A 55362-nucleotide genomic window follows, 5' to 3' on the forward strand; every position below is an offset into this window, starting at 1 on the left:
TGGGACATAGCCTTTTTTTACCGCCATGCCGGGCTGGGTCAGGGGGGAGGGCGCCCCGATAAGCGGTTGCTGCATCAGGATAAAATCCGGCTGATTGCTCCTTGAGTGGTTCGTTAGTTAAAGATGAAACGTTTATATTGTGTTTTTTATTTGTTAAAAGTGGTTGAGGTCATGGGATCTGCTGATTAAGCTAGGGCGGTTTTTTAAGGAAGAGCCCGTCGTCAGAACGGGTACACACGTCACATAACGGAGTTTTGAATGACAGCCAGTACACCCATGCTTATCACCTTTCTGGTGTATATCCTCGGGATGGTGCTGATCGGCTTTATCGCCTATCGCGCCACCCGCAACTTTGATGACTACATACTCGGCGGCCGCCGCATGGGGAGCTGGGTCACCGCCCTCTCCGCCGGGGCCTCCGACATGAGCGGCTGGCTCTTGATGGGCCTGCCGGGCGCCGTCTTCATCGGCGGCATCTCGGAGAGCTGGATCGCCATCGGCCTCACCCTGGGGGCCTATCTCAACTGGCGCTGGGTCGCCGGTCGGCTGCGGGTTCACACCGAGAAGAACCGCAACGCCCTGACCCTGCCGGACTACTTCACCTACCGCTTCGAGGACAAGAGCCGGGTGCTGCGCATCCTCTCCGCCCTGGTGATCCTGCTGTTCTTCACCATCTACTGCGCCTCCGGCGTGGTGGCTGGTGCCCGCCTGTTCGAGAGCACCTTCGGCATGAGCTATGACACCGCCCTCTGGGTCGGTGCCGCGGCCACCATCACCTACACCTTCTTCGGCGGCTTCCTCGCGGTGAGCTGGACCGATACGGTGCAGGCCACCCTGATGATCTTCGCCCTGATCCTCACCCCTGTGTTCGTCATCATAGCGGTCGGCGGTATCGACACCGCCATGGTGCAGGTGGCGGCGCAGAATGCCAGCAACCTCGACATGTTCAAGAACCTGGACTTCATCGCCATCATCTCGCTGATGGCCTGGGGCCTGGGCTACTTCGGCCAGCCCCACATACTGGCGCGCTTCATGGCGGCGGATTCCCACCACTCCATGGCCAATGCCCGCCGCATCAGCATGACCTGGATGGTGCTCTGCCTCGGCGGCGCCGTGGCCATCGGCTTCTTCGGCCTGGCCTACTTCTCCACCTTCACCGAGCAGGCCGCCGGCGTCACCGGCAACCCGGAGCGGGTCTTCATCGAGCTGTCCAAGATACTGTTCAACCCCTGGATTGCCGGCGTGCTGCTCTCCGCCATACTGGCGGCTGTGATGAGTACCCTGAGCTGTCAGCTGCTGGTCTGTTCCAGCGCCATCACGGAAGATCTCTACAAGCCCTTCCTGCGCAAGAACGCCTCCCAGAAAGAGCTGGTGTGGGTCGGTCGCATGATGGTGCTGGTGATTGCGCTCATCGCCATCGCCGTTGCCATGAACCCGGAGAACCGGGTGCTGGGGCTGGTGAGCTACGCCTGGGCCGGCTTTGGTGCCGCCTTCGGTCCCGTGGTGCTGCTCTCCGTACTCTGGTCGCGCATGACCCGCAACGGCGCCCTGGCGGGCATGCTGGTCGGCGCCCTGACCGTCATCGTCTGGAAGCAGTTTGGCTGGCTGGGGCTCTATGAAATAATCCCGGGCTTCCTCTTCTCCGCTCTGGCGATCCTGGTGTTCAGCCTGCTGGACAAGGTGCCCTCCAAGGCCATGCTGGATCGCTTCGACGAAGCCGAGCGTGAGTTCCAGACTCCGCCGGATGCGCTGGGCGAGCCGGTGGCCGTCAACTGAGTCGATCACCCTTGATAATAAAAAGCCCCGCGATGCGGGGCTTTTTCATGGGCGGCGACTTAGCCGGCGCACATCGGCGCGGGCCGCCGCACTGGTGCGCGTCAGCCAGCGGGCCCTGTCCTGATTGTTGGCTGTATGCATGGGCCCCAGGTACTGGCGGTGGGTGAGCCGGATGCCGCACAACCCCAGTACCTGCTTGTCGAGGATGCGCGAGGCGGGATCCCCCAGCCACCAGCGGTAGTACCAGACAGGGCTGTCCATGGTGAGCAGCAGGCGTGCCGTCTTGCCTGCGAGCAGGCGCAGGGGCTGTGCCTTGCCCTTGACATATTGAAAGGCGAAGCCGGAGAGCAGGGTGCGATCCAGCAGGCCCTTGAGACGGGCCGGCATGCCACCCCACCAGAGGGGGGAGACGATCACCAGATGATGAGCGGCAGTCAGGCTCTGCTGCAACGCCAGCAGATCCGGCTCCAGCGGCGGCATAAGGTCATAGCCATGGCGCAAGTCCGGCTCGAAGGCGAGCTCGCCCACGTGCAGCAGGGTGACCTCTGCGCCGGCCTCCTCGGCGCTGCGAGCATACTCGCGGGCCAGGGCATGGCAGAAACTGTCGGGTTTGGGATTGCCGTTGATGACAAGCAGACGGGGTGGCATGGTCAGGGCTCCTGATGGGGTGAGCCCGTATTAGACCCTCTGTCCCATGGGACAGAGTCAAGGGGGGTAGTTGCCCTCTTTCATGAGATTGCTGGTCAGTGCAACCGGCTTGCCATTGAAGGGCGTTTGCCCGGGCTTAGTCTGGCTGGGGGACAGGCGTGCGACAGGGATGCTGTTGCAGCAGCTCGGCGAACTGTTCCAGCTGCTGATGCTGGTGTTGCAGGCGAGCCGTCTCGGCGGCGAGCTGGGCCAGCTTGCAGGCGATCAGGCGTTCGGCCTCCTGCCAGGGAAACTGCGCCATGTCGGTCAGGCCGGCCAGCAGGGATCTGAGCTCGCTGAGTTTGCAGCCAAACTGCTGGGCCTGACGGATGATCTGGACCCATTCCAGATCTTCTGCCCGGTAGACGCGATACTTGCCGCGCCGCCTGGGTTCCGGCAGCAGCTCCATCTGTTCGTAGAGGCGGATCGCCTTGGGTGTAGTGCCCGCCAGCCGGGCAAATTCGCCGATATACATATTGCTGCTCGCAAAGGTTGTTCGAGTAGGGGCCACTATAGGTCAGAGGCGGGCAGGAGAGAATCCCCGTGGGGGAGGGGCGCGCCATCGGCGCAGTGCATTGCGCCGATGGCGCTCTGTGATGTGGCTTTGCCCCATAGAATGCGAGGGCCTTGTCCTCGACGGGGTTTCGCCCGCCCTTCGGGCCGGGGCGAGTGACTTTGGAAAGACCCGCTTTTTATTGCAAGTAAGACCAAAGGTCTTCTCCCCCGACAAGCCGTCCGCTTCGCGGATTCCCTCGCCTCCTTCATCGGGTCGGACGGATCGCCGCACACGGCACATCCCTGTGCCGCCTGCGGCTGCGCCGTCGTCCATGACGGCGCTCCTGACCCGCTAAACTCGGCTCGGCGGCTTTCAGGGGGAAACAATACCCTGCCTGTCAGCGGCGCAGTGAGGTGTGTCGCGGTGCATGAGTGTGATATGACAGGATAAGTGTCTGCTGACCCCTCATAGGGCCACAACAGGCGCTGATGGGTTTGTGGTCGACCCCATAAGGGAAAATATGGTCATCTACGGAAAATCCATAAATCCAGCTTATATGGTGGTAGGGTTATTTACGATTGTCCGAAGACGCGGTGCTATTCTACGGACGACTGGCGTTCGCTTGCATAGTTGGTGAGCAACTTATTTTCATGTTCTTTGTAGTCAGGGAACTCATATAAGTTATAAGAGTGACAGCCGTTTTTCGTTACGTGCAGTACATTAATCCTGCCGCCAATATATATTCTCTTGTTTTTAGCTGCATTACTTTGAATCTCTCGTTGTTCATTCATCATATCTACGAATACAGCGGGAGTTGCATAATCCCCACTCGGGAATTTGCAATCTGGCTTTGCTGCTAATCCATATGGTCTAGGCTCAGACTCAAAGTTATTTTTTGAACGATAAGCAATTGCCACCATTTTGTCTGTTTCTTGGCAATAACCGAATTGATAAACAGTGGTTGTAGCATAACCAGTAATCTTAAACTCATCACAATAATTCCCCCAAAGGTCACGTAAACCTTGAGGCGTATGAAAGTCTAAGTTATTTATTCCATTTATTACCATTCTATCGTTAACGTGCATAGCCCAACGAGTAGAAAAACCACCTTGACCAGTTCCTGCAATAACTATATTTAAATGAGGTAGATGTATTGCTTTTGAACAAAATAATAGCGGCTCACCTTCAGGCTTTACTGCAAGTGTATCTGTTGCAATGAGAGCCTGCTCTGCATCAGAATAAAATATTAAGGATGACATAAATCCTCCAATGAATGCTAACCCCTTACTCACAGGAAAGGGTGAATGCCAGCGAGTTATTTTTCCAGTGTAGTAATTTACTAGGTATGGTTACAGGCAAAATACTTGATTTACCCATGCTGTATCTCCGCCCTCTTTCGAAAATGGCCCATGAATTGAAGCCGCACAGCCTTTCAGTGGAACTTTCCTATCCTTGATATCTGATGCAACCCAATCTACATAAATACGCCATTCTTTAAGGTCGACATCTTTGACCACTCCAATCGCAAGAATTGCCATTTCTGAAGCACCCTGACCCAGAAGCCTTTTAACTGCAATTCGATCACCAGGTTTGACTAACTCAAAACGATCTTGCTGATTTTTTATAGTGTTACCAACACCTGATGCTTCATTTTCAAATTTGTTTGCATCCCAGCAATACCAGTACCCACGCTTTATAAATTGAGGCAGAACGTCTTCTGAACCACCCCAAGTAGCACCCACGACCCAATAATTCATAACGAGTTCACTCCTTATTATATGGACAGAGATTAGATAGATACGGTATTAATCCACTAGAGAGATTAAATTTAAACGATGTAAGGTAGAACACTCATCTTGCCAGCCACTGCTGCTACCGAGATGGGGGGCAGATTCTCTGGAATAGATAGGCTATAAGATCTAAGGCAGTGAACAGTCCGAAAATAAAAAATACCATAAATTAATTAGGAAAATATAATAATTAAGCTAAGGGGTAGCTTTGTTGGTCCTAGTGGACGGAGTGAGCTCTTTGAGTATGTTGTTATACATGAAGCTTACTCATGACCGCTCTTGCAGTTGCTTTCCCATACTCATCTAGGCAGAGAGGGCCTGTGTATTGAATGTTGCTTTGGAATTGCTTGCGAAGATATTTATGCACAGCCGCAGCTGACTGCATTGCGATGTCGAAACTAGGGGTTTCTCCAGTCTCAAAATATTCAGGATTAAAATGTGCGACAATATTACTTCTGAATTCGGTGATGTCCTTCCAGTACAAGTTAAATTCTTTCTGTGTGATGCCTAACTCAGAGAAAAGAAAAGACCTGAATTCATCTTGATTATCCACCGTGAGTTTCCAATGTGTTTTTTCTTTATTTGAGCCAAAAACCTTACACCAGATAATTGCTGCGTCGCACAGCAGGGCGTTGCAAATACTTCTAAATGGGAAAAGATTTCCTGTGTTGTCATCCAAACTGTTCAAGTGTTCATCTATTGCATAGAACGTGTAATAAGAGCGCGCGAACGTGGCTAGAAACATCATGCAGTGTTCTGTGCTTTTTATAGAGTTGCTGTCCATTTTTTATTTATAACCATTTTCATGTGGTAAGTTTTCATATAGTAACGGGAATATTCGCCATATATCCACAAGGGTATTTTGAGACTCCACCATTTCGTGTGAGCCGTAGCTGAAAACTGCACCATGATCAGCACCTAAATCACGGGCGCTCCACCAGCGTGCTAAAACCGGATTTCTACCGACTCCGCGCTGCGTGTTGCCTCGCCGTGATATACCGCTTCGATATTGTTGCCGTCCGGATCGAGCACAAAAGCGGCGTAGTAGCCGGGGTGATATACCCGCTCGCCGGGAGCACCGTTATCTTTGCCGCCGTGGGCGAGGGCCGCCTGGTAGAAACGTTCCACCATGGCCCTGTCCTGTGCCTGAAAGGCGAGGTGATGGCGGCCGGTTAGTACGCCGAGCGCAGCCGTGCTGTCGACAGCTGTGACAAACAACTCGTCTGCCAAGAAGTAGCCGTCACCCGTACCCCCTAGCGGAATATCGAGGGAGGTAAGGATGGCGGAATAAAAGTGCTGGCTGGCGGCAAGATCCTGTACCACCAGCTGGATATGATCGATCATCCGGCCGCGATGCAGTGTTTGTGTTTCCATACATTATCTCCTTGGAGATCGAATTGAGCTATCTTAGCGATTACATTTCGCCAATTAACTCGTATAAACAAGGCGCTGGTTTGAGACTGGTGACTAATGACAACTAGATCGATACACCTATACTTTCTTAACCTCTGTTCCACACACGATTCTAAATTGATATTGCTCAGAATGTTTCCCAAGGTAACTAACTAAACTAGTACCCCTTGGCGACTGAAATATATACTCTTGGCCTATACTTGCGTATTGCTTACTATTATTGAGGTAGATAATTGTATCCCTACCAGACTCTCTTTCAACACCTAAGGTATTCTCGTTTCCACAAATAGTGACCGCTTGTCCATATGAAAGAATGAGGTCTGCATTAGAATTATAATTAAGGTTTACGTTTCGACTTCTTAGTGCTAACGCGTGACCAGTAACATCGCGTGTTCGAGATTCAAATTCAACACTAGTTTTTACTATGTTGTTAACCCTACTTATGACATCTTCAAACTCAACGTGAAGGCTACTTGGGATATCTGGGTTCTGCACAAGAGATGCTATACGAGAGTTAAGTGATTTTTGTTCTAAAATTAACTCTTTGCTTATATGAGTTAACTCTGTAACACCTTGTGATAATGGGTCATCACTCTGTATGTATCTTGATTTTAAAATGTCAAATCCCACTGTGGAAGCACTTCCTAATACAGCGCAGACAACACCGATAGTTAATTCTTTTTTCATAAGGCCCTATGGTATATTAAATTTTTAAATGATTTCATCACAGCTGGAGATAAGGTTGATTTGGGGCAGGCTTATATTTGAGTGACTTCTTATGAGCCTCTTTAGCTAGTTAATCAATGAAATTAGCCAAAGTTATTGCGGTTATCGCATATTGTTCCGTTTCATTTTTACCCAGTTGTGCGTCATCCGTATGAACAGCTTAATTTCGCAATTTCACTTCAATCGCCAGCTGCATTGGCTTGTTGTCGTGATACTGATACTGATACTGATACTGAGACTGACAACCGACCAGCCAAACAGCATAGCTACCGCCCCTGAATTTCAGCCTCCAGTGTGCTGCTTTTGACCAAGAGGTGAGGGTTGGCAGGGCTCATGGGTGACTCCGACGAGGCATCTGTTGCCAATCGGGTATGTTAGCGGGTGTGGTGAAGAGGGGAAGGACGAGATGGAAGATTTCTGGGCAGGATCAACAAATTAATAAATAAGGCAGTTTGATCGATAGATGGCAGGGAGCTGTGGGAGGCGTTTTCGAAAGGCGGTGCTGGCGAGTGTGTGACTCTGGATGGCTGATGCCACTCTCTGGCATAGCGGGGCGCCATGCGGCCGGCAAGGGGGCCGCTTGCAGGCGGCCCCCATACTGAGGTCAGTTGCCCTTGGTCGGGATCTCGGTACAGCTAAGCGTCGGCTGGCCGTAACGCTCCAGGCTGGCCTCGTTGTTCTTGGTGAAGAGCGCGAGGTTCTGGCCTTCATAACGGGCGCCGCTGGCACTGGGGGCTTCATAGGCGAGCACCTGTTGCTGGCTATCCCCTTCGCTCAGGTTGATCACGGCGGCGGGCAGCTTGGCATCGTTGTAGAAATAGGTGGAGAGGGTGACCTTGTTGCCGCACTGGTAATCGACCGGCGTCGGCACCGTCAGCTGGCCACCTTTCACCTGTAATTCGGTGATGCGCATCTGGTAGCTGGCGTCGATGCACTGACGCGGATCCCTGTCTTTCCAGCATTCGTTGCGGCCCTTGATCCAGCCACGCTGCATCGCCTTCTCCGTCTTCGCCTGTTCGGCGGAGAAATTGGCGATCGCCTTGGGGTAGAGCGCCGCGAGTTCGTTATCCAGCGCCGCCAGCCCTGTATTCTCGCAGATAAGTTGTTCGGCGGCGCCGTGGGCCTTGGCACAGTCGAAGGAAGGGGTAGCGGCACAGGCCAGCAGAGGGGCAAAGAGAAGAGGGCCAAGAAGCAGCTTGTTCATCGGAAAGACTCCAGTAAAAAGAGTGGGATACCCGGCTACTAGAGCACAATGTTGCAGGGCCGCCGAGCGCTTTTTCACACTTGGCGGCCCAGGTTGGCAGAGCTGATCCGGTGCAGGCCCGGACTTATGCCAGCGCCAGTGGCTGGCGGGCGCGCCACAGCCGCTCGTGGAAGAAGAAGACGACTGTGTTGATGGCAGGCTCTATGATGGCCATCACGCCGCCGGTGAGCAGCTCGCCGCTCAGCAGGTAGGCGACCCCGAAGGCCACGGAGAAGTGCACCAGGGCGAAGCTGCTGGTCTTGGCCTGCAGGCTGTGACTGGGCTTGAACTTGTGCCAGCCCAGATCATGGAAGTAGAAGGCGACCGTGTTGACGGCGGGCTCTATCAGGGCGATCAGGCTGGCGGTGAGCAGCTCACCGGTCAGCAGGTAAGCCAGGGTAAAGGCCACGATGAAGTGCAGGGCGGCAAAGCTGATGGTCTTTTTCATGATGGTGGCTCCCTCTGGTGATGACAGCAGTATCCGCCAGAATGACATTAAATGAAAACTATTCTCATCTAATGATCGGATAGGGAGAACCTATCAAGGGGGGTGGATCTGCCACCATGGTGGGGCGTTCCGCCCGCCGAGGCAGAGCGTTTACCCCGCGCCACCGGTAACGGCAGAAATAGAAAAGCCCCTTGCGGGGCTTTGTCATTCTTGCGGCCTGTGAGGGCTCAATCCTCGGCCTTGTTCAGCCACTCGACCTTGTACTGGGCTCCGGCGCCCTGGGCCAGTTTGGCGCACAGGGGGTTGAGGTAGATGCTCGATCTGCTCGCGCTTCGCCTCAGTCGGCGGCTTTGTTCAGCCACTCGATCCTGTACTGGGCACCGGCGCCTTGGACCAGTTTGGCGCACAAGGGTTTCAAGAAGGCTTCAATCTGCTCGGCCAGCATCCAGGGGGGGCTCACTATCAGCATGCCTGAGCCATTCATGCCCCAGTCGGCGGTCTGACCGGCCACTTCCAGCTCGGCCACCAGGACGTTGCCGAAGTTCTCCCGCTTGATCGCCTTGAGCATGTCGCGAGACTTGTCCGCCTCCTGACCCAGGATGGGATACCAGAGCGCATAGATGCCAGTCGCCCAGCGTTTCTGCGCCTTTTTCAGGGTATCGACCACGGCGAAGTAGTCTTCCTTCAGCTCATAGGGCGGGTCGATCAGTACCAGTCCACGACGCGGGGTCGGTGGCAGCAGGGCTACCAGCCCCTCGAAACCGTCACGGTGGTGGACGGCGACACGAGGGTCGTAGCCCATGTTGGCGCGCAGGTCTTCCACCTCGTTGTTGTGCAGCTCCATCAGCGCCAGCTTGTCCTGCTCGCGGGCGAGGCGGCGTGATAGTTCGGGGGAGCCGGGGTAGTAGTGCAGCTCGCCACCGTTTCCTTCTTGACCGGGATTCATCTCTTCGATGACGCCGAGATAGGGGGCCATGGCAGACCACTGGGCCCGTTCATCCCACAGCCGGCCTATGCCGTCGGCGTATTCCGCCTTCTTCTGGGACCAGTCGCCGCGCAAGTCGTAGAGACCGCCACCGGCATGGGTGTCCAGCACTATGAAGGGCTTATCCTTCTTCTTGAGAGACTCGATGATCAGGGCCTGAACGGCGTGTTTCAGCACGTCGGCGTGGTTGCCGGCGTGAAAGGCGTGGCGATAACTCAGCATATTAGATCTCTGAGGGGGCCCTGCTGAGCCCCCAGTAACGATAGATAGTTCAACAAATTGTGGCTCTTGCCCCGAAACAGGGTGAGGCTGCGCAGCGTCTGCAGCAGGACGCCCTGCTGCAGCCGTTCCAGCTCCAGCTCGTGGGCCAGCATGGCCTGATACTCTTCCTCATCCAGCCGTGACTTGGCGCTCTGGCGCAGGGTACGCCAGGGGGTCAGTACCGCCTCGGTCTGCACCAGCGCAGGTTGCAGATCGGTCAGGTCGACCTGGATATCGGTCTGATCCAGCCGGTGCAGCAAGAGCGCCAGATTGACGTTGCCGCCCTGCGCCTGCACGGTCAGCCAGTCCTGGCTGCGCTCGCCATAGACCTTGCCACTCCAGTGCCAGAAGCCCAGCGGCGTCGGCAGTTCGTGCACGGCGACCCGCTCGGCCGCCATCAGCTGTTCGTCACGCAAAGAAGGCCTGCTCCATGGTTTCCAGCTCCTCTGAGAGGCTCATCCACTCCAGCTCCACCCCTTCCAGCTCCTCCTTGATGGGGCCCTGGGACTTGAGCAGTTCGGAGAGCTTGTTCTTGGCGCTCTCTTCGTAGATGGCGGGATCGGCCAGCTGCTCTTCCACCGCAGCCAGCCGGGTCTGCAGTTTCTCCATGCTGGCTTCGAGCTTCTCCAGCTTCTGGCGCAGGGGCCTGGTCGCTTGCCGGAACTCCGCCTCGCGGCGCTTCTGATCCTTGCGCGCCAGCGCCGAGTTGGCGGAGATGATGCCATCACTTGGTTTGGCGTTGGCCTCTTTCTCCTGCTCGCCGAGCCACTTGTGGTAGTCGTCCAGATCGCCGTCGAAGGCTTCGACCCGGCCACCGTGCACCAGATAGAAGTCATCCGTGGTGGTGCGCAGCAGGTGCCGGTCGTGGGAGACCACCACCATGGCGCCCTCGAAGCCTTGCAGCGCCATGGTCAGGGCGTGGCGCATCTCCAGATCCAGGTGGTTGGTCGGTTCATCCAGCAGCAGCAGGTTTGGTTTTTGCCAGGTGACGAGGGCCAGCACCAGCCGCGCCTTCTCGCCGCCGGAGAAGGGGGCCACCTTGTCGAGCGCCTTGTCACCGTGGAAGCCAAAGCTGCCCAGATAGTTGCGCAGCTCCTGCTCGGATTTGTCCGGCGCGAGGCGGGCCAGATGGTCGAGCGGGGTATCGTCGAGGCGCAGTGTCTCCAGCTGATGCTGGGCGAAGTAGCCTATGCTGACCCCGGCGCTCACCTCCAGCTTGCCAGACAGGGGGGGATTGGAGCCCGACAGCATCTTGATGAAGGTGGACTTGCCGGCGCCGTTGCGACCGAGCAGGCCGATGCGCGAACCAGGCACCAGGTTCATCTTGATCTTCTCCAGGATCACCTTGTCACCGTAACCGGCGCTGAGGTTCTCCATGGCGATGAGCGGGGTCGGCAGGGCCGACGGCTCGCGAAACTCGAAGCTGAACTCGGAGTCGGCGTGGGCGGGCAGGAGCTTCTCCATCCGCTCCATGGCTTTCAGGCGACTCTGGGCCTGACGGGCCTTGGAGGCCTTGTAGCGGAAGCGGTCCACATAGGCCTGCATGTGGGACACCTCCCGCTGCTGCTTCTCGTACATGGACTGCTGCTGGGCCAGCTGCTCGGCGCGCTGCAGTTCGAAGTCGGAGTAGCCGCCGGTGTATTCGTTCAGCTTGCCGTTCTCGATGTGGATGATGCGGCTGATCACGGAGTCGAGAAAGTCGCGGTCGTGCGAAATCAGCACGAGCGTGCCCTGATAGCCCTTGAGCCACTTCTCCAGCCAGATGACGGCATCGAGATCCAGGTGGTTGGTCGGTTCATCGAGCAGCAGCAGATCGGAGCGGCACAGCAGCGCCTGGGCCAGGTTCAGACGCATGCGCCAGCCACCGGAGAAACTCCTGACGGGTGACGCGAGCTGATCGTCGCTGAAACCCAGACCGTGCAGCAGCTCGGCGGCGCGGGCCCGAATGCTGTAGGCGCCTATGGTGTCGAGCTTGCCGTGCAGCTCGGCCACCAGGATGCCGTTGTCATCCAGCTCGGCCTGGGCCAGCTGGGCCTCCAGCGAGCGGAACTCCTTGTCGCCGTCAATCACGTACTCCAGCGCGGAGCAGTCAAGGGCCGGCGTCTCCTGGGCGACGCCGGCGATCTGCCAGCCGGCGGGCAGGCTGAAGCTGCCGCTGTCGATGGCCAGCTCGCCCCGTACCAGTGCAAAAAAAGTGGACTTGCCACAGCCGTTTTTACCCACCAGGCCCACCTTGTGGCCCGGGTGTATGGTGGCGGAGGCGTTGTCCAGCAGCTTGCGGCCGCCGCGGATCAGTTCGATTTGACTGGCAACTATCATGGATGGGGTCTGCTTGCTCAAATGGAGGAGAAAAACTGGCGCGGATCTTACGTGAAATGGCGCAGATTTGCACTTGAGGTGGGGGGCTCCCACTGGCTGGGGGGGCAAAAACATGCCATAACAGAGAAATCAGCCAGGGTTGGGGAGGTTAGCATGCTTATCAGGGACATAATGACGACCCGGGTCGCCACCGTTTCCATGGACGACAGGCTCACTGTCATCAAGGATATCTTCGAGCAGGCTCACTTTCGTCACCTGCTGGTGCTGGAGGAAGAGGAGCTGGTGGGGGTCATCTCGGACCGGGATCTGTTTCGCGCCATCAGCCCCTACCTCGACTCCGAGGCCGAGATGAGCCGAGATACCGAGACCCTCAATCGGCGCGCCCACCAGATCATGAGTCGCCACCCCGTCACCATAGCTCCCCAGCTGCCGGTGCGCGACGGCGTCAAGATGATGCTGGAGAAGAACGTCTCCTGCCTGCCTGTGCTGGAAAATGGTGCCCTGGTCGGCATCATCAGCTGGAAGGATCTGCTGCGCACCGCCCTCGACAGCGACGCCTTCTAGGCACGCCGGCGCAGGTCGGCAAGGCAACGAAAAAGGGCTCCGTGGAGCCCTTTTTATCGGATGTGCGTGGTGACACTCGCTCGCCTCAGGGCAATGGTTCCACCAGCAGGATATGGGAATCCGCCCCCACCACCTTGACCCGACTGCCCGCAGTGAGCGGCACTGGGCTGCGCACAGTCCAGACTGTGTCATCCAGATGCACCCGGCTTGTCCCCTGCACCACATCATCCAGCAGGGTCAACTCACGGCCCAGATAGCTCTGCATCCGCTCATTGATGGGGGCCGCCGCATCCTGACCCGAGCTGTCCTGCCGGTGCTGCCAGCGCCACCAGGCCCAGGTGGTGAGCAGGGATTGCACCGCAAACAGCAGCAGCTGCGCCTGCCAGCCGAAGGGCCAGAGCAGCAGGATCAGACCGACTTCCAGCGCGGCTATGCCGGTCCAGAGCAGGAAACCCACCGAACTCATCACTTCTATGGCCAGCAGCACGAAGCCGAGTCCCAGCCAGTGCCAGTGAGTCAGCCCCTCGAACAGGGCTGTCATGACTTGCTACTCTTGCCGTCCTTGTTGAACAGCTCGGCCATGCCGGCGACCGAGCCAATCAGGCTGCCCGCTTCCAGCGGCATCATGATGATCTTGCTGTTGGGGCCTTCGCCGATACGGGCCAGCGCTTCGGTGTATTTCTGGGCAACGAAGTAGTTGATGGCCTGCATATCCCCTTCCGCTATAGCTTTTGAGACCATATGGGTCGCCTTGGCTTCCGCCTCGGCAGCCCGCTCCCGCGCTTCGGCGGCGAGGAAGGCGGCCTGACGCTCACCCTCGGCCTTGAGGATCTGGGACTGCTTCTCGCCTTCGGCTTTCAGTATCTTGGACTGGCGTACCCCTTCGGCTTCCAGCACCTCGGCCCGTTTCTGGCGCTCGGCCTTCATCTGGGCGTTCATGGCTTCCACCAGCGCCAGCGGCGGGCGTACATCCTTGATCTCGATCCGGGTCACCTTGATGCCCCAGGGGGCGGTGGCCGCATCCATGGTGCGCAGCAGCTTCTCGTTGATGGTGTCGCGCTGGGAGAGCATCTCGTCCAGCTCCATGGCGCCGAGCACGGTCCGCATGTTGGTCATGGTGAGATTGCGGATGGCGCTGGTGAGATCGTTGACCTCATAGGCCGCTTTGCGGGCATCCACTACTTGCACGAAGCTGATGGCGTCTATGGTGACGTTGGCGTTGTCGCGGGAGATCACCTCCTGCGCCGGGATGTCCAGCACCTGCTCCATCATGATGATCTTGTGGCCGACCCTGTCCACATAGGGGATCAGCAGGTTGAGGCCGGGAGAGAGGGTGCGGGTGTAGCGGCCGAAGCGCTCCACTGTCCAGTTGTAGCCCTGCGGTACTATCTTGATCCCGGCACTCAGGGTGATGATCACCAGGAACACGAAGATCCCCAGCACAATCAATGACTCATTCATTATTAAGCTCCTTATGAAACACTTTCACTAGCCTATGGCCTGGCGCCGAGCACCACAAGGATGTTCGCTCGCCTTTGTCATCATACGGCTTTGCTAATTACTAAAACGCATTAAAAAGCATTTTTTATTATTTTGAGGGATAAGCAGCCCTGCCTATAGTCGCCCCATATTAGTCGTGTTCCAAGGGATGGGCCGAAATGGATTATTTACCTATGTTTGCCAGGTTGGAAGGCCGCCCCGTGTTGCTGGTAGGCGGGGGGGAGGTGGCCCTGCGCAAGGCGCGCCTGCTGCTGGCAGCAGGTGCCCGGCTGACCCTGGTCTCTCCCGAGATTGAACCCGAATTCGCCGAATTTGCCGGTCGTTTCACCCATCTGGTCGAGCGTTTTACGCCGGCTCATCTGACCGGCCAGATCCTGGTGGTGGCCGCCACCGACGATCTCGAGGTCAATGCCCTCGTCTATCAGAGCGCCAACCAGCTGGGTCTGTTCGTCAATGTGGTGGATGACCCCAAGCGCTCCAGCTTCATCTTTCCCTCCATCATAGATCGCTCTCCCCTGATGGTCGCCGTCTCCAGCGGTGGCAAGGCCCCCGTGCTGGTGCGCCTGTTGCGCGAGCGGCTCGAGAGCCTGCTGCCCCGCCATCTCGGCGGTCTGGCCGAACTCTCCGGCCGGGTACGTGACAAGGCCAAGCGGGTGCTCTCATCCATTTCCGATCGCCGCCGCTTCTGGGAGCGTGCCTTTGCCTCCAATACCCTGGCCGGCCTCATCGAAAAACAGGATTGGCAGAACGCCGAGACTTGGCTGAACGAAGGGCTCGACAAGGCCCAGACTGAGGTAGGCGAGGTGGTGCTGGTCGGTGCGGGTCCTGGCGATCCTGGCCTCTTGACCCTCAAGGCGCTGCAACAAATTCAGCAGGCGGAAGTGGTGCTCTATGACCAGCTGGTCTCCCCGGAGATCCTGGATCTGGTGCGCCGCGATGCGACTCTGGTCTCGGTCGGCAAGAAGGCCGGTGCCCACAGCGTGCCCCAGGAGGAGACCAATCGTCTGCTGGTGGAGCATGCCCGCGCAGGCAACCGTGTGGTGCGGCTCAAGGGGGGCGATCCCTTCATGTTCGGCCGTGGCGGTGAGGAGCTGGAAGTGCTGGCGGCAGAGGGGATCCCCTTCTCCGTGGTGCCCGGCATCACGGCCGCCGCCGGTGCCACCGCCTATGCCGGCATTCCGCTCACCCACCGCGACCATGCCCAGAGCGCCGTCTTTATTACTGGCCACTGCCAGCAGGAGGGCAAGGAGCCCGACTGGCAGCAGCTCGCCACCACCAACCAGACCCTGGTCGTCTACATGGGGCTGATGCGCTCCGAGCACATTCAGCAGCAGCTGGTGAGCCATGGCCGCAGCAGCCAAACCCCCATCGCCATCATAGAGCGGGGCACCACGGCCCGTCAGCGCGTGCTGACCGGCACCCTGGCTGACCTGGCCGTGCTGGCCGAGCAGGCAGTGAGCCCGTCGCTCATCGTCATCGGCGAGGTGGTTGCCCTGCGCGACCGGCTGGCCTGGTTTGGTGAAACGCGTGGCGATGAGGCGGGTAGCAGCGGCGACCTGAATGGCAGTGATCTCAAGCTGGTGCACCTGGCGTGAGCCTGCAGAGTAAAGAATCGATTTGACGGTGCAGCCATGGCGGCACCGACCTGAACCAACACCGCGCCCTGACCAGGCGCGTTAGCAATGAACCGAGGACCCAGACATGGACCGTGAAAGACTGACACATCTGCAGCAGCTGGAGGCCGAGAGCATCCACATCATCCGCGAGGTGGCTGCCGAATTTGAAAACCCGGTGATGATGTACTCCATCGGCAAGGACTCCTCCGTCATGTTGCACCTGGCCCGCAAGGCCTTTTATCCGGGCAAGATCCCCTTCCCCTTGCTGCACGTCGACACCGACTGGAAGTTCAAGGAGATGATCAAATTCCGCGACGAGACCGCCAAAAAGTACGGGCTGGATCTCATCGTCCACAAGAATCCGGATGGCCTCGCCATGGGGATCAATCCCTTCGTGCACGGCAGCGGCAAGCACACCGACATCATGAAGACAGAAGGGCTCAAGCAGGCGCTCAACCAGCACGGCTTCGATGCCGCCTTCGGCGGTGCCCGCCGTGACGAGGAGAAGTCCCGTGCCAAGGAGCGGGTCTACTCCTTCCGTGACAAGTCTCACCGCTGGGATCCGAAAAACCAGCGTCCCGAGCTGTGGCGCGTCTACAACAGCCAGGTCAACAAGGGAGAGAGCATACGGGTGTTCCCGCTCTCCAACTGGACCGAGCTCGACATCTGGCAATACATCTATCTCGAGCACATCGACATAGTGCCGCTCTACTTCGCGGCCGTGCGCCCGGTGGTGGAGCGCAATGGCATCAAGATCATGGTGGATGACGAGCGCATGCCCATAGGCCCTGAAGATGAAGTGAAGCAGGAGCTGGTGCGCTTCCGAACCCTCGGCTGCTACCCGTTGACCGGGGCCATCGAGTCCGATGCCACCACCTTGCCTGAGATCATCGAAGAGATGCTGCTCACCACCTCGAGCGAGCGGCAAGGGCGGCTGATTGACCACGATCAGGCAGGCTCCATGGAGCAGAAGAAGCGTCAGGGCTATTTCTAAAAAAATGTTCTAAGGAATCGCAAATGAACAACCACATTCAGACCGCCATCAGCGAACAGGGCATTGAAGCCTACCTGCACGCCCAGCAGCACAAGAGCCTGCTGCGTTTTCTCACCTGCGGCAGCGTGGACGACGGCAAGAGCACCCTCATTGGCCGATTGCTGCACGACTCCCAGCAGATCTATGAAGATCAGCTCAAGGCGCTGGAGTCCGACAGCCAGAAGCTTGGCACCACGGGTGAGAAGCTGGATCTGGCGCTGCTGGTGGACGGCCTGCAGGCCGAGCGCGAGCAGGGCATCACCATAGACGTGGCCTACCGCTATTTTTCCACCGCCAAGCGCAAATTTATCATCTCGGATACCCCGGGCCACGAGCAGTACACCCGCAACATGGCCACCGGCGCCTCCACCTGCGATCTCGCCATCATATTGATCGATGCCCGCAAGGGGGTGCTGGATCAGACCCGTCGCCACAGCTTTATCGCCAGCCTGCTCGGCATCAAGCAGTTCGTGGTGGCGGTCAACAAGATGGATCTGGTGGAGTTCAGCCAGGAGGTGTTCGAGCGCATCAGTGCCGATTATCGCGAGTTCGCCAAGAAGCTCAGCGTCGACACCATACAGATAGTGCCTGTCTCGGCGCTGGACGGCGACAACGTGGTCAACCCGAGCGACAAGCTGGCCTGGTATCAGGGCGAAACCCTGCTCTCCCTGCTGGAAAATGCCGAGGTGGAGCGCGAGCTGGAGCGTCATCCGGTGCGCCTGCCGGTGCAGTACGTGAACCGCCCCAACCTCGATTTTCGCGGCTTTGCGGGCACGCTCGCGGCCGGTATCCTGCGGGTCGGCGACAAGCTGGCTGTGCTGCCGTCCGGCAAAGAGAGCACAGTGACCCGCATCGTCACCTTCGACGGGGATCTGGAGTATGCCCTGCCGGGTCAGGCCATCACTGTCACCTTTGCCGATGAAATCGACATCAGCCGCGGCGATCTGCTGGTGGATGCCGCAAGGCAACCCCAGGTGACCCAGAACGTGCTGGCCCATATCGTCTGGATGGGGGAGGAGTCCCTGCAACCGGGCCGGGTCTATGACATCAAGCTGGCCACCAAGAAGACCCGTGGTCAGGTGGAGGCCATCCGTCATCGCATCGAGATCAACAAGCTCGACGAGCTGGCGGCGAATGAGCTCAAGCTCAACGAGATAGGCCTGTGCGAGCTGAGCCTGACCGATCCGGTGGCGTTCGACCCGTACCAGGAGATCCGCGACACCGGCAGCTTCATCCTGATCGACCGGTTGAGCAACGTCACCGTTGGGGCCGGCATGATAGTGGAAGGGCTGGCGGCCAAGGCGGTGGCAGGGCAGTACAGCGAGTTCGAGATCGAGCTCAACGCTCTGGTGCGCAAGCACTTCCCGCACTGGCAGGCGCTGGCCATCGGCAACGACAGCGGCAAGCAGTAGAGCCAAGCGCCCTCTCCCTCGGGAGAGGGCGCGATGAAGCGCGTCCCCTTATCCCCAACCCTTCTCCCGCCGACTAAAAAAGAGAGGGAGAAGGGGGCAAATATTCCCTCTCCTTCCGGGAGAGGGTGAGGGGGGCTCGTTGGTTCCTTCCCCATGTTGATGAGCCTGAGTGATCGAGGAGTTTGAATGAGTAATATCGTGTGGCACCAGCATGCCGTGAACAAGGCAAGTCGGGCCGAATTGAAAGGGCAAAAGCCGCTGGTCATCTGGTTTACCGGGCTGTCGGGAGCGGGCAAATCTACCCTGGCGGGGGCGCTGGAACAGGCGCTGGCGGCCGAGGGCAAGCACACCTACCTGCTGGATGGGGACAATGTGCGCCACGGCCTGTGTGGGGATCTCGGTTTCGATGATGCGGCCCGTCAGGAGAACATTCGCCGGGTCGGCGAAGTGGCAAAACTCATGGTGGATGCGGGCCTTATCGTGCTCACCGCCTTTATCTCGCCGTTTCGTGCCGAGCGGGAACTGGTGCGCAACCTCTTAGGCGCCGACGAGTTTGTCGAGGTGTTTGTCGATGCGCCCCTCGCCGTCTGTGAAGAGCGCGATCCCAAGGGGCTCTACAAGAAGGCGCGGGCAGGGGAGATCCGCAATTTCACCGGCATCGACTCCGCCTACGAGGCGCCCGAGCAGCCGGAAATCCATCTGCTTAACGCCGGTAAATCGGTGGAAGAGCTGGTGGATGAGTTGATTACTGCGTTAAGGCTGCGGGAGTTGATTGACTGAGGTTGATTGTCTGGCCGGATTATTGATAAACAAGGGGACATTGGCCCCTTGTTATACCTTTAGTCAACATGCATTGCAGTCTCAGCATATTCTTTTAGCGCTTTTTTAGCCTTTTCGAATTTGGCTTTAGCATGGAGATCATCGCTATGAGTTTTTAAATACTCTTCTAGAAATTTAACCTCAATATGAACGAGGTCAATTCTGAGCCGCTGAAGCCAGTTTGGTGTTCCGAGATTATGTGATTCCCAATTCCTGTTTTCAAAAGGATTTTCATAATATGGAATGTCACTGAACAACTCAGGAGGTATACCCTTTTTAATTAGGAGTGCTGCAAAGTCTGATTTTAGTTCTTCATCACTCTTATGAAATGACTCTAGAAGGAACTCAATACCATTAACAGCATCATAAGCACTAGCGATCACATCAAAGAAACTATTCCTGCCATTTACATCCATCGCTAATCCGCTATCTGAAAATATGTGATCAAATTTATTAAGGCGTTCTATGTTAGACCAATATTTTTCCATTTCATAAGAGAGCTTTGTAAGTTCCGACTCATCAATTTTGAAGTCAGACTTAAGAAATAACTGCTCATGCTCTCTTTTTATCTGTAAGAGCCTGTCTACTGGATACTCTTCAATATCATCAGTTTCAATATGATGTGGATAGCATAAAATCAGTAGGTTTTCGTAGCTTCTTCTATGCTCGTCATTTCCATCTGGATTAAATCGTCCCCCACCCTCCGAGGCAGCTTCAATATGACAAACTTGTGCAATGAATTTATTCTTGTCATTGATCAATGGCTGAGTGCAACCTGGAAAGGCACATTGATTTCCAGATCTAGCGAAGAGTGCTCTCAACACATCAGTTTTTGGTGCTAGGCGTGCCATTTTATTCCTTCAGTTTGCTCTGACATATAACGTTTGGTTAAGGGAGTGACAACGAAAAATGTTGAAGTGAAATCTGGGGCAGTAAATTCTGGGACACCCACCTTTCTGTTGCCCCTTGAGCCACCTCACCGAAGCCGATATTAACGCCGCAAGGGGGGCTTCCGATCCTTGCTTATATCTCTGTGGAGTTATTCGCGATTGTCCGAATACACTGCGCTATTTGAATCTACGGGCTGACATGTTTGATTCATCGTACTCCCACAGCTCGACACCTTCTGGAATCAAATGGCGATAAGTGCGAATATAGTATTCCGCCAACGTTTCCTTACGTTTTTCACTATAGTCACGGAGTACGAACATTATTTTTCGGTAGTCAGAAGGAGCTGCTAAAAAATAATACATAGCTTCGTTCCAAACTGTCAGTTTAGCACTGGGGACGTTGTCATTCGGTGCTGTCCATTTGTGCGATTTGCATTCAATTAAGATTTTTCCATTTAGGCTGCCTAAATCAAAAGCATGGACCTTCTTAAGCCCACTAATACCAATCGGTATCTTTATGTTAGTATCAAGAGAAAGTCCTTCATTGGTAAAGAAGCTTTTCGCAGCCAGCTCAAAATCTCTTCCTACATGAGCATTGGATTTTGCTCCTATCCTTTGGTTTGGCTTATTCATGACTCTCCTTGGTATTTAACGCCAACTTAAACGGACGAAAATAGTCGGCTAAAATACCTAACGCAGCGAAATTCAGCCAGCTATTGGAGTTCAGACTTAAAGTGCTTGTTAGGAGTTTAGCTCTGAAGAAATCAATTTAACCTCAGAGCTATCTTGTAACTTAAAATCACATATCATTCTATTTAAGTTTGTAAATGTTGGATTGTCTTTATGTTTTTTCAACAAACCCCGAATCTTTTCAATGTCAGTATATTGAAAATCATAGCCAAAGGTATTTATAAACATCAACAATACAAAATGCATCGACTCTAAACGGAACCAACGCAATCTGTTCTCATTCGGGTTTATACCAGATAAAAAGTCGATAACTTTATCTACATTAATTTCATTTCTCTCTATTTTACTTTTAAAATCTTCGAAGGTTATTACCCCATCTTTTCTACTGATTTGATTTATAGATGATTGAAAGTTGTTCTTATAAAAGTGGTCAGTGTCATGGCTATAATCGTATTCTAAGTCTTTAAATAAAGATGCATCACACATTAACTGTGGAAACAGTTTTAGGAATTTAACAAAATTAAGATCTTTTTCTTCTGCAATTGTCGAATCTAAATAAATCATTTCTTTCTCAACTTTATCGCACCATGAAAAAAAAGCTAACAACCTGTAAGCAAAAGAATATAGATAATATTGGCTGTCTATCTTCCTATCATTTTTAACATGCCAGCCCTCTGAATGATTATCACCAAAGTTCCACATTCTGTGGTTTAATGATTCTGCAGCGTCAATGATATTTACCTTGTTTTTTGAGATAACTTCTTTAATTTTCTTCCTTTGCTCATGTTCATGAGTTTTATCAAGCTTTTCGATATGAGAGGTTGATTCTATTTGAGCTTTTAGTTTTTCTAACGCAACAATATTTTTATTTTTAATCTCTTCAGTAATGACTAGAAGCTCTTGCTGATGTTTAAACTTCTCAGTATTCATCAAGTGATTTGCCCACACTTTTCCCAGCCAAGATGACAGTCCAAAAATTATTGCACCTGCACTCCCAATTGAGCCAATTATGACCGTTGACACGCTTACTATATCTTCGAAACCCATTTGAAAACCTTTTTGAATGCTTAACATCTCGTATGTTGGGCTAACAATCGTAGCTTGGTGCTGAACGAAGTGAAGCCCAACGTTTACCACGAAACGTATCTGCAAATTTGTTTTACCGTTCGGCCAAATCCATATTTATCCCGCTATGGTTGGCGTAATAATGCTCGTCTGTTGGGCTTCGCTACGCTCTGGATCAACTTACAAAAACCACGCTACCGCCCCTGAATTCCAGCCTCCAGTTTGCTGCTTGTTACCTGCGATATGGCACTGGTTTGGCTCATGGCTGACTCCTGCGAGAGGTTGCCAAGCGGCTATGTTACCGAACGGGGCTGGGGTGAAAAGTGCAAGCGGGCGGTTTTCTGAGCAAGATCAACAAATTAATAAATAGCGGGCGGTGATATAACCGCTCAACCGCAGCGGCCTATCAGCACAGAGGAAAATTGGAAGGTGCAACGGCAGTGTCGCCATCTGGTTGACGGGCATTAAAAAACCCTATGGGCCTGCGGGCCCATAGGGTTTGTCTGCGGCGATTGCTTGTATGTGGTTATCTGGCTTGGCGTACCGGCACTGCCCGGACTGCCGGTATTTCGTGGCGGCTTTGGGCTGTCGGTGCGGGCTGCTGGAACTGGCGCACCAGCCGATCCAGCTCGCTCAGCTGCCGCACCAGCTGGATGATGCCGTGCACGGCATGCTGGCTGCCCTGGCTTGAGTCATCGGCCAGGGTCTTGATGCTGAGCACGTTGCGATTGATGTCGGCCGTGACCTGGGACTGCTCCTGCACGGCCTGGGCTATCTGGCCACTGCCGGAGGAGACCTGCTGCAGCATGCTGTTGATCTGCTGCAATATGGTGCCGGTGGCTGAGGCCTTCTGCTGACAGCTGGCCGAGAGTTGCCCCCCTTTCTCCATCGCCTGCTCCGCATTGCCCGCACTGGCCTGCAACAGGCTGATCATCTTCTGGATCTCGCCGGTGGATGACTGGGTCTTGATGGCGAGCGATCGGATCTCGTCCGCCACCACGGAGAAGCCGCGTCCCGCTTCGCCGGCCCGGGCCGCCTCTATGGCCGCATTGAGGGCCAGCAGATTGGTCTGGTTGGCGATGCTGTTGATCACATCGAGAATGCCGTCTATATCCCGGCACTGCCCCGCCAGGGTGTGGATCACCGTCTTGGAGGTGGTGATCTCGTCGTGCATCCCCTCGACCGCGCCTATGGTGTCCAGCACGCTGCGGTTGCCCTCCTTGAACAACTCGGAAGTCTCGTCCAGCAGGCCGGAGGCGGCGGTGGAGCTGTGAGAGACCTCCCTGATCGACTCTGACATCTGGGTGATGGCGGTGGCGACCAGGTTGGTCTCGGCCTGCTGTTGTTGCAGGTTGCTGGTGATGGACTCGGCGTTGTGCAGATCCCCTTCTGCGGCCCGCAAGATCTGGGCGCAGGTCTGTTGGGTGCGGGCCAGCACGGCATTGAACTCGGCCCGGTTCATCAACATGGCGAGCTCGATGGCGGCCAGGTTGTCGACCTTGTTGGTGTAGAGCAGCTGCATCAGCGGGTTGTCGAAGCGGCTGCGGGCCATCTTGTCGAGCTTGCCCAGGCGACGGGCCAGGGCATGGGTGATCATGGCTGCCAGCAGCAGCGGTACGGTCGCCAGTGCCAACGGCCAGCCCGCAGCCTGCTCGTATCCCAGCGCGACCATGGCCGCCAGGCTCAGCAGCAGGCAGAGCGTGACTGCCTGCGTGTGGGAGAAGGTCGGCAGCCTGAGGGCCAGGGGAGTCTTGTCATTGCGCAGGTCGGCATAGATACGCTCGGCCCGCTGCTTGATCTCCTCGCTGGGAGCCGTGCGCACGGACTGGTATTCCACCACCTTGCCGCTGGCATCCTTGATGGGGGTGACGAAGGCGCTGACCCAGTAGTGATCGCCATTCTTGCAGCGGTTCTTCACCGGCCCCATCCAGCTCTTGCCGTCCTTGATGTGATGCCAGAGATCGGCGAAGGCCTGCTTGGGCATGTCCGGATGGCGCACCAGGTTGTGATGCTCACCTTGCAGCTCGTCCAGGCTGAACCCCGCTATGTTGCAGAACTCCTCGTTGGCATAGGTGATGCGGCTTTCCAGGTCAGTGGTGGAAATAAGACTCTGGTGCTCCGGGTAGAGACGCTCACGCTGGGTAACGGGTTGGTTGACTCTCATTGTGTGGTCCTGCACGCGGTGATGGGAAAGATGTATGGTCAGTGCAAGTTATGCACCATGGCGCCATGGGTGATGATGATTTTGTTAGTAGCGTGTTTATCCGACCAAAATGGTCAGATTTTGCGGCAAATCCGGATCAGGAGGGGGTGGGCAAGGAGATCGATTCGCATTTCGAGAATCGATTTGGCAATGAGCAGGGCGGCATTTCGCAATATGGTGCGGCTGGCGTGCCACAAGGGAGAAGAGAAAGGGGGCCAACAGGGGCCCCGGGGTTCAGACGGCGGCAGTCGGCGGCACCCTCTCCAGCTCGGACTCGGGAGGCTGCATCATGGTCTCTATCTGCAGCCCCTGCACCAGCACGGTTTTCAGATCCTGCAGGTACTCCTCCAGCGGTGGCTCCTGCAGCAGCTGGGCGAGCTCGTTGCCCACCGGGGTCAGCCGGTAGTAGAGCAGGGTGATGTTGGTCTGCTTGCGATGCAGGCGCCAGCGCTGGTCGCCGAATGCCAGTTCGACCCCGTCGGCGGGCAGCGGGCCGGATTCCAGCTCTCCCTTGTGCAGCAGGCCGAGCTCGAACAACTGCAACAGGGCATTGTAGGGCAATCGGTATTTGCCCAGACCAAGCCGGGTCACCTTGGCGCGGCTGAGCAGGCTGGCGCCCTTGTGCAGCCCCAGCAGCAGACGCTGCTCATCGCTGCCCGCATAGTGGCAGGCGAGGGCGCAGATCCGCTGGAACAACTGGGCCTCGCGCTGGGTCATCTCCTTGAGGGTGGTGAGGGCGCGGATGGAGAAACGGCCTGGGGTGGCGATCTCGATGGCGAAGATGCGGCCCCACAGCTGCTGCATGGGGACCATGCTGATGTCTTCCGCCAGTTGCAGGAAGCGGGTCAGCCAGTCGCTGTCCATCTCGCCGCCGGCGGCCGTCTCCTCGCAGTGGCGGGAGGCCATCACCATGATGGCTTCCAGATTGCGCTGGCGGGCGGCCTGATCCGCCAGATGGCGAAAGGTGGCGCGCTGTTCGAAGGTGCTGTCGCTGTTGCGGGTGAGCATGCCGTCTATGCCGCGGCTGCGGGCCAGGCGCAGGGTTTGCTCCTGGCTGCTCAGGATGGAACTCTCTTTCTTGGGCGGGGGCAGGTCAGCCATGCTGGCTCCGTGATCGCAAGGTCTAGCCTTGAATGTTACTCCAACCGGGATGGCGGGCAATCCCTCAAGCAGGGGCTGGTCCCGGTTTCGGCCGGCAAGGGGATAAAAAAGTGGCCTTCGTTCGAAGGCCACTATTGCTGGATGCTGAGCTCGGCCCAGGGAGGCCGGCGCGCATCATGATGCCTGATTTATTCCTCTTCGTAGACGCTGACCTCGACCGCTTCCATGGAGTAGGAGGCGGTGGCCATCTCGTGACTGGAGCTCATCAGACGCGCATCATGATGTCTGACTCATTCCTCTTCGTAGACGCTGACCTCGACGGCTTCCATGGAGTAGGAGGCGGTGGCCATCTCGTGGCTGGAGCTGATGGTGCGCATCTTGCCCTTCACCCAGATGGCATCCCAGAGATCATCCACGGGGGCGCCCTTGGGGTAGCTCACATAGACCACCTGGTTGGTGGGGGGCGGCGGCACATGGATGCAGGCGCCGAAGTAGGGCACCAGCAGGAAGGCGGTGATCTTCTTGGCATCCCCCTCCAGCGGCACCACGAACCCCGGGATCCGCACGTCTTGGTTGTCCAGCTTCTGGTTGACCCCGCCTACCGGCTGCGGCACCGAGGAGAAATCGCCATCGTGGCTCACCTGGGGCGGTGGCAACAGCCGCTCCCCTTGCGGGATCAGCACGTCCCAGTCGATGGTCTTGTAATCGGCGGCCAGGGCCGGCAGCGCCAGCAGGCTGGCCAGCAGCACCACAATTTTCCACTTCATCATCTGTCCTTCTCTCTTTTTATGCGGGCGAGTCGCTAGATGCGAATGCTCATGCCATCGCTCAGGCTGTAGCGGTAGGCCCTGGCCGCGGGCAGCAGGCCTATCACCATGCCCGCCAGCCACACCAGCCCCAGCAACTGCCATTCGTAGGCGCTGGGCAGCCCCAGGCTCAATTGCAGGCCATAGTGGCTGAGCAGCCAGGGGGTGGCAAGCCCCTGTCCCAGATAGAGCACCGCCACCCCGAGGGCTATGCCTGCGGTGGTGAGGGCCATCGCCTCCAGCGCCAGCAACAGGAACAGGTGGGCGGGGCCTGCCCCCAGGGAGCGCAGGATGGCCAGCTCGCGCCGCCGCTCGTTGAGCCCCGCCAGCAAGGTGGTCAGCATGCCGATGAGGCCCGCCACCACCACGAAACCGGCGATCACAGAGAGCGCGGTTTCCGCCACGCTCATCAGGCTCCACAGCTCCTGCAGGGCCGCCCCCGGCAGTATGGCCATCAGCGGCTCGCCCCGATAGGTGTTGACGCTGCGCTGCAGCTGGAACGCCAATATTCGATTGCTGAGACCCACCATAAAGGCGGTGATGGTTTTGGGGGTCAGATCCTGCGCCAGCGCCTGTTCGGCGGTCACGTTCTTGCTGTGCCTGCCCGTGTCCCAGCCCAGGTGGATCGCCTCTATCCCGGCCAGCGGTACGTGAATGGTGCGATCGATGGGGGTGCCGGTCGGTGCCAGTATCCCCACCACCTTGAATGGCAGGTTGTCGTGCTGGCTGAAGGAGGTGTTGCCCGCGCCGTGGGCGATGACGATGGACTGCTCCAGCTTGTAGCCGAGCTTCTCGGCCACCTGGGCACCGAGCACAGCCTCGAACGGCGTGTCGAACGGCCGCCCCTCCCGCAGTTGCAGCGCCTGCTGCTGGCCGTACTTCAGGTGGGTGAAGTAGTCGCCATTGGTGCCGAGTACCCGAAAGCCCTTGTGAGAATCACCGAGGGAGATAGGTATGGTCCAGGCGACGCCGGGTTTGGTCTTGATGGCCTGATAGGCCTCCCAGCCCACGTTGTTGGTGGGGTTGCCGATGCGAAATACCGAGTAGAGCAGCAGGTTCACCTGGCCGGAGCGGGCGCCGACGATAAGGTCCGTGCCCGAGACTGTATTGGAGAAACTCTCGCGGGCCTGGGTGCGCACCCGCTCCACCCCGAGCAGCAGGGTGACGCTGATGGCCACCGCCAACAGGGTCAGCCCGGCGGTGAGGCGACGGGCCCAGAGACTTTGCAGGGCGAGCTTCAGCATACTGGCCTCCGGTGTTGTGGCTGGGATGCACGCTTTGGTGCGGGTCTGGTCGGGTAGATGGCACAGCTATTGGGATTCAGCATATGGCCCTCCGGTTGAGCAGTTGCAGATTCTCCACTCGCGGGAAGAGCGGCTCGAGATAGGGATCGTGACTGACGAAGATGAGGGTCGACCCCTGCTTGTCACACTCCTCGAACAACAGCTTGATAAAGGCGGCCCGGTTGTCGGTATCCAGGGCCGAGGTGGGTTCATCGGCGATCACCAGCGGTGGCGAGCCGATCAGCGCCCGCGCGGCGGCCACCCGCTGCTGCTGGCCTATGCTGAGGGCGTGGACGGGTCTGTGCAGCGCCTCGGCCGGCAGTTGCAGCTCTGCCAGCAGGCGGCGCGCCTCCTGCTCGGGACTTCCCTGCAGCCGGGCCCGCTTCTCGGGCGAGAAGGTGAGGGCGGCGGTGACATTGTCCAACACGGATAAAAATGGCAGCAGATTGAACTGCTGGAAGATATAACCCAGATTGGCCGCCCGGAAGTGGTCACGGGCACGGCCGGAGAGCCGGGCCAATGGCTGGCTCAGCACGTCCAGGGTGCCGTGGTTGGCGGTCTGGATCCCGGCAAGCAAACCAAGCAGGGTCGACTTGCCGGAGCCCGATGGCCCCTTGATGAACACCCGCTCCCCCTCGCCGATGGTGAGGGCTGGCAGATCGAGTACAGGCTCGTGATCCGGCCAGGCGAAGGCCAGATCGCGGATCTCAACCACGGCTTTTTTCATGGTGTTACCAGCTCAGCTTGTTGGCGGATGGGGTCAGCTCGGCCGCAGTCTGGCCGGTGGGCAGTATGCCCTGCACGCTCAGCTTTTCCAGGCTCGGATAGACGCTGAACAGGGTGGCTTCCAGTCCGGTCAGCTTGGTCGGAGCCTCACAGGTGTAGGTGTACATAGCACCCACATCGGCGTGACCTGCATCATCATGGTGGTGGTCATCATGACTGCTGCCAGCCTTTTCATGGTCATGGTCATGGTCATGGTCATGGTCATGGTCGTGATCTTCCTTGGCCGCATTGAGTTCCTGCTGGGTCAGCTTGCAGCCGGCCGCCGGGTCGAAGCGAAACAGAGCATCTGGTTGCTTGAGCTGAGCCATGGCCTTGGCGTATTGCGCCTTCTCCTCGTCGCTCTTGGCGGCGTGCTCGAAGCCCACCAGATCGGCGGCGGGAGCCTGCAGCTCGAGCATCAACTGGTTGCCATCGAGCACCAGGTTGAGGTGGCCGTGGCCGTGCTCGTGGGCACCGTGGCTGTGACTCTCATGCTCGTCGTGATTTGCTTGCACGCCAAAGGCGGCTGCCGCCAGTAACAGTGTGACTGCTTTCATCGTTAATCCTTTTGAAACAATTGATAAGAGAAATGTTCAGTGGGAGAAGCAATGAAAGTGAGGCGGGGCACGAATACGGCACTGGCCTGAAGGGGTGGAATCGATGGCGGGCAAGGCGGTATCAGCTAGCTTGCCGATGACCACATGCGGGATTGGGATGGGCAAGTTGGGCGTCAGTGCCAGCTTGCCATCGAGATGGAGGGCGCAGAGGACGCAAGTGTGGCTATGACCGGGCAGGTCGGCTTCCAGCGGGTGTTGTGCCAGCGCCGGTTGCAACCACAACCAGCCCAGCAGCAACAACCAGATTTTCAGCTTGAAACGACCCATAGACCCTTATGAAAGGGGCGCCATCAGCGCCCCTTCTCTCTGATTCAGAGATGGGACTGGATGAGCCCCATCACGGTAGCAATATTGTTGGCATCGAGCTGGCCATCTTTGGCAAACAGCACCTTGCCCTCTTTATCCAGCAGTATGATGGCCGAGCTTTCCGGCGCGAGATCCCAGGCATTGCGGGCCATGCCCTTGGCATCCAGTACCATGGCGGACCAGGGGAACTCTTTCTTGCTGTCTTCGGCACTGCTCTTCACAAAGCCGGAGGTGCCCCAGATGGCGTCATTGCTGTTGATGATGGTGACCGTCTGGTACTTGTCGTGGGGCAACTTGGCCGCCTTGATCGCCTCGATCATGGGGGCGTTCAGCTCCTTGGCACTGGAACGACCCGCGATGTGCTGGATCAGAAAGACCTTGCCAGTCAGTACCTTGCTTTGCCAGGGTTGGTAGCTGACCGCTTTCTCTTGCAGTACCAGCTCACCCTTGTCGCTGATGTTGACCAGCGGCACCTGGGCAGACTCCTTGATGTTGTGAGCCATGACCAGTGTTGGCAGCAGCGCCAGAGTAAGTACGAGATGTTTCATCCTGATGACACTCCTTTTGTTATGTTATAACGATTTTTCACTTGAGGGAATGGGGCAGAACTCATCCTAAACTGATCGGATCTGTTTAAAAAGTGTTAAATAAGCTCGCGAATGAGCCGAGCGGGCCGCCCGCCAGCGCAGACAGCGGCTGGCAAAGGCGGCTAGGATGGCACGCAGTCGATAAAAATCAATTAGTTATCAACTGGTTTGAGGTGTGTGCTTCAGTTGAACCGGTTGCGGTTCAACTGGCATGGCTTAATACAAGGGTTCGCTGATCAGCGGGATCTTGGCCATGGTCATCTGCTGGGCCAACAGGGGCGAGCCGGTCAGCAAGACGTGGCGTTGATTGCCGATCATCAGGGTATCGCCCTTCAGGCCGCTGTCGGCCGTGATGGCCAGCCAGGCTGGCGAGACGCTGCCGATGCTGATGTTGGGGTATATGATGCTGAGCATGTATTGCGGCGCCAGCTCGGCCAAGAGGCTTGCCATCAGCAGTGCCTTCTCGTCGCTGTCGGCCTTGTTGTCCTGCAAGGCCTGCAGGGGCGGGGCGAAGTGATCCATCTGCTCGGGAGGCGTGGGGATGGCGCTCAGCCACTCCTGCAGCAGGCCGACGCTGGTGGCCAGATCCTTGGCGGAAAACTGCTTCGCCAGGGGCCTGAGGTCTCCCTTGAACTGGTAGAACAGCTGGGAGTAGTTTGGGCGCACGCAGGGCAGCTTGCGATTGGCCGGATGCACGCAGGGCACCACCCGCATCTGGTAGAAGGCATCTTCCTGATATTGCTGGTAGGCCTGCCAGAACAGGGTCGACTCCATGCTGTCGTCGTGCAGGGTGAAGGCCTGCTCCAGATTGCGAAACTTGGTGGCGGTTTCGGGACTGGTCTGGTTGATCAGGTTGATGCTGTTGTAAAGGCGCGGGCTTATGTAGGAGTAGAGTGTTTCCAGCGGATAGTTGAGAGAGGCATCGAGCTGGGTCATCTGGTGGCGACTGGCGGACATGATGCGCTCGTCCGCATTGAGCTGCAGGTGCTTCTGCTGGCCGTCGGCAGACTGCCACTGCCAGCTCAGGTTGACTTCGTTGGCGCCGACCGTGGATGCGAACACTAGACTCAACAACAGACCTTGTGCCAGTTTCATGATGTGCATCCTGCTCGGGGTGATAATAAACAACTAGGTGAGCCGGCCGGATTTGGATGAGCTTAGTTTTGATGATCTGGGTAACAGTCTGATAAGACTTTAAATTTAATTCTGGAAATAAGTCATACAGGAAACCGTCATGAAGCGAATTCCACTGCTGTTGTTGCTGTTGGCCGCCTTGCCTGCGGCGGCGGGCCAGGTGATCGTCAACAAGGGGATGTCCAGCGCGGATACCTTTGCCCTGCGGGACAAGCTGGCGCGGGAACATGAATGGCAGGAGTGGCTGCGTTTCCAGCAGGCCATCAAGTGGCTGGAGGTGTTGCCGGTCAACTGCGAGCTGATGAGTGAGCAGGGCGGGGGTTATCGCTGTGGTGGCGACTATTACCGGCCCTATCGGCAGGATGGTCGTGACATCTATATTCAGGGGGATCCCAGTGGTGTGACGCCGGGTCAGCGCCCGCAACAGCCAATAGAAAAGGCGCCCTGAGGCGCCTTTTTTGCGAGGGTACGCTTACTTGGCAGCGTAACGCTCGGCAGAGGTAACGATCTCGGCTTCGGCAGCAGCCTTGTCGCCCCAACCTTCCACCTTGACCCATTTGCCCGCTTCCAGCTCTTTGTAGCGCTCGAAGAAGTGCTGGATCTGGGCGCGCAGCAGCTCGGGCAGATCGTTCACATCCTTGATGTGGTCGTACTGCTTGGTCAGCTTGGAGTGCGGCACGGCCACGATCTTGGCATCTTCGCCAGATTCGTCGGTCATCTTCAGCACGCCGACCGGGCGGCAGCGAATGACGGAGCCGGCCAGCAGCGGGTAGGGAGTCGGAACCAGAACGTCGACCGGATCACCATCCAGAGACAGGGTGGCGTTCACATAACCGTAGTTGCACGGGTAGAACATAGGGGTCGACATGAAGCGATCAACGAAGATGGCACCGCTGTCCTTGTCGACTTCGTATTTGATCGGGTCGGCATTCTGCGGGATTTCGATGATGACATAGATGTCGTCGGGCAGGCTCTTGCCAGCCGGTACCAGGTTCAGGCTCATGACGTTTCCTTCAGTGTTGGAGTCAAGTTTGCAGGCCGATATTATAGCGATGTCGCGTCAAATGACCATATTTCAAGGGCACTGTGACCGCCTTGGCTGATGCCATGCTGCTCGGGTCGGTCAAATGGCGGCCCGCTTGTCTGGGTCGATTGACGTCTCGTCACGCCCGCGGCTTGCGACCCAACCTCAACAGACCCTAGAATGCGCACTCCCTTTACTGGAAAAGGCAGCGGTATGCACATTCACATCCTCGGGATCTGCGGCACCTTCATGGGTGGTCTGGCGGTGTTGGCAAAACAGCTTGGTTATCGAGTCACTGGCTCGGATGCCAACGTCTATCCCCCCATGAGTACCCAGCTCGAGCAACAGGGCATAGAGCTGACCGAGGGCTATGACCCGTCCCAGCTCGATCCGGCGCCGGATCTGGTGGTGGTCGGCAATGCCATGAGTCGTGGCAATCCCTGCGTGGAATATGTGCTGGACCGCAATCTGCCCTATATCTCAGGTCCCCAGTGGCTGCTGGAGCATGTGCTGCAGGATCGCTGGGTGCTGGCCGTGGCAGGCACCCATGGCAAGACCACCACTGCCAGCATGCTGGCCTGGGTGCTCGAATACGCCAAGCTGGAGCCGGGTTTCCTCATCGGTGGCGTGCCGGGCAACTTCCCGGTTTCCGCCCGTCTCGGTTCCGCCCCCTTCTTCGTCATCGAAGCGGACGAGTATGACTGCGCCTTCTTCGACAAGCGTTCCAAGTTCGTCCACTACCATCCGCGTACCCTGGTGATGAACAACCTGGAGTTCGACCACGCGGACATATTCCCTGATCTGGCCGCCATCCAGCGCCAGTTCCACCACCTGATGCGCACAGTGCCGAGCAACGGCCGGGTGCTGTTCCCGCAGGGCGATGACAACCTCACCGCGGTGCGCAAGATGGGCTGCTGGAGCGAGGTGGAGCTGGTGGGTCAGGACGACGCCAAGTGGAAGGCGGTCAAGCTGGCCGACGACGGCTCCGCCTTCGAGGTGTGGCTGGATGGGCAGAAGCAGGGCGAGGTGCACTGGGAGTGCATCGGCGAGCACAACGTCAACAACGGCCTGATGGCCATCGCCGCCGCCCGTCACGCCGGTGTCATGGTGGAGCACGGCATAGCCGCCCTCTGCCAGTTCAAGTCTCCCAAGCGGCGGATGGAGCTCAAGGGTGAAGTGGCAGGCATTAGCATCTATGACGACTTTGCCCACCACCCGACCGCCATCGAGACCACCCTCGGCGGGCTGCGTGCCAAGGTGGGCAAGGCCCGCATCCTGGCGGTGCTGGAGCCGCGCTCCAACACCATGAAGCTGGGGGTGCACAAGGAAGAGCTGGCCGGCTGCTTCGACGGTGCCGACGAGGTGTTCTTCTTCCAGCCGCCCAATATCGGCTGGGATCTCGGCGAGGTGACGGCTCACATGAGCCGACCGGCCAAGGTGTTCAACGATCTGGAGACCCTGATCAACCGGTTGGTGGCCGAGTGTCGCGATGGCGATCATATTCTGATCATGAGCAACGGCGGCTTCGGCGGCATTCATGACAAGTTGATCGCCCGCCTCAAGGATTATCACGGTCAACTATGACGCCCTTGATGAGTCCGCTTTGGTTTTCAGGTTCACAGAGGCCCGCATGAATAAACACGTCACCCTGGCGCTGACCGGCGCCTCCGGCGCCCCTTACGCCCTGCGCCTGCTTGAGTGTCTGGTGCAGGCGGACTATCGGGTCTATCTGCTCGCCTCCTCCGCCGCCCGTGTGGTGCTCAAGACAGAGCAGCAGCAGGAGTGGCCGGGCTCACCCAGGGAGCTCTCCGCCTATCTCTGTCGCCAGTACGGCGCCAAAGAGGGTCAGATTGTGGCCTGCGGCAAGGAGGAGTGGTTCTCGCCGGTGGCCTCGGGGTCGGCGGCGCCGAAACAGATGGTGGTCTGCCCCTGCTCCATGGGAACCGTGTCGGCCATCGCCAACGGCGCCTCCGACAACCTGCTGGAGCGGGCGGCAGATGTGGTGATCAAGGAGCGCGGCCAGCTGATCCTGGTGCCCCGCGAGAGCCCCTTCTCCGCCATCCATCTGGAGAACATGCTGAAACTGGCGCGACTCGGGGTGACCATAATGCCGGCCGCGCCCGGTTTCTATCATGAACCGAAAAGCATCGAGGATCTGGTGGACTTCATGGTGGCGCGGATCCTGGATCACCTCGGGGTCGAGCACGCGCTGACCAGCCGCTGGGGTTACGCCAATTCCTGACCTGTGGTGCATCACCTTGCTGGCTGTCTCTCGCGACAGAGGCTGAACCGGCCGCAAACGGACAAACAAAAGCGGCGCCGACCTGAACAGTCCGGCGCCGCTTGTCATTCACGAGGCGGGTTATGCGGCCTGGATGGGGGCCGTTACGTACTTGAACAGAAAATCGGTCACATCTTCCCGGGACGGGCGTTGTGGCTGATTGATCATCTGCATCATGACGTAACCAAAACCGGTCAGGGAGCGGGCCAGGTCCTGGGCGGACAGCACACTCCGGATCTCACCGGCATCCATGGCGCGTTGCAAATGGGGCGCGATGCGCTCCAATGCCTTGTCCAGCAGCTTGGCATAACGGGGCCAGACCTCTTCCCGCACCGACGAACTCCACTCCAGCCAGATGCTGGCGTGGTCAGGCTGATCGTAGGCGGCATCGACAAACAGCTTCACGTGACGGCGAATGCTGTCGTTGATCGGACCCTGGCCGGTATAGGCCTGTTCCAGCATCTGGTGAACGAAACGTTCGATCTCGGCCAACACTTCATCCACCAGCTCTTCGCGGGTGTTGAAATAGTTGAACACGGTAGCTACCGAGACTTTGGCCTGTTCTGCTATCTCGGCGTGACCCGCACGGCCTATGCCGCGACGGGAGAACACCTCGATGGCACATTCCATCAATTGATTGCGACGAGCTTCCGGAGAAAGCCGGGTTCGACGTCTTATTTCTGCGCGTGGTTCCATAGTTTTTTCATCTAATAGTTATTGATTATGGTGTTTATAGTATTGTCACCGATAATGCCCGAGGGCCTGCTAACTCTATCAATTAAAATAAGCCGATAAAAGCATCACGTATGCCTGACGCCTCTCGGCTTGGATGGTAGAATCCTCGGTTTTGACGTTAATGAACGGCCAAATCCCCTTTGGCCATGAGGGAGTAAGTGATGAAACACACCGTCGAGGTGATGATCTCCGAGGCTGAAGTAGCCGCCCGGATCGCCAAATTGGGTGAAGAGATCACCGCCCGTTATCAGGGTTCTGACGAAGTGGTCATGATTGGCCTGCTGCGTGGCTCTTGCGTCTTCCTGGCCGATCTGTGCCGCCAGACCCCGCTGCCCGTCACCCTGGATTTTATGACCGCCTCCAGCTATGGCTCCGGCATGCGCAGTACCCGTGACGTTCGCATCCTCAAAGATCTGGATGACGACATCAAGGGCAAGGACGTACTGATCGTCGAAGACATCATCGACACCGGCTACACCCTCAACAAGGTGCGTGAAATCCTGTCACTGCGCGAGCCTAAATCCCTCGCCATCTGCACCCTGCTGGACAAACCGTCCCGCCGCGAGGTGCAGGTGCCGGTGGACTGGATCGGTTTCTCCATTCCGGACGAATTCGTGGTGGGTTGTGGTATCGACTACGCCCAGAAGTACCGCAACCTGCCGTTTATCGGCAAAGTGGTACCCCAGGAGTAAGCCAGGTTCAGGAATATCACGGGTGAAGTGGCCTTGCGCCCTTTACTCTGTGCAGGCGGCCTTGGCCGCCTTTTCTGTATCGAGCCGGATTCAACCATCACAGAGGTTGCAATGAACGCACTGGAAATCAGCGGCCTGAAAAAGACCTATCAGGGGGGCGTCGAAGCCCTTAAAGGCATCGATCTGACCGTCAAGCAGGGGGATTTCTTCGCCTTGCTCGGCCCCAACGGGGCAGGCAAGTCCACCACCATAGGCATCATCAGCTCGCTGGTGAACAAGAGCGCCGGCAAGGTAAAGGTGTTCGGCTACGACATAGACAACCAGCTGGAGCAGGCCAAGGCCCAGCTCGGCCTGGTGCCGCAGGAGTTCAACTTCAGCCAGTTCGAGAAGGTGAGCCAGATCGTCATCCATCAGGCCGGTTTCTATGGCGTACCCAGGGCCGAAGCCAAGATCCGCGCCGAGAAGTACCTGCGCCAGCTCGATCTGTGGGACAAGCGCGACATGCCGGCCCGCACCCTCTCCGGCGGCATGAAGCGCCGGCTGATGATCGCCCGCGCCCTGATGCACGAGCCCAGACTGCTGATCCTGGACGAACCGACCGCCGGGGTGGATATCGAGATCCGCCGCTCCATGTGGACCTTCCTCAAGGAGCTCAACGAGCAGGGCGTCACCATCATCCTCACCACCCACTATCTGGAAGAGGCCGAGATGCTGTGCCGCAACATAGGCATCATCGACAAGGGTCGGCTGATTGAAAACACCAGCATGAAGAAGCTGCTCGGCAAGCTGAGCCGCGAGACCTTCATGCTGGATCTGGCACCGGGCTCCGCCGTGCCGAACGTGCCCGAGTTCAACGGCCGCATGCAGGACGAGCGCACCCTGGAGGTGGATCTGGACAAGAGCCAGTCCCTCAACAGCCTGTTCGAGCAGCTGTCGGGCCAGCAGGTGCAGGTACTGAGCATGCGCAACAAGGCCAATCGGCTGGAAGAGCTGTTCGTCAGCCTGGTCGAGGAGGGGAGAAAAGCATGAATCTGACCACTTATTACATCGCCTTCAAGAGCATTCTGGCCAAGGAAGTGAGCCGCTTCACCCGGATCTGGATCCAGACCCTGGTGCCGCCCGCCATCACCATGAGCCTCTACTTTGTCATCTTCGGCAACCTGATAGGTTCGCGCATCGGTGACATGGGGGGCTTCAGCTACATGGAGTTCATCGTGCCTGGCCTCATCATGATGTCGGTGATCACCAACTCCTACTCCAACGTCGCTTCCTCCTTCTTCAGCGCCAAGTTCCAGCGCAACGTGGAGGAGCTGCTGGTGGCGCCTGTGCCCAACTACGTCATCATCGCTGGTTACGTGGGCGGCGGTGTGGCCCGAGGCCTCTGTGTCGGCCTCATCGTCACCCTGGTGTCGCTGTTCTTCGTGCCGCTGCAGATCCACCACCTGTTCAGCGTCTGCTTCACCGTGCTGCTGACCGCCATCCTCTTCTCGCTGGGGGGGCTGATCAACGCCGTGTTTGCCAAGACCTTCGACGACATCAGCATCATTCCCACCTTCGTGCTGACGCCACTCACCTACCTGGGCGGGGTCTTCTACTCCATCAGCCTGCTGCCCCCCTTCTGGCAGGGGGTCTCCCAGGTGAACCCCATCATCTACATGGTGAACGCGTTCCGCTACGGCTTCCTCGGCATCTCGGACGTGCCGCTCGGCACCGCCTACCTCATCATCATCGGCTTCATCGTGGCCCTCTACGGTCTGGCCTGGTGGCTCATCTCCCGCGGCACCGGGCTGCGGCACTGAGTCCTACTCAAAACGGGGCGTCCATGCGGGCGCCCCGTTTATTTCTGCGTTGCCTTACAAAAAATGAAAACAGTGGCGTGAGCCGCCGTCGAACTCATTGCGGCTCGGTCGGGAAGGGTTAGAATCTAGCTCTCTCTATAAAGAGGTAGCCCATGCCCGCGTATTTGCGCATGCTGGCCAATCTGGCCCTGGGGGGATTCTTCGTGGCCTCGGCGGCTTTCAAGCTGGCATCCCCGGCGTTGTTTATCGAGCAGATCGGTGCCTTCGGCCTGATCTGGTCGTCGCTGATCCCGGCAGTTGCCTGGGGGCTGATCGCGCTTGAGCTCTGCGCCGGGCTGGCGGTGATCGCCAACTTGCGCTGGGGGCTCTGGCTGGTGATGGCGCTGCTGGCCCTGTTCATTCCCGTGTTGGGCTATGGCGTCGCCATCGGGCTCGACATCGCTTGTGGCTGCCTGGGCCGTGCCGATCTCGGCTCGCTGCCACAGGCCATTGTGCGGGATCTGCTGCTACTGACGCTCGCGGGCGCCCTGCTGCGACGCTCCCGCCCCGTTTCAATCGTTAGTAAGGAGTAGTGACATGATGAGATTGCGATCCCGCACCCTGGTTGCCTCGCTGATCGCCGCCAGCTTTGCCCTGAGTGGCTGCGGTGACAATCAGTTCGAGCAGGAGACCAAGCTGGAGCAGGCGGCGGTGCAGCTTGCCCAGGAGGCCCAGCAGGGGGGTTATCAGCTGTTGACCGTGGCCGAGTTGAAGACCCGGATGGACAAGGGGGAGGAGCTGGTGATCATCGACACCATGCCCTATGAGGACGCCTTCAAGAAGGAACACATCCCGGGGGCCAAGAACTTCGTCTTCGTGAAAGAGGCCAAGTCAGGCGACAACTGGAGCCAGATCGTGGAGGGGAGCGGCACGCCTGAGCAGTTCCAGGCGTTGCTGGGGGACGACAAGACCCGCCCCGTGGTGATTTACTGCGGTTTCGTCAAGTGCGGCCGCAGCCACAACGCCGCCGCCTGGGCCGTGACCCAGGGCTATCAGCAGGTCTATCGGGTGCCGGGTGGCATCTTCGCCTGGAAAGGCGCCGGTTACCCCGTCACTGCCGAGTAAATATGTCCTGCCTACAGGGACGGTATAGCTGAAAAGAAGAAGCCCGCAATTGCGGGCTTCTCTCGTATGGTCAAGTTCAGGTCAGAGTTGGGGGGCGTCGTACTGCTCGGGTTCGTCGCTATAGACACAGACGTTCCACTTGGCGGCCAGACCCTCATCGGCCAGGCAGTAACGTTCGAAGAAGGCTTTGATTTCCGCGCGCTGGCAGTGGGCTTCGAAGCTGGCCATATCTTGCCAGATCTCGTTGAAGGCGATGGGGAAGCTCTCCCCCTCGGCAAACGGACTGGCGATGTGGCGGGTCACCCGATATTGCAGACAGCCATCTTCGCGCAGGGTATTGGGCTCGAGGGCCTGCAGCACCTGAAACAGGGCCTGCTCCTGACCGGGCTTGGGCAGGAACTGGGCGATGCAATAAACCTTCTTGGACATGAGACTCTCCTGGTTGTGGCTGATTCAGGCTTGCTGAAGCGTGACCACACGGTTGTCGATGAGGCGGGCCTTGCCGAGATAGGCCGCCATCAGGATCACCAGTTGCTGGCTCTGCTCGGTGGCGGATTCGAGGGTCGCGGCATCGACGATGTCGATGGCATCGGTGCGGAAACCGGCGTTGTCGAGGCGCTGGCTGGCCTGCGCCACCAGGGAGGGCAGGTGGTGATCCCCCGCTTCAATCTCTCCGGCGATCCAGTTCATGGTGCGTGCCAGCTCGGGGGCCAGCGCCCGCTCGGCGGCGGTCAGATAGCCGTTGCGCGATGACAGCGCCAGCCCGTCCTCGGCCCGCACCGTGGGCACGCCGACGATCTCGATGGGCATGGCCATGTCGGCCACCATCTTGCGAATGAGCGCCAGCTGCTGGTAATCCTTCTGGCCGAAGCAGGCCACGTCAGGCTGCACCAGGTTGAACAGCTTGGTAACGACTGTGCTGACACCGCGGAAGTGGCCCGGACGCAGCGCCCCTTCCAGCAGACCGGAGAGACCCGGCACCTCGACGAAGGTCTGGCTGGCCAGCCCCTGCGGATACATGATCTCCGGGGTCGGGGTGAACACCAGATCCACGCCGGCGCTCTCCAGCGCGGCGCAATCCTGCGCCAGGGTGCGCGGATAGTTGACGAGATCCGCTGCCTTGTCGAACTGCATGGGGTTGACGAAGATGCTGACCACCACCTTCTCGGCGTGGCTGTGCGCCTCTTTCACCAGCGTCAGGTGTCCCTGATGCAGGTTGCCCATGGTGGGCACGAATGCGATGGCACGCCCTTCACGGCGCCATTGGCCGATCTGTTCACGCAGAGCGGCAGGATTGTTAACGACCAACATCGGCAGTTCACCTTCGGAAATATCAAACAGAGGAAACGGGTTGCATCGGCGGGAAAGGGAGGGCGAAACGGGGGCCTGTGCCCCCGCTCTCATCCATACCGCCGGATCAGTTGAAACAGTGTTCGGGGCCGGGGAAGGTGCCCTCGCTCACCTGCTGCACATAGAGCCGGATGGCGGCATGCATGTCGCCGGTTTCGGCCAGGAAGTTCTTGGTGAACTTGGGCACGTAACCCGAGGTGATGCCGAAGGCATCGTGCATCACCAGGATCTGGCCATCGGTGGCGGGACCGGCACCTATGCCGATCACCGGGATGCGCAGCGCCTTGGTGATGCGCTCGGCCAGGGCGACCGGCACGCACTCGAGCACCAGCATCTGGATGCCGGCTTCCTGCAGGCAGAGCGCCTGGCGGTAGATCTCCTGGGCCTGGAACTCGTCGCGCCCCTGCACCTTGAAGCCGCCAAACACATGGACGGATTGCGGGGTGAGGCCGAGGTGGCCACAGACAGGCACGCCATTGCGAGTCAGGTGGCGAATGCTGTCACACAGCCAGTCGCCCCCTTCCATCTTCACCATGCGGGCACCGGCGGCCATCAGCCGGGCGGCGTTCTGGTAGGTCTGATCCGGGGTGGCATAGCTCATGAACGGCATGTCGGTCACCACCAGCGCATTGGTGGTGCCGCGCACCACACAACGGGTGTGATAGACCATCTCATCCATGCTGACCGCCAGCGTGTCCTGGCCCCCTTGCAACACCATGCCCAGCGAATCGCCGATGAGCAGCACGTGGGCGCCCTCGTCGTCGAACAGCTTGGCGAAGCTGGCATCATAGGCGGTGATGGCGGTGATGCGTTGCCCTTCCTGCTTCATCTTCAGCAGGCTGGCGGTGGTGATCTTGCTCATAACGTTGCTCCTACTCGCCGCGTGTGTCCGTGAGGATCACAAGGGCGTCGATGGCTCTGCTCATCAGGGTTCCCCAAGTGCTGCCACGGGGGCAATGATGGCAAGATCATTGTGCGGGCAGCGGGCAACCAGTTGTGCGAGCGGGGTGCCGCAGGGCAGCACCAGAGCGGGCGCAATCTCGGCAAGGGGCAGCAGCACGAACTCCCGCTCCTTCATGCCGTAATGGGGAACGACGAGGCGCTCATGCCTGATGATCCGATCGCCATAGAGCAGCAGATCGAGATCCAGGGTTCTGGGGCCCCAACGTTCATCCTTGCGCACACGTCCCTGTTCCAGCTCGATTTTTTGCAGTTGATCCAGCAAGGCCAGGGGGCCGAGCCGGGTGTTCAGCCGCACCACGGCGTTGACGTAGTCCGGCTGATCCGCAGGGCCCATGGGGCGACTGCTGTAAAACGAGGAGGCCTGTTGCAACTCGGACTCCGGCAGCGCCGCCAGTGCGACCACGGCGCGGCGGGCCTGGCCGAGCGGGTCAGCCAGATTGGAGCCGATGGCAACGAAGACCTCGGTCATTACTCGGCCGCTTTCGGCTTGCGACGACGGGGGCGACGACGGTTGCGGCTGTTGCTGTTACCGCTGCGCTTTTCGTCGGTCGCAGGTGCGCGTTCACCGCCCCGGGTCGCTTCCCGTTGCAGTTGCGGGCGCACGTCCGGATTGGACTCCACATAGCGTTCCCACCAGCTGGCGAGCTCGCCGAGGCCGCGCTCGACCCGGTTGCGCAGCAACAGGAAGTCGTAGGCGGCGCGGAATTTCGGGTGCTCCATGGCCCGCTCGGGGTGACGACCCTGACGGCGGGTCAGTCGCTGTTGCAGCGCCCAGATGTCGCGCACATCCGTGGTGAACCGGCGCGGTACGGCGATGATCCGCACCTGGTTGTCCAGCACCTCGTTGATGGCCAGCATGAAGGCGTCGTGCCAGGGCAGGCCGCTCTCGTTTTCCAGCACGCGGGCGCGGGCTTCGACACAGCCCCACAGCAGGGTGGCGTAGAGGAAGGCCGGGGTGACTCGCTTGTCGGCCCGCACCCGGGTGTCGGTATCGAGCAGCGCCAGTTCGATGAACTGCTCGAACGGCGAGGTGCCGTGGGGCGTGAACAGGGCGGCCACCTGCGGGAACAGCGGCTGGAACAGCCCGTATTCGCGCATCAGCTTGTAGGTCGCCAGGCCATCGCCAGCCAGGAACAGCTTGAGGGTCTCCTCAAACAGGCGGGCGGCGGGGATGTCCTGCAGCAGGGATGCCAGCTCCTTGATGGGGGCGGCGCTGCGCGGGCTTATGGTCATGTCCAGCTTGGCGGCGAAACGCACGGCGCGCAGCATGCGCACCGGATCCTCGCGATAGCGGGTCTCGGGGTCGCCGATCAGCTCCAGCTTGCGCTGGGCGAGGTCCTCGATACCGCCCTCGAAATCGTGCAGGGTGAAATCCCTGGCACTGTAATAGAGGGCGTTGACGGTGAAGTCGCGACGCTCGGCATCCTCTTCTATGGTGCCGTAGACGTTGTCGCGCAGCAGCATGCCTTCATCAGACTGGGCCGACACATGCTTGCTGGTATTGACCTGATGGTGGTGACCCCGGAAGGTGGCCACTTCGATCACGTCACGACCAAAGACGATGTGGGCCAGGCGGAAGCGGCGGCCGATCAGGCGGCAGTTGCTGAACAGCGCCTTGATCTGCTCCGGCGTCGCGTTGGTAGCGATGTCGAAATCCTTTGGCGTCTTCCCGAGCAGCAGATCCCGGACACCCCCGCCGACCAGGTAGGCATCATAGCCACCCTTGTTCAGGCGATAGAGCACCTTGAGCGCATTCTCGCTGATCTCTTTGCGCGAGATGGGGTGCTGGTCACGGCTTAAGGTACGGCGTTGCCCGGTTACGTGGGCCGGGATGGGAGACTCCACCGACTGCTCGCCGTCTTCCTTGCCGAGCACCTTGCGGCAAAAGTTTGCGATCTGGGAAAAAATGGTACACCTCTTCATGACTTCAAATTGACGGGAGGCCAAAAAATAGCGGCCTATCATAGCTCAGGCCTGACCAAATGAAAAACGATGTGGTTCATTCAAAAAGTTCAGGCTTGGCTAACCAAAAAACTGTGTTGTCCATGTCAGCGCGCTCAGGCCTGACCCAATGCAAAGCCCGGTGTTCCCTGTTCCAGGCTGATCTTCTCTCTGGCTGGAACCCGGTCGAGCCGCCAGTGGGCAATGCCCCAGCCGATGATCTCGTCAATGCGGCTCGCCATCAGCTCGGGAGGGGGGCACTGGCCGAGAAAGTGCAGCGCCTGCCACAGGGCCGGCCTGACCTCGTCCAGCGCCAGTGCCGGCGCATGGTTCTGCTTCGACAGCTTGTGGCCATCCGCCAGCACAGCCAGTGGCAGGTGCACCCAGGCAGGTACGCTGGCCCCCAGCGTCTGGTAGAGGGCAACCTGGCGCACCGTGGGCTCCAGCAGATCGGCGCCGCGCACTATCTCTGTGATGCCGCTGTCCATGTCGTCCACCACCACCGCCAGGTTATAGGCGTAGAGGCCATCCCGGCGGCGTATGATGAAGTCCTCTTCGGCCAGCGCCGCAGGAACCGCAATGCGGCCCTGCAACCCATCCTCGAAATGGTAGACCGGATGATGCTGGCGCAGCCGGGCGGCGCATCCCTCGGCCCCGAGACCAAGCTCACGACAGTGGCCGCGGTACAAGCCGCCGCCCGCCATGATCTCGCGCCGGGTACAGCGGCACCAGTAGAGATCGCCAGCCTGATAGAGCTGCCCGATGATCTCGTCATAACGACCATGACGCCGGCTCTGGTACATCACTTCCCCATCCCACTCCAGGCCATGGGCCGCCAATGTCTGCAGTATGAGCGGGGCGGCACCGGCCATCTCCCGCGGCGGATCTATGTCTTCGATCCGCACCAGCCAGCGTCCCTGTTGCGCCCTGGCCTGCAAGAAACTGCCGAGCGCCGCAATCAGGGAGCCAAAATGGAGCGGGCCTGACGGGGAGGGGGCAAAGCGACCTGTATAGGGGCGAGTCTGGGGTGACGGGACTGTATTCACGGGCATGGCAATCAGGGCAAGCGATTCATTGAGGCTGCATTCTGGGACGCCCAGACCAAAAGCTCAATAAAAAAGGGAGCTCGCAAGCTCCCTTTTTTCAGTTATGCCAGTGGTCGGTATTAACCGGCCATCTGTTTTTCCTTGATTTCAGCGAGTGTCTTGCAGTCGACACAGAGGTCGGCTGTCGGACGGGCTTCCAGACGACGGATACCGATCTCGATACCGCAATGCTCGCAGTAACCGAAGTCATCGTCTTCAAGCAGCACCAAGGTCTTCTCGATCTTCTTGATCAGCTTGCGTTCACGGTCGCGGGTACGCAATTCGAGAGCGAACTCTTCTTCTTGCGCGGCGCGATCCACGGGATCCGGAAAGTTGGCTGCCTCATCCTTCATGTGGTCAACGGTGCGGTCAACTTCCTGCATCAGTTGGTTGCGCCAGGCTCCCAGGATCTTGCGAAAATGTGCCTTTTGTTGGTCATTCATGTACTCCTCACCCGGTTTTTCCTGGTAAGGCGCCACACCCGCAATGGCCAGGGGGCCCAGAGATTTCCTGTTTTCGCCTGTTGGCATGCCCTGTCTCCTAATTCAGCACGCTACCCGTGCCATCCATAAATTGAGGGCGACATCTATAGCAGAAGGGTAACGCGTAGGCAAACAAGCCGTACCAATTATGTTACCCATCCCAACATTTATTCGCTGCCCTCGGGTAGCAGGTGACAAGATTCAAACGGGATAAAATCTTGGGCCACCATGCTCTGCACCCCAACATGGGGTCGATAGCATAAAATTTCAACCCCTGCCGCAATTGCTTGCTCAATAAGCAGACTATAGTGCGGATCTATGTGTGCTGCAGGGCGCATTCTCACTATTCCGGAGTGCAAAACCATAAATAGCAGCACGGCTCTGTGCCCTGCCGCCTTCATGGCCATCAATTCACGCAAATGCTTGGCGCCACGGGTGGTGACCGCATCGGGGAAGTAGCCCATGCCGGCTTGCTCCCGCTCATCGAGCAGGGTCACGGATTTCACCTCTATGTAGCATGAGGGCCTGTGGTCATCCTCCAGCAGCAGGTCGATGCGACTGTTCTCTTCGCCGTATTTCACTTCTGTGCGCAGCCTGGCGTAGCCGGCGAGCGGGGCCAGCGCCCCCTGTTCGATCAGCTCGCGGGCTATCTGGTTGGCGCGCGCCGTGTTGACGCAGATGAAGTGCCCCGCCGGGCTCTCGGCGATTTCCCAGCTGTGGGGCAGCTTGCGCTTGGGGTTGTCGGAGGTGGAGTACCAGACCCGGGTGCCCGGCTCGGCGCAGCCGGTCATGGCGCCGGTATTGGCGCAGTGGATGGTGATCTGCTCGCCGTTGTCGAGCAGCACATCGGTCAGGAAGCGCTTGTAGCGGGAGATGAGCTGCCCGGATTGCAGGGGGGGATCGAAAATCATGGTGCTGTTCTCTCTTTTATAGGCAGGAAGCGAGGCCGAGCGACTGTCACGACGCCATCTTCTCTCTGGCGCGCAGGGGCCAGCAGGCGAGCGGCTCATAGCGAACCCCGTCCGGGGTGGCAATGGATTGATAGAGGCAGAAGTGATCCGCGTGCAGCAAAAAATCCGGCGCCGGCAAGGTGTCGGGCGCCTCGCTCGCCTTGCGCGACAGGGTGACGTGGGGGCGATAGCCCTGCTCGCCGTTGCCAAGCCCCAGCTTCTCGCCGTGGCGGCGCAGCGCCCTGGCCAGCACGTTCAGCTCGTTCGGCCAGTCACCCGGTCCCACCCAGGCCGCCTTGGCACGGCTGAACCAGCCGGTCTCATCCAGCCTGATGGTCAGTGGCGGACAGTGCTGCCGCTCGGCGGCGGCCATCAGGCGGGCAGTGGTGACCTGATCGGCTTCACCGAGAAAGGCCAGCGTCAGGTGGAGGTTGGCTTCGGGGACCGGCTGGCCCGGCCAGGGGCGCTGGTCACGCCAGTCGATCAGCTCGGGGGCGAGCCGGTGCAGGGGCAGGGCAAAGAAGAGTTTGGCCATTTCTGGGGAGTGTGCCTTTTTACGCTCATGACATGGCCCCCATTCTATGGCAGCCGTGGTGGTCATGTCTCGCCGCAGCGTATCTCGGTGCCATGGCCGTGAATGCTAGGGCAGCCGTGGCGGTCATGTCTCGCCGCAGCGTATCTCGGCGCCATGGCCGTGGATGCCAGGGCAGCCGTGGCGGTTATGTCTCGCTGGCGACATCTGCTCACGGTGGTGGCGGATGCTATGGCAGAATGGGCGCCGTTTTTAAGGTCATCACAGAAGGTGCTCGTCGCTTTGTCCCAACTCCCCATAGTGTCCGTGTTGCCGGCGCTGTTTGCCGCCATCGACAGCCATGCCAGCGTGATCCTGCAGGCGCCGCCCGGCGCGGGCAAGTCGACCCTGCTGCCGCTGGAACTGGTCCGCCAGAACCGGCTGCCCGGTCGCATCATCATGCTGGAGCCTCGTCGTCTGGCGGCGCGCAACATAGCGGGCTTTCTGGCCCGTCAGCTGGGGGAGCAAGTGGGCGAGCGCATCGGCCTGCGGGTAAGGGGCGAGAGTCGCACCAGTGCCCGGACCCGACTCGAGATCGTCACCGAGGGGGTGCTGACCCGGATGCTGCAACAGGATCCCGAGCTGGCGGGCGTGTCGCTCGTCATCTTCGATGAGTTCCACGAGCGCAGCCTGCACGCCGATACCGCTCTGGCTTTTGCCATCGAGAGCCAGCAGGGGCTGCGGGACGATCTCAAGCTGCTCATCATGTCCGCCACCCTGGATGGCATGGCGCTGGAGGCCCTGTTGCCGGACGCCCCGGTGATCCGTTCCGAGGGGCGCAGCTTTCCCATCGACTATCACTATCGCCCCATCAATCGCCAGCAGTGGCTGGAGCCGCAAGTCGGCGCCGTCGTGCTGGAGGCGCTGGCCAGCGGTGCCGGCAGCGCCCTGGTGTTCCTGCCGGGGCAGGGGGAGATAGAGCGGCTTGCCCAGTGGCTGGAGGGACGGCTGCCGGATGACGTGCGCCTCGCTCCGCTCTATGGGCGCCTCGACATGGCGGCGCAGCAGGCCGCCATCGAGCCGGCGCCTGCGGGCCGCCGTAAGCTGGTGCTCACCACCAATGTGGCGGAGACCTCCCTCACCATAGAGGGCATACACATGGTCATCGACAGCGGGCTGGAGCGGCGCGCCAGCTTTGATCTGAAAAGCGGCGTCACCCGGCTGGAGACCCGCCAGATCGCCAGGGCTTCCGCTACCCAGCGGGCGGGCCGCGCGGGCCGGCTCGGCCCCGGTGTCTGCTACCGGCTCTGGAGCGGCGAGGTGCAGGAGCGTCTCGCCGAGCAGAGCCCGCCGGACATACTGACCCAGGAGCTGACCGGCCTGCTGCTGGACGCCGCCCAGTGGGGCGCCAGGGTGGAGAGCCTGCCACTGCTGGACATGCCCCCCGCCGCCGCCGTGGCCAGCGCCCAGCGGCTGCTGGTCAGCCTTGGCGCCATGACGCCCGAAGGTGAGCAACAACTTACCCCCGCCGGCCGTGCCATGGCGGCCTTCGGTACTCATCCCCGGCTGGCGCGCATGCTGCTGCGGGCCCGCGCGCTGGAGGCCGAGGGTCTGACAGGGATTGTCGCCGATGCCGCTTTCCTGGTGGCGCTGCTGGAAGAAGATCTGCGAGGATCTGAACGCCTCTGTGTGCTGTTTCACCGCCGGCTTGGCGCCCTGCGGCAGGGGGCGGCCCGCTGGTTCGAGCGCCTCGGTGTCAGGTCTGGTGCGTCACAACGTCAGGCACAGGGGCAGTGGCTGGGACTGCTGTGCGCCCTCGCCTGGCCGGACAGGATCGGCAAGCTGCGCAGCGGCAGCCGCTATCAACTCAGTGGTGGGGTGAGCTGCGATCTGGTAGAAGGTCACCCATGCCAGGGACAAGGGGCCCTGATCGCCATCGAGATGGGGCAGAACGATCGTGGCAGCCGCATCTTCATCGCCGAGCCGGTGGAGCTGGACGAGCTGGCGCGCCAGCTGCCGGAGCTGGTGAGCGAGCGCCAGTGGTTCGACTGGGACGAACGGGAGGAGCGGGTGCGGGCCGAGCGCCAGCAGGTGATCGGCGAGCTGGTGCTGAGCCAGCGGCCGCTGACCGAGCTCTCCGATGAGCAGAAGGGGCGCTGTCTGCTGCAGGGGATCCGCCGCAAGGGGTTGCATGTGCTGCCCTGGGATGAGCAGAGCGAAGGGCTGCTGGCCCGTCTGCGCTGTGCCCGCGACTGGCTGCCGGATGACGGCTGGCCCGCCATGGACGACGAAAGCCTGATGGCCCGGCTGGAAGAGTGGTTGTTGCCTGCCCTGAGTGGCATGACCCGGCTGGAGCAGCTGAAGCGGCTCAACCTCAACGACATCCTGCGTCAATCCCTGCCCTGGCCGCTGCCCAAACGGCTGGACGAGGCGCTGCCGAGCCACTTCACGGCGCCGACCGGCAGCCGGGTGCGCATTCGCTATCAGCCGGGTCAGGCGCCTGTGATCCCGGTGCGCATTCAGGAGATGTTCGGGCAAGGCACCACCCCCTGCGTGGCCGACGGCCGGGTGGCGCTGGTGGTGGAGCTGCTCTCGCCGGCCCAGCGGCCGCTGCAGATCACCGCCGATCTTGCCGCCTTCTGGGCCGGTTCCTACGAGCTGGTAAAAAAAGAGATGAAGGGGCGTTATCCCCGTCACTACTGGCCGGATAACCCGCTGGAGGCGATGCCGACCAAGGTGACCAAGAAGAAGATGGGCATCTAGCTGTGATTGGCGCAGCCTGAGCGAACCTGTGGATCACGGCCGCTTGACTAGGGCGCTGCGCGGTTAATCGGCCTGCGGCGCTCGCCAAGACCAATGAGATAATGACTACGCCCGCGATGGCGACATAACGAATAGCAAAGAGGATTCATGGCAACGCAACGACGCAAGCGCGCACCCAAGAAGGTGGCGCCCAAACGCACCATCTGGCGCAAGCTGTTCTGGCTTGGCTTCAAGCTCTCCCTGGTGGTGGCCGCCTTCATGGTGGTGTTTGGCATCTACCTGGATACCAAGGTGCGCGAGCGCTTCGATGGCGAGAAGTGGCAACTGCCGGTGATGGTCTACAGCCGTCCGCTGGAGCTCTACCCCAGCCAGCGCCTCTCCCAGACCCAGATGCTGCGTGAGCTCAACATGCTGAGCTACAAGCAGGTGCGCCAGCCTCACACGCCGGGCGAGTATGCGATCAACGGCAACCGCATCGAGCTTATTCGCCGCCCATTCGCCTTCCACGATGGCGCCGACGGTGCCCGCGGCCTGCGCCTCACCTTCAACGGCGCGCGGCTGGAGGGGATCCAGTCGCTGGAGAACCAGCGCCAGCTCGGCTACGCCCAGATGGACCCTGTGCTGCTCGACCGCCTCAACACCGAGGATCGGGAGGATCGCCTGTTGGTGCGCATCGCCGAGGTGCCCGACAGCCTGCTGGTGACCCTGCTCACCACCGAAGATCGCGACTTCTATCAGCACGGCGGCGTCTCGCCGGTGGCCATATTGCGCGCCATGGCGGCCAACGTGCTGGCCGGTCGCACCGTGCAGGGGGGCAGTACCCTCACTCAGCAGTTGGCCAAGAACTTCTTCCTGACCCGCGAGCGCAGCCTGTGGCGCAAGGCGCAGGAAGCCTACATGGCGGTGCTGATCGACTATCGCTACAGCAAGGACGAGATCCTGGAGGCCTACCTCAACGAGGTCTATCTGGGGCAGAACTTCTCGCAAGGGGTGTACGGTTTCGGGCTCGCCTCCTATTTCTACTTCGGCATTCCGGTCAACGAGCTGGACATAGATCAGGTGGCGTTGCTGGTGGGGCTGGTGAAGGGACCTTCCTATTACGATCCCTGGCGCTTCCCGGAGCGGGCCAAGACCCGGCGTGATCTGGTGCTCAAGCTGCTGATGGATCACGGCAGCCTGCAACCGGCCGAGTACGAACTCGCCAGCAAGCAGCCGCTCGGCATCATCACCCGTGGCCAGATGAGCTATGGTCGCACCCCGGCCTTCATGGGCCTGCTCAAGCGCGAGATCCAGAGCCGTTTCGGCGCCGATCTGCTCAAGCAGTCCGGCCTCAAGATCTTCACCAGCCTGGATCCCATCGCCCAGCACGCCGCCGAGCAGGCGGTGGCATCGGGTCTGACGCTCATCGAGAAGCAGCGCGGCAAGAAGAAGCTGGAGGCGGCCATGGTGGTCTCCGACTGGCACAAGGGCGAAGTGGTTGCGCTGGTGGGGGGACGGGATCCCCGCTACGCCGGCTTCAACCGGGCGCTGGATGCCCGGCGCCAGATAGGCTCCCTGGTCAAGCCGGCCGTCTACCTGACCGGCCTCTCCAACGGCCTGACCCTGGCGACCCCGCTGAAAGATCAGCCGATCCGCATCCGTGGCAAGGATGGCCAGATCTGGACGCCGCAGAACTATGATCGCAAGTTCCGCCAGAGCGTACCGCTGATGGATGCGCTGGCCAGCTCCCTCAACGTGCCGACCGTCAATCTGGGTCTGCAGGTGGGGCTGGACAAGGTGGTGGATACCCTGCACAAGCTGGGGGTCGAGCAGGAGATCCAGCCCTATCCATCGCTGGTGTTGGGGGCCGTGGCCCTGTCGCCTATGGAGGTGAACCAGATGTATCTGCCCATCGCCAACCAGGGGCTGACCCAGCCGCTGTCGGCGATCCGCGCCGTGGTCAACAGCGATGGCAGCACTCTCTATCAGCATGATCAGACCGCCAAGCGGGTCACCGACGAGCAGGCCAGCTGGCTGACCCTGTTCGCCATGACCAAGACGGTGAGCCAGGGCACGGCCCGTGCGCTGAATGCCAAGTTCCCCGGCGCCACCATGGCGGCCAAGACGGGCACCACCAACGAGCTGCGCGATTCCTGGTTTGCCGGGCTGGACAACAACGAGCTGGTCAGCATCTGGGTGGGGCGTGACGACAATACGTCCGCCGGGCTGACCGGGGCCAGCGGCGCCCTGCAGCTGTTTAGCGGCTACATGAGTCAGCGCGGCGTCAACAGCCTGGCGTTGAAGATGCCGCAAGGGGTGAGCTGGGCCAACTTCTCCCGCGCCAGCGGATCCCGCGTGGTCAGCGACTGCCCGGGCAGCCTGCAGGTGCCGGCCAAACTGGCCGGACTGGCCGAGCCCATGAGCTGTGGCAGCCCCTCACCACGCAGCGCGCTGGATGACTGGTTCGGCGGCTTCTTCAACTGATAGACGAAACGGGCAGCCCTGGCTGCCCGTTTGACTGGAGTGCATATGACTTTCCCGTTGTTTGACGCCATCCATCATGTGGCCATCATCGCCAGCGACTATGACCGCTCGCGCCACTTCTATCACCAGGTGCTGGGGCTGCCCATCCTGGCCGAGACCCTGCGCGAGGCACGCCAATCCTGGAAGCTGGATCTGGGCCTGCCCGATGGCAGCCAGTTGGAGCTGTTCAGCTTCCCGGCGCCGCCCGCGCGCCCCTCGAGGCCGGAGGCCTGTGGTCTGCGCCACCTGGCCTTCCGGGTCAGCGAGCTCGACCGCGTCATCCGGCATCTGCAGATCCATCAGATCGAGGTGGAGCCAGTGCGGGTGGATGAACTGACCGGCAAGCGCTTCACCTTCTTCGCCGACCCCGATGGTCTGCCGCTGGAGCTGTACGAAACGGCCCGTTAGCCCGCTTGGTTGCCCGTAACCATTCGCAAAAAAGCCGCCCGGCGAACCGGGCGGCTTTTTTATTGTGTGAGCAAAAGGGAGTTAAGCCGTGGTCAGCAGCGCCACCGCGACGGCCATCACCACCATGCCGACCCAGCCGATGGGCTTGAGGCGCTCGCCAAACAGCAGCAGGCCCCCGAGCGCGGTACCGAGAATGCCGATGGCACCCCAGGTGGCATAGGCGACCGCCAGGTCGATCTTGCCGGTGCTCACGGCTTCCGAGAGCAGGGTAAAGGCGCACAGCACCAGCAGGATGCCGAGGAAGCCCCAGCCCTTGTAGCGGAAACCCACCGAGCGGTTGATCGCCATGTTGGCGCCTATATCCAGCAGGGCCGCGCCGAGCACGATAATCAACGGGTGCATGTGGCCTCCTTTATCTTGCTCAGGCTGGCTGTGCCACGTGGGCGGGCAACCGGCTCATCGTGGGTTTCACCCATTGTCACCATAACAATACCCACTATTGCCAGCACCAGACCTATCAGCTCCTGGGTACCTATGTCGTAACCCAGAAACAGGATGGAGACCAGGGTGATCAGGCCGATCCCCAAGCCTTCCCACAGTGCAAACGCAATACCAATGGAGATTGTTTTGGCGGCTTTGGCCAGCAGCAGATATGAGAAAGAGATGAGGATCCACATCGGCAGATAGTTGAGCCATCCGGCCTCGTTCTCCGGGATCAGGGCCATGCTGGAGGTGCCTGCCACCTCGGTCAGGATGGCGCCCGTCAAAAACATGCGAGCTAAGAGCATGCGACTGAATAACATAAAATTTCCTTCTGTGGCTGCGACGAGGGAGATGATAGCCGCAGTGAGAGCGGGTGCAGCAATCGCTGAGCGTCGACTATTCAGACGCTGAAGGTTTGCCTTGCCGAGGAGGGGCGAGGTAATGTGAATATAGGATCCTCCGTCATCGGCCCCGGTCATGAAGCTTTATCAGATACAACTCTTTGTCGAGTCCGCCAGCAGCGGCTCCATCGCCAACACGGCGCGCCGTCTTGGCAAGAGCCGCAGCGCGGTCAGCACGGCGATCGCGGCACTGGAAGTTGAGCTTGGCGTCGAACTTTTTGAACGAGGGGCCAACCAGAGCCGATTGACCGAGATAGGCGAGCTGGTGCTGGATGACTGCAAGCGGCTGCTGCAGGCGGCCAACAGCCTCAAGCTCAAGTGCGAGCACTATGCCTCCGGTGCCGAGGTGGCGCTGCGGGTGGCGCGGGATGATGCCATCCCCGAGCTGGTCTGGCGCGACCTGCTGGGCGCGCTGCGCCGCCAGTTTCCAGGCACCAGTATCTCGCTGGTGCTGGCCTCGCCCCCCGAGCTGCCCGCCCTGGTGGAGGAGGGGTTTGTCGATGCCGCCTTCGGCCTCATCACAGAGGAGCAGGAGCGCAGCGGCCTCAACATAGATGTGCTCAATCCGATCCGCACCCTGATGGTGGTGGCGCCGAGCCACCCGCTGGCCAGCCTGAAGCGGGTGTTGCAGCAGGATTTGACCGGCCATACCCAGGTCACCCTCTCCTACGTGGATGAATTTTCGGTCAAGAGCCTGCTCCCCATCGGCGGCCAGCACATAGGCCTCTCCAGCTTCGAGTTGATGCGGGATGCTGTGCTGGACGGGTTGGGTTGGGCCGTGCTCCCTTCCCCCTTGATCCAGAGTCAGTTGCGGCAGGGGGAACTGCTGACCCTGAAACACAAATTCAGCCTGCAATGGCGCGATTATGGCGTCTATCTGTCGGAAAACGCCTATCATGGCAAGGTGCTGGCGTGGTTGAAGAAGGCGATCCAGGCCTATCTGGAGCCTTTCGAGTAAGCAGGCAAACCGGGCGTTCCAGGGCCGTTGACGAGGGGCTGAACGCAGTGGCTTCTTGTGATCCATCGCTGCCTGATGGTACATACTGTCAATACACTCATGCAGCGCCTGGAGGCGTGAACGATATGAGCAGTGCCCAAGACAAGGATGAGATCTGGCTGGATGACGACATCATCGAGCTGGACGATGATGAGGTCGTGGTGACCAAGGCGATCAACCCCTGGCAGGTACTGATCGTGGACGATGAACCGGATATTCATCATGCAACCCGGCTGGCACTTTCCAACATTCAATACAAATCCCGTCCCCTCGAACTCCTCAATGCCTACAGTGGTGCTGAAGCGGCCCGTATGCTGCTGGCCAACCCGCGCATCGCGCTGATCCTGCTGGATGTGGTGATGGAGACGGAAGATGCGGGGCTGCGGTTGGTACACCAGATCCGCAACGAGATGCACAACAGCCTGGTGCGGATAGTGCTTCGCACCGGCCAGCCCGGTCAGGCTCCGGAGCAGCGGGTGATCCTCGATTACGACATCAACGACTACAAGACCAAGACGGAACTGACGGTGCAGAAGCTCTACACCACCGTCATCGCCTCGCTGCGCTCCTACGAGACCCTCTGCGCCATCGACAAGAGCCGGCAGGGGCTAGGCAAGATACTGGAGGGGGCGGGGGATCTCTATCACCTTCATTCGCTTCGGGAATTTGCCTCCGGTGTGCTCAAGCAAATCAGCGCCATCCTGGATGTGGGCACGGAGGGGGCCATCTGCGTCGAACGCCGGCCGGGCACCCAGGAGCTGGAGATCCTGGCCGCCACAGGTGACTATGAATCCCTGCTCGACGAGGTGCCATTGAGCGCCTTTCCGGCGCTGCACGACTCTGTGATGAGTGCGCTCGCCAACCGCCGCAACCGCTTCGAACACCCGCAGGATGCGCTCTATATCGCCGCCCAGAACGGCCGTGAGTTTGTGCTCAATTTCACGCCGACCCAGCCGCTCGATCCCCTCGAATGCGATCTGCTGGATGTGTTCTGTCAGCGGATTTCGGCTGCATACGACAACCTTTATCTCTACAACCAGCTGTTGCGCGCCCAGGAGGCGACCGTGGTGGCGCTGGCCGCGCTGGCGGAGTTTCGCGACTCGGATACCGGCGAGCACGTGCTGCGGGTGCAGAAGCTGTCCGATGCCATAGTGGCCGAGATGCAGCAGGCGGGGGCCTACCCCGATGAGCTGACCCCCGGTTTTGTCGACATGATAGGCATGGCCAGCATACTGCACGACGTCGGCAAGGTCGGCACCCCTGACCACATACTGCACAAGCCTGGACGGTTCGAGCCGGATGAACGGCTCATCATGGAGCAGCATGCGGGCATAGGCGCCAACATCCTCTACAAGGCGGGCGAGATGGTCGAAGGCACCAGCTATCTGTCGCTGGGAGCCGAGATCGCCCGTGGACACCACGAGCATTTCGATGGCAAGGGTTATCCGGAGCAACTGGCGGGGGAGGCGATCCCGCTGTCGGCCCGTATTGTGGCTGTGGTCGATGTGTTCGATGCCCTGCTCAGCAGGCGTCACTACAAGGAGCCCTGGTCGCTGGCGCAGACCATGGAATACATACAGTCCCGCTCGGGCAGCCAGTTCGATCCCCAGGTGGTACAGGCGCTCGATCGGCTGGTGGCACAGTCACGGCTGCCTTACGAGGTATGAACGCGTCAGTCTGAAAGTAAAGAAGGGGCCATCAGGCCCCTTTTGCTTTTGTCGCTGTAGCGATGTTTATGCGTTACAGCTAGCGCAGGGCATGGCGTGTTCTCGGTTGTTGCTTTCGAAATGGCAGCAGAAGCAGGCTCAGCAGCAGATCCCCCAGCAAGGCGGCGATGAAGCCTATCGACATGCCACAGATGATGGCCGATTGCTTGAGCGGTACCAGGTAGCTGTAGTTTTGCAGGGTATCTTGCCAGAGCTGGGCATCGGCGCGCAGCAGCAGGTGCGTCAGCTGCTGATACCAGGGGCGATCCTTGAAGGTACTCTCCTGCAACAGCGTCTGCTGCTGGCTCACCAGATGCTGCAGGCTGGTGGCATCCTGTGCAAACACGGGGTCGGGATTGGTGCGATAGTGGTTGACCAGTGCGGTCAGATCGCCGTTGAAGTGTTGATCCGCCGTGCCCTGAAACGGCACCAGGCTGAGGTTGGCCTGCTGCAGACGCGCATCCAGCCGCTGGTAGTAGAGGTCGATCAGACCCGGTATCTGAACGCCCGCCAGCAAACCCAGGGCAAACAGCATAATGCGAAGGTAGCTGCGCATATTCCTCATCATCTCGCTAAATAAGAGCCCTCATACTAGCCGCAAGCCGGGTTCAGGCCAAGATGGCACACCAAACCCCCTCTGGCTGGTCGTG

General features: G+C 59.4%; 59 protein-coding genes. 19 read left to right on the forward strand and 40 right to left on the reverse strand.

Annotated features, from left to right (window positions below):
* Window positions 1-258 precede the first annotated feature (258 nt).
* Entirely contained in the window at window positions 259-1776 is a 1518-nt protein-coding gene (putP, locus tag BN1118_RS19900; protein WP_043557651.1) for a sodium/proline symporter PutP, read from the forward strand.
* 45 nt (window positions 1777-1821) lie between these two features.
* Here the strand turns inward: putP and BN1118_RS19905 are convergent, their stop codons facing one another.
* The 12 genes from BN1118_RS19905 to BN1118_RS19945 all read right to left on the reverse strand — a co-directional run bounded on the left by BN1118_RS19905 (window position 1822) and on the right by BN1118_RS19945 (window position 12144).
* Window positions 1822-2424 carry an NAD(P)H-dependent oxidoreductase gene (locus BN1118_RS19905; RefSeq protein ID WP_043557652.1) on the reverse strand — a complete coding sequence of 201 codons (603 nt, stop codon included), beginning with the start codon at window positions 2422-2424 and terminating at the stop codon, window positions 1822-1824.
* A 136-nt stretch (window positions 2425-2560) separates the two neighbouring features.
* The gene (locus tag BN1118_RS19910) at window positions 2561-2938 is read right to left on the reverse strand and encodes a MerR family transcriptional regulator (RefSeq protein WP_043557653.1); all 378 of its coding nucleotides are present in this window, start codon (window positions 2936-2938) and stop codon (window positions 2561-2563) included.
* Window positions 2939-3555: 617 nt separating this feature from the next.
* Window positions 3556-4218 (reverse strand): hypothetical protein, encoded by a 663-nt coding sequence (locus BN1118_RS21445; RefSeq protein WP_209428891.1) that lies wholly within the window; start codon window positions 4216-4218, stop codon window positions 3556-3558.
* Between the two features lie 90 nt (window positions 4219-4308).
* Window positions 4309-4716, reverse strand: a complete 408-nt coding sequence (locus tag BN1118_RS21450) for a hypothetical protein (RefSeq protein WP_084214215.1) — start codon at window positions 4714-4716, stop codon at window positions 4309-4311.
* A gap of 283 nt (window positions 4717-4999) precedes the next feature.
* Window positions 5000-5437, reverse strand: coding sequence for a hypothetical protein (locus BN1118_RS19915; RefSeq protein WP_156995169.1), 438 nt, complete (start codon window positions 5435-5437; stop codon window positions 5000-5002).
* Between the two features lie 257 nt (window positions 5438-5694).
* Window positions 5695-6123: a VOC family protein gene (locus tag BN1118_RS19920; protein WP_043557656.1), complete on the reverse strand. Its 429-nt coding sequence runs from the start codon at window positions 6121-6123 to the stop codon at window positions 5695-5697.
* A 117-nt stretch (window positions 6124-6240) separates the two neighbouring features.
* Complete coding sequence (locus tag BN1118_RS21980) at window positions 6241-6849, reverse strand: hypothetical protein (RefSeq protein WP_156995171.1); 609 nt, start codon at window positions 6847-6849, stop codon at window positions 6241-6243.
* 643 nt (window positions 6850-7492) lie between these two features.
* Entirely contained in the window at window positions 7493-8092 is a 600-nt protein-coding gene (locus BN1118_RS19925; RefSeq protein WP_043557658.1) for an MliC family protein, read from the reverse strand.
* A gap of 124 nt (window positions 8093-8216) precedes the next feature.
* Complete coding sequence (locus BN1118_RS19930; protein ID WP_043557659.1) at window positions 8217-8579, reverse strand: DUF2061 domain-containing protein; 363 nt, start codon at window positions 8577-8579, stop codon at window positions 8217-8219.
* A 337-nt stretch (window positions 8580-8916) separates the two neighbouring features.
* Entirely contained in the window at window positions 8917-9786 is an 870-nt protein-coding gene (locus BN1118_RS19935) for a 23S rRNA (adenine(2030)-N(6))-methyltransferase RlmJ (RefSeq protein WP_043557660.1), read from the reverse strand.
* Window positions 9780-10241, reverse strand: a complete 462-nt coding sequence (locus BN1118_RS19940; protein ID WP_043557661.1) for a DUF2390 domain-containing protein — start codon at window positions 10239-10241, stop codon at window positions 9780-9782. Before BN1118_RS19940 ends, BN1118_RS19935 begins: the two co-directional genes overlap by 7 nt.
* Window positions 10234-12144: an ABC transporter ATP-binding protein gene (locus tag BN1118_RS19945; RefSeq protein ID WP_043557662.1), complete on the reverse strand. Its 1911-nt coding sequence runs from the start codon at window positions 12142-12144 to the stop codon at window positions 10234-10236. The genes BN1118_RS19940 and BN1118_RS19945 overlap by 8 nt, the downstream gene beginning before the upstream one ends.
* Before the next feature lie 153 nt (window positions 12145-12297).
* Between BN1118_RS19945 and BN1118_RS19950 the strand changes: the two genes are divergently transcribed.
* Window positions 12298-12708: a CBS domain-containing protein gene (locus tag BN1118_RS19950; RefSeq protein ID WP_043138697.1), complete on the forward strand. Its 411-nt coding sequence runs from the start codon at window positions 12298-12300 to the stop codon at window positions 12706-12708.
* Between the two features lie 85 nt (window positions 12709-12793).
* On the opposite strand, the gene BN1118_RS19955 is transcribed toward BN1118_RS19950, so the two are convergent.
* Together BN1118_RS19955 and BN1118_RS19960 are read right to left on the reverse strand one after the other, a co-directional pair.
* A complete protein-coding gene (locus BN1118_RS19955; RefSeq protein ID WP_042869488.1) occupies window positions 12794-13249 on the reverse strand; it encodes an NfeD family protein in 456 nt (151 codons plus the stop codon).
* Window positions 13246-14169, reverse strand: coding sequence for an SPFH domain-containing protein (locus BN1118_RS19960; RefSeq protein WP_042869486.1), 924 nt, complete (start codon window positions 14167-14169; stop codon window positions 13246-13248). Before BN1118_RS19960 ends, BN1118_RS19955 begins: the two co-directional genes overlap by 4 nt.
* Before the next feature lie 197 nt (window positions 14170-14366).
* Here BN1118_RS19960 and cysG point away from each other — a divergent pair, with 197 nt between their 5' ends.
* From cysG to cysC, 4 genes are all read left to right on the forward strand, one after another.
* Window positions 14367-15803 carry a siroheme synthase CysG gene (gene cysG, locus BN1118_RS19965; protein ID WP_043557663.1) on the forward strand — a complete coding sequence of 479 codons (1437 nt, stop codon included), beginning with the start codon at window positions 14367-14369 and terminating at the stop codon, window positions 15801-15803.
* Window positions 15804-15909: 106 nt separating this feature from the next.
* Window positions 15910-16818 (forward strand): sulfate adenylyltransferase subunit CysD, encoded by a 909-nt coding sequence (gene cysD / locus BN1118_RS19970; RefSeq protein WP_043557664.1) that lies wholly within the window; start codon window positions 15910-15912, stop codon window positions 16816-16818.
* Window positions 16819-16841: 23 nt separating this feature from the next.
* Complete coding sequence (gene cysN, locus BN1118_RS19975) at window positions 16842-18269, forward strand: sulfate adenylyltransferase subunit CysN (RefSeq protein ID WP_043557666.1); 1428 nt, start codon at window positions 16842-16844, stop codon at window positions 18267-18269.
* Window positions 18270-18455: 186 nt separating this feature from the next.
* Window positions 18456-19049, forward strand: a complete 594-nt coding sequence (cysC, locus tag BN1118_RS19980) for an adenylyl-sulfate kinase (protein WP_043557667.1) — start codon at window positions 18456-18458, stop codon at window positions 19047-19049.
* Between the two features lie 59 nt (window positions 19050-19108).
* Here cysC and BN1118_RS19985 read toward each other — a convergent pair whose 3' ends face one another.
* The 12 genes from BN1118_RS19985 to BN1118_RS20035 form a co-directional block, all read right to left on the reverse strand.
* The gene (locus BN1118_RS19985; RefSeq protein ID WP_043557668.1) at window positions 19109-19939 is read right to left on the reverse strand and encodes a hypothetical protein; all 831 of its coding nucleotides are present in this window, start codon (window positions 19937-19939) and stop codon (window positions 19109-19111) included.
* Between the two features lie 216 nt (window positions 19940-20155).
* Entirely contained in the window at window positions 20156-20611 is a 456-nt protein-coding gene (locus BN1118_RS21455; protein ID WP_084214217.1) for a hypothetical protein, read from the reverse strand.
* A gap of 108 nt (window positions 20612-20719) precedes the next feature.
* Window positions 20720-21715, reverse strand: coding sequence for a hypothetical protein (locus BN1118_RS20855; protein ID WP_156995173.1), 996 nt, complete (start codon window positions 21713-21715; stop codon window positions 20720-20722).
* A gap of 544 nt (window positions 21716-22259) precedes the next feature.
* On the reverse strand, window positions 22260-23897 hold the full coding sequence (locus BN1118_RS19995; RefSeq protein ID WP_043557670.1) for a methyl-accepting chemotaxis protein: 1638 nt from the start codon (window positions 23895-23897) through the stop codon (window positions 22260-22262).
* 273 nt (window positions 23898-24170) lie between these two features.
* Entirely contained in the window at window positions 24171-25037 is an 867-nt protein-coding gene (locus tag BN1118_RS20000; RefSeq protein ID WP_043557672.1) for a TIGR03899 family protein, read from the reverse strand.
* A 290-nt stretch (window positions 25038-25327) separates the two neighbouring features.
* Entirely contained in the window at window positions 25328-25807 is a 480-nt protein-coding gene (locus BN1118_RS20005; RefSeq protein ID WP_156995175.1) for a DUF3299 domain-containing protein, read from the reverse strand.
* Window positions 25808-25839: 32 nt separating this feature from the next.
* A complete protein-coding gene (locus BN1118_RS20010) occupies window positions 25840-27087 on the reverse strand; it encodes an ABC transporter permease (RefSeq protein WP_043557676.1) in 1248 nt (415 codons plus the stop codon).
* A 76-nt stretch (window positions 27088-27163) separates the two neighbouring features.
* Window positions 27164-27853 (reverse strand): ABC transporter ATP-binding protein, encoded by a 690-nt coding sequence (locus BN1118_RS20015; RefSeq protein WP_043557678.1) that lies wholly within the window; start codon window positions 27851-27853, stop codon window positions 27164-27166.
* Window positions 27854-27857: 4 nt separating this feature from the next.
* Complete coding sequence (locus BN1118_RS20020) at window positions 27858-28448, reverse strand: DUF2796 domain-containing protein (RefSeq protein ID WP_043557680.1); 591 nt, start codon at window positions 28446-28448, stop codon at window positions 27858-27860.
* Between the two features lie 36 nt (window positions 28449-28484).
* Window positions 28485-28775: a hypothetical protein gene (locus BN1118_RS20025; protein ID WP_043557682.1), complete on the reverse strand. Its 291-nt coding sequence runs from the start codon at window positions 28773-28775 to the stop codon at window positions 28485-28487.
* Window positions 28776-28819: 44 nt separating this feature from the next.
* Complete coding sequence (locus BN1118_RS20030; RefSeq protein ID WP_043138743.1) at window positions 28820-29362, reverse strand: YtfJ family protein; 543 nt, start codon at window positions 29360-29362, stop codon at window positions 28820-28822.
* A 255-nt stretch (window positions 29363-29617) separates the two neighbouring features.
* A complete protein-coding gene (locus tag BN1118_RS20035; RefSeq protein WP_043138746.1) occupies window positions 29618-30496 on the reverse strand; it encodes a hypothetical protein in 879 nt (292 codons plus the stop codon).
* 124 nt (window positions 30497-30620) lie between these two features.
* On the opposite strand from BN1118_RS20035, the gene BN1118_RS20040 reads away from it, so the two are divergent.
* Window positions 30621-30983 carry a hypothetical protein gene (locus tag BN1118_RS20040; RefSeq protein WP_370464966.1) on the forward strand — a complete coding sequence of 121 codons (363 nt, stop codon included), beginning with the start codon at window positions 30621-30623 and terminating at the stop codon, window positions 30981-30983.
* Between the two features lie 24 nt (window positions 30984-31007).
* Here the strand turns inward: BN1118_RS20040 and ppa are convergent, their stop codons facing one another.
* Window positions 31008-31538, reverse strand: a complete 531-nt coding sequence (gene ppa / locus BN1118_RS20045; protein WP_042869457.1) for an inorganic diphosphatase — start codon at window positions 31536-31538, stop codon at window positions 31008-31010.
* Between the two features lie 234 nt (window positions 31539-31772).
* Between ppa and mpl the strand changes: the two genes are divergently transcribed.
* Together mpl and BN1118_RS20055 are read left to right on the forward strand one after the other, a co-directional pair.
* The gene (mpl, locus tag BN1118_RS20050) at window positions 31773-33143 is read left to right on the forward strand and encodes a UDP-N-acetylmuramate:L-alanyl-gamma-D-glutamyl-meso-diaminopimelate ligase (protein ID WP_043138753.1); all 1371 of its coding nucleotides are present in this window, start codon (window positions 31773-31775) and stop codon (window positions 33141-33143) included.
* Between the two features lie 46 nt (window positions 33144-33189).
* Complete coding sequence (locus BN1118_RS20055; protein WP_043557684.1) at window positions 33190-33801, forward strand: flavin prenyltransferase UbiX; 612 nt, start codon at window positions 33190-33192, stop codon at window positions 33799-33801.
* A gap of 120 nt (window positions 33802-33921) precedes the next feature.
* Here BN1118_RS20055 and BN1118_RS20060 read toward each other — a convergent pair whose 3' ends face one another.
* Complete coding sequence (locus BN1118_RS20060; RefSeq protein WP_043138760.1) at window positions 33922-34536, reverse strand: TetR/AcrR family transcriptional regulator; 615 nt, start codon at window positions 34534-34536, stop codon at window positions 33922-33924.
* 200 nt (window positions 34537-34736) lie between these two features.
* On the opposite strand from BN1118_RS20060, the gene hpt reads away from it, so the two are divergent.
* From hpt to BN1118_RS20085, 5 genes are all read left to right on the forward strand, one after another.
* The gene (hpt, locus tag BN1118_RS20065) at window positions 34737-35267 is read left to right on the forward strand and encodes a hypoxanthine phosphoribosyltransferase (protein ID WP_042869448.1); all 531 of its coding nucleotides are present in this window, start codon (window positions 34737-34739) and stop codon (window positions 35265-35267) included.
* A 111-nt stretch (window positions 35268-35378) separates the two neighbouring features.
* Window positions 35379-36296 carry an ABC transporter ATP-binding protein gene (locus BN1118_RS20070; protein ID WP_042869446.1) on the forward strand — a complete coding sequence of 306 codons (918 nt, stop codon included), beginning with the start codon at window positions 35379-35381 and terminating at the stop codon, window positions 36294-36296.
* Window positions 36293-37066 carry an ABC transporter permease gene (locus BN1118_RS20075; protein WP_042869444.1) on the forward strand — a complete coding sequence of 258 codons (774 nt, stop codon included), beginning with the start codon at window positions 36293-36295 and terminating at the stop codon, window positions 37064-37066. Before BN1118_RS20070 ends, BN1118_RS20075 begins: the two co-directional genes overlap by 4 nt.
* Before the next feature lie 152 nt (window positions 37067-37218).
* Window positions 37219-37638, forward strand: a complete 420-nt coding sequence (locus tag BN1118_RS20080) for a MauE/DoxX family redox-associated membrane protein (protein WP_043557685.1) — start codon at window positions 37219-37221, stop codon at window positions 37636-37638.
* A 4-nt stretch (window positions 37639-37642) separates the two neighbouring features.
* Entirely contained in the window at window positions 37643-38170 is a 528-nt protein-coding gene (locus BN1118_RS20085; RefSeq protein ID WP_043557686.1) for a rhodanese-like domain-containing protein, read from the forward strand.
* An 81-nt stretch (window positions 38171-38251) separates the two neighbouring features.
* On the opposite strand, the gene BN1118_RS20090 is transcribed toward BN1118_RS20085, so the two are convergent.
* From BN1118_RS20090 to thpR, 9 genes are all read right to left on the reverse strand, one after another.
* Window positions 38252-38599: a putative quinol monooxygenase gene (locus BN1118_RS20090; protein WP_043557688.1), complete on the reverse strand. Its 348-nt coding sequence runs from the start codon at window positions 38597-38599 to the stop codon at window positions 38252-38254.
* A gap of 24 nt (window positions 38600-38623) precedes the next feature.
* On the reverse strand, window positions 38624-39481 hold the full coding sequence (gene panC / locus BN1118_RS20095) for a pantoate--beta-alanine ligase (RefSeq protein WP_043557690.1): 858 nt from the start codon (window positions 39479-39481) through the stop codon (window positions 38624-38626).
* Window positions 39482-39587: 106 nt separating this feature from the next.
* The gene (gene panB / locus BN1118_RS20100; RefSeq protein ID WP_043138776.1) at window positions 39588-40382 is read right to left on the reverse strand and encodes a 3-methyl-2-oxobutanoate hydroxymethyltransferase; all 795 of its coding nucleotides are present in this window, start codon (window positions 40380-40382) and stop codon (window positions 39588-39590) included.
* Window positions 40383-40445: 63 nt separating this feature from the next.
* A complete protein-coding gene (folK, locus tag BN1118_RS20105; RefSeq protein ID WP_043138779.1) occupies window positions 40446-40952 on the reverse strand; it encodes a 2-amino-4-hydroxy-6-hydroxymethyldihydropteridine diphosphokinase in 507 nt (168 codons plus the stop codon).
* Window positions 40952-42406, reverse strand: a complete 1455-nt coding sequence (gene pcnB, locus BN1118_RS20110; RefSeq protein WP_052159080.1) for a polynucleotide adenylyltransferase PcnB — start codon at window positions 42404-42406, stop codon at window positions 40952-40954. The genes folK and pcnB overlap by 1 nt, the downstream gene beginning before the upstream one ends.
* Before the next feature lie 134 nt (window positions 42407-42540).
* A complete protein-coding gene (gene gluQRS, locus BN1118_RS20115) occupies window positions 42541-43476 on the reverse strand; it encodes a tRNA glutamyl-Q(34) synthetase GluQRS (protein ID WP_052449221.1) in 936 nt (311 codons plus the stop codon).
* A gap of 113 nt (window positions 43477-43589) precedes the next feature.
* Complete coding sequence (gene dksA, locus BN1118_RS20120; protein ID WP_033137830.1) at window positions 43590-44039, reverse strand: RNA polymerase-binding protein DksA; 450 nt, start codon at window positions 44037-44039, stop codon at window positions 43590-43592.
* A gap of 119 nt (window positions 44040-44158) precedes the next feature.
* On the reverse strand, window positions 44159-44902 hold the full coding sequence (sfsA, locus tag BN1118_RS20125; RefSeq protein ID WP_043141694.1) for a DNA/RNA nuclease SfsA: 744 nt from the start codon (window positions 44900-44902) through the stop codon (window positions 44159-44161).
* 46 nt (window positions 44903-44948) lie between these two features.
* Complete coding sequence (thpR, locus tag BN1118_RS20130) at window positions 44949-45476, reverse strand: RNA 2',3'-cyclic phosphodiesterase (protein ID WP_043557693.1); 528 nt, start codon at window positions 45474-45476, stop codon at window positions 44949-44951.
* Between the two features lie 279 nt (window positions 45477-45755).
* Between thpR and hrpB the strand changes: the two genes are divergently transcribed.
* The 3 genes from hrpB (at window position 45756) to gloA2 (ending at window position 51125) form a co-directional block, all read left to right on the forward strand.
* Window positions 45756-48215: an ATP-dependent helicase HrpB gene (hrpB, locus tag BN1118_RS20135; RefSeq protein ID WP_043557694.1), complete on the forward strand. Its 2460-nt coding sequence runs from the start codon at window positions 45756-45758 to the stop codon at window positions 48213-48215.
* A gap of 147 nt (window positions 48216-48362) precedes the next feature.
* A complete protein-coding gene (gene mrcB, locus BN1118_RS20140; RefSeq protein ID WP_043557695.1) occupies window positions 48363-50678 on the forward strand; it encodes a penicillin-binding protein 1B in 2316 nt (771 codons plus the stop codon).
* A 45-nt stretch (window positions 50679-50723) separates the two neighbouring features.
* The gene (gloA2, locus tag BN1118_RS20145) at window positions 50724-51125 is read left to right on the forward strand and encodes an SMU1112c/YaeR family gloxylase I-like metalloprotein (RefSeq protein WP_043141703.1); all 402 of its coding nucleotides are present in this window, start codon (window positions 50724-50726) and stop codon (window positions 51123-51125) included.
* Between the two features lie 81 nt (window positions 51126-51206).
* Here the strand turns inward: gloA2 and BN1118_RS20150 are convergent, their stop codons facing one another.
* Both BN1118_RS20150 and BN1118_RS20155 read right to left on the reverse strand, forming a co-directional pair.
* Complete coding sequence (locus BN1118_RS20150; protein WP_042869414.1) at window positions 51207-51527, reverse strand: SMR family transporter; 321 nt, start codon at window positions 51525-51527, stop codon at window positions 51207-51209.
* Window positions 51515-51928: an SMR family transporter gene (locus BN1118_RS20155; protein WP_080741178.1), complete on the reverse strand. Its 414-nt coding sequence runs from the start codon at window positions 51926-51928 to the stop codon at window positions 51515-51517. Before BN1118_RS20155 ends, BN1118_RS20150 begins: the two co-directional genes overlap by 13 nt.
* 157 nt (window positions 51929-52085) lie before the next feature.
* On the opposite strand from BN1118_RS20155, the gene BN1118_RS20160 reads away from it, so the two are divergent.
* Both BN1118_RS20160 and BN1118_RS20165 read left to right on the forward strand, forming a co-directional pair.
* Window positions 52086-52967, forward strand: a complete 882-nt coding sequence (locus BN1118_RS20160) for a LysR family transcriptional regulator (protein WP_043141706.1) — start codon at window positions 52086-52088, stop codon at window positions 52965-52967.
* Window positions 52968-53092: 125 nt separating this feature from the next.
* Window positions 53093-54673, forward strand: coding sequence for a DUF3369 domain-containing protein (locus BN1118_RS20165; protein ID WP_043557696.1), 1581 nt, complete (start codon window positions 53093-53095; stop codon window positions 54671-54673).
* Window positions 54674-54752: 79 nt separating this feature from the next.
* Here the strand turns inward: BN1118_RS20165 and BN1118_RS20170 are convergent, their stop codons facing one another.
* Window positions 54753-55280, reverse strand: a complete 528-nt coding sequence (locus BN1118_RS20170; RefSeq protein WP_043557697.1) for a DUF2937 family protein — start codon at window positions 55278-55280, stop codon at window positions 54753-54755.
* Window positions 55281-55362 lie beyond the last annotated feature (82 nt).

The organism is Aeromonas bestiarum, assembly GCF_000819745.1.
GTDB lineage: Bacteria > Pseudomonadota > Gammaproteobacteria > Enterobacterales > Aeromonadaceae > Aeromonas > Aeromonas bestiarum.

Coding starts and splice junctions, on each gene's coding strand:
- putP (WP_043557651.1), top strand. CDS start 259: ATGACAGCCAGTACACCCATGCTTATCACCTTTCTGGTGTATATCCTC.
- BN1118_RS19905 (WP_043557652.1), bottom strand. CDS start 2,424: ATGCCACCCCGTCTGCTTGTCATCAACGGCAATCCCAAACCCGACAGT.
- BN1118_RS19910 (WP_043557653.1), bottom strand. CDS start 2,938: ATGTATATCGGCGAATTTGCCCGGCTGGCGGGCACTACACCCAAGGCG.
- BN1118_RS21445 (WP_209428891.1), bottom strand. CDS start 4,218: ATGTCATCCTTAATATTTTATTCTGATGCAGAGCAGGCTCTCATTGCA.
- BN1118_RS21450 (WP_084214215.1), bottom strand. CDS start 4,716: ATGAATTATTGGGTCGTGGGTGCTACTTGGGGTGGTTCAGAAGACGTT.
- BN1118_RS19920 (WP_043557656.1), bottom strand. CDS start 6,123: ATGGAAACACAAACACTGCATCGCGGCCGGATGATCGATCATATCCAG.
- BN1118_RS21980 (WP_156995171.1), bottom strand. CDS start 6,849: ATGAAAAAAGAATTAACTATCGGTGTTGTCTGCGCTGTATTAGGAAGT.
- BN1118_RS19925 (WP_043557658.1), bottom strand. CDS start 8,092: ATGAACAAGCTGCTTCTTGGCCCTCTTCTCTTTGCCCCTCTGCTGGCC.
- BN1118_RS19930 (WP_043557659.1), bottom strand. CDS start 8,579: ATGAAAAAGACCATCAGCTTTGCCGCCCTGCACTTCATCGTGGCCTTT.
- BN1118_RS19935 (WP_043557660.1), bottom strand. CDS start 9,786: ATGCTGAGTTATCGCCACGCCTTTCACGCCGGCAACCACGCCGACGTG.
- BN1118_RS19945 (WP_043557662.1), bottom strand. CDS start 12,144: ATGATAGTTGCCAGTCAAATCGAACTGATCCGCGGCGGCCGCAAGCTG.
- BN1118_RS19950 (WP_043138697.1), top strand. CDS start 12,298: ATGCTTATCAGGGACATAATGACGACCCGGGTCGCCACCGTTTCCATG.
- BN1118_RS19955 (WP_042869488.1), bottom strand. CDS start 13,249: ATGACAGCCCTGTTCGAGGGGCTGACTCACTGGCACTGGCTGGGACTC.
- BN1118_RS19960 (WP_042869486.1), bottom strand. CDS start 14,169: ATGAATGAGTCATTGATTGTGCTGGGGATCTTCGTGTTCCTGGTGATC.
- cysG (WP_043557663.1), top strand. CDS start 14,367: ATGGATTATTTACCTATGTTTGCCAGGTTGGAAGGCCGCCCCGTGTTG.
- cysD (WP_043557664.1), top strand. CDS start 15,910: ATGGACCGTGAAAGACTGACACATCTGCAGCAGCTGGAGGCCGAGAGC.
- cysN (WP_043557666.1), top strand. CDS start 16,842: ATGAACAACCACATTCAGACCGCCATCAGCGAACAGGGCATTGAAGCC.
- cysC (WP_043557667.1), top strand. CDS start 18,456: ATGAGTAATATCGTGTGGCACCAGCATGCCGTGAACAAGGCAAGTCGG.
- BN1118_RS19985 (WP_043557668.1), bottom strand. CDS start 19,939: ATGGCACGCCTAGCACCAAAAACTGATGTGTTGAGAGCACTCTTCGCT.
- BN1118_RS21455 (WP_084214217.1), bottom strand. CDS start 20,611: ATGAATAAGCCAAACCAAAGGATAGGAGCAAAATCCAATGCTCATGTA.
- BN1118_RS20855 (WP_156995173.1), bottom strand. CDS start 21,715: ATGGGTTTCGAAGATATAGTAAGCGTGTCAACGGTCATAATTGGCTCA.
- BN1118_RS19995 (WP_043557670.1), bottom strand. CDS start 23,897: ATGAGAGTCAACCAACCCGTTACCCAGCGTGAGCGTCTCTACCCGGAG.
- BN1118_RS20000 (WP_043557672.1), bottom strand. CDS start 25,037: ATGGCTGACCTGCCCCCGCCCAAGAAAGAGAGTTCCATCCTGAGCAGC.
- BN1118_RS20005 (WP_156995175.1), bottom strand. CDS start 25,807: ATGATGAAGTGGAAAATTGTGGTGCTGCTGGCCAGCCTGCTGGCGCTG.
- BN1118_RS20010 (WP_043557676.1), bottom strand. CDS start 27,087: ATGCTGAAGCTCGCCCTGCAAAGTCTCTGGGCCCGTCGCCTCACCGCC.
- BN1118_RS20015 (WP_043557678.1), bottom strand. CDS start 27,853: ATGAAAAAAGCCGTGGTTGAGATCCGCGATCTGGCCTTCGCCTGGCCG.
- BN1118_RS20020 (WP_043557680.1), bottom strand. CDS start 28,448: ATGAAAGCAGTCACACTGTTACTGGCGGCAGCCGCCTTTGGCGTGCAA.
- BN1118_RS20025 (WP_043557682.1), bottom strand. CDS start 28,775: ATGGGTCGTTTCAAGCTGAAAATCTGGTTGTTGCTGCTGGGCTGGTTG.
- BN1118_RS20030 (WP_043138743.1), bottom strand. CDS start 29,362: ATGAAACATCTCGTACTTACTCTGGCGCTGCTGCCAACACTGGTCATG.
- BN1118_RS20035 (WP_043138746.1), bottom strand. CDS start 30,496: ATGAAACTGGCACAAGGTCTGTTGTTGAGTCTAGTGTTCGCATCCACG.
- ppa (WP_042869457.1), bottom strand. CDS start 31,538: ATGAGCCTGAACCTGGTACCGGCTGGCAAGAGCCTGCCCGACGACATC.
- mpl (WP_043138753.1), top strand. CDS start 31,773: ATGCACATTCACATCCTCGGGATCTGCGGCACCTTCATGGGTGGTCTG.
- BN1118_RS20055 (WP_043557684.1), top strand. CDS start 33,190: ATGAATAAACACGTCACCCTGGCGCTGACCGGCGCCTCCGGCGCCCCT.
- BN1118_RS20060 (WP_043138760.1), bottom strand. CDS start 34,536: ATGGAACCACGCGCAGAAATAAGACGTCGAACCCGGCTTTCTCCGGAA.
- hpt (WP_042869448.1), top strand. CDS start 34,737: ATGAAACACACCGTCGAGGTGATGATCTCCGAGGCTGAAGTAGCCGCC.
- BN1118_RS20070 (WP_042869446.1), top strand. CDS start 35,379: ATGAACGCACTGGAAATCAGCGGCCTGAAAAAGACCTATCAGGGGGGC.
- BN1118_RS20075 (WP_042869444.1), top strand. CDS start 36,293: ATGAATCTGACCACTTATTACATCGCCTTCAAGAGCATTCTGGCCAAG.
- BN1118_RS20080 (WP_043557685.1), top strand. CDS start 37,219: ATGCCCGCGTATTTGCGCATGCTGGCCAATCTGGCCCTGGGGGGATTC.
- BN1118_RS20085 (WP_043557686.1), top strand. CDS start 37,643: ATGATGAGATTGCGATCCCGCACCCTGGTTGCCTCGCTGATCGCCGCC.
- BN1118_RS20090 (WP_043557688.1), bottom strand. CDS start 38,599: ATGTCCAAGAAGGTTTATTGCATCGCCCAGTTCCTGCCCAAGCCCGGT.
- panC (WP_043557690.1), bottom strand. CDS start 39,481: ATGTTGGTCGTTAACAATCCTGCCGCTCTGCGTGAACAGATCGGCCAA.
- panB (WP_043138776.1), bottom strand. CDS start 40,382: ATGAGCAAGATCACCACCGCCAGCCTGCTGAAGATGAAGCAGGAAGGG.
- folK (WP_043138779.1), bottom strand. CDS start 40,952: ATGACCGAGGTCTTCGTTGCCATCGGCTCCAATCTGGCTGACCCGCTC.
- pcnB (WP_052159080.1), bottom strand. CDS start 42,406: ATGAAGAGGTGTACCATTTTTTCCCAGATCGCAAACTTTTGCCGCAAG.
- gluQRS (WP_052449221.1), bottom strand. CDS start 43,476: ATGCCCGTGAATACAGTCCCGTCACCCCAGACTCGCCCCTATACAGGT.
- dksA (WP_033137830.1), bottom strand. CDS start 44,039: ATGCCAACAGGCGAAAACAGGAAATCTCTGGGCCCCCTGGCCATTGCG.
- sfsA (WP_043141694.1), bottom strand. CDS start 44,902: ATGATTTTCGATCCCCCCCTGCAATCCGGGCAGCTCATCTCCCGCTAC.
- thpR (WP_043557693.1), bottom strand. CDS start 45,476: ATGGCCAAACTCTTCTTTGCCCTGCCCCTGCACCGGCTCGCCCCCGAG.
- mrcB (WP_043557695.1), top strand. CDS start 48,363: ATGGCAACGCAACGACGCAAGCGCGCACCCAAGAAGGTGGCGCCCAAA.
- gloA2 (WP_043141703.1), top strand. CDS start 50,724: ATGACTTTCCCGTTGTTTGACGCCATCCATCATGTGGCCATCATCGCC.
- BN1118_RS20150 (WP_042869414.1), bottom strand. CDS start 51,527: ATGCACCCGTTGATTATCGTGCTCGGCGCGGCCCTGCTGGATATAGGC.
- BN1118_RS20155 (WP_080741178.1), bottom strand. CDS start 51,928: ATGTTATTCAGTCGCATGCTCTTAGCTCGCATGTTTTTGACGGGCGCC.
- BN1118_RS20160 (WP_043141706.1), top strand. CDS start 52,086: ATGAAGCTTTATCAGATACAACTCTTTGTCGAGTCCGCCAGCAGCGGC.
- BN1118_RS20165 (WP_043557696.1), top strand. CDS start 53,093: ATGAGCAGTGCCCAAGACAAGGATGAGATCTGGCTGGATGACGACATC.
- BN1118_RS20170 (WP_043557697.1), bottom strand. CDS start 55,280: ATGATGAGGAATATGCGCAGCTACCTTCGCATTATGCTGTTTGCCCTG.